This is a genomic window from Pseudolysinimonas sp. (assembly GCF_051954455.1).
Classification (GTDB): domain Bacteria; phylum Actinomycetota; class Actinomycetes; order Actinomycetales; family Microbacteriaceae; genus Pseudolysinimonas.
Window position 1 is genome coordinate 56,195 of the sequence record NZ_JBQCHS010000011.1, and the last position, 52,960, is coordinate 109,154.

General features: G+C 70.2%; 53 protein-coding genes, 1 tRNA gene and 1 pseudogene (1 of these 55 only partly in view). 40 read left to right on the top strand and 15 right to left on the bottom strand.

Features of this window, described 5'->3' with window-relative positions:
* Nucleotides 1–404: the 3' portion of an MDR family MFS transporter gene (locus tag ACTHM3_RS03665; RefSeq protein ID WP_440404733.1), read on the top strand. 1,033 nt of this gene lie to the left of the window's left edge; the window shows 404 of its 1,437 coding nt (coding positions 1,034–1,437); its start codon lies beyond the left edge, outside the window; the stop codon is at nt 402–404.
* 3 nt (nt 405–407) lie between these two features.
* Here ACTHM3_RS03665 and ACTHM3_RS03670 read toward each other — a convergent pair.
* Nucleotides 408–1,166 (bottom strand): annotated as a pseudogene (locus tag ACTHM3_RS03670) (SDR family NAD(P)-dependent oxidoreductase).
* Between the two features lie 17 nt (nt 1,167–1,183).
* Here ACTHM3_RS03670 and ACTHM3_RS03675 point away from each other — a divergent pair.
* The 11 genes from ACTHM3_RS03675 (at nt 1,184) to ACTHM3_RS03725 (ending at nt 11,652) form a co-directional block, all read left to right on the top strand.
* The gene (locus ACTHM3_RS03675) at nt 1,184–1,765 is read left to right on the top strand and encodes a TetR/AcrR family transcriptional regulator (protein WP_440404734.1); all 582 of its coding nucleotides are present in this window, start codon (nt 1,184–1,186) and stop codon (nt 1,763–1,765) included.
* Between the two features lie 9 nt (nt 1,766–1,774).
* Nucleotides 1,775–2,419 carry a MazG family protein gene (locus ACTHM3_RS03680; protein WP_440404735.1) on the top strand — a complete coding sequence of 215 codons (645 nt, stop codon included), beginning with the start codon at nt 1,775–1,777 and terminating at the stop codon, nt 2,417–2,419.
* 189 nt (nt 2,420–2,608) lie between these two features.
* Complete coding sequence (locus tag ACTHM3_RS03685) at nt 2,609–3,865, top strand: histidine--tRNA ligase (protein WP_440404785.1); 1,257 nt, start codon at nt 2,609–2,611, stop codon at nt 3,863–3,865.
* A 332-nt stretch (nt 3,866–4,197) separates the two neighbouring features.
* Nucleotides 4,198–5,478 (top strand): phosphopyruvate hydratase, encoded by a 1,281-nt coding sequence (eno, locus tag ACTHM3_RS03690; protein ID WP_440404736.1) that lies wholly within the window; start codon nt 4,198–4,200, stop codon nt 5,476–5,478.
* Between the two features lie 181 nt (nt 5,479–5,659).
* The gene (locus tag ACTHM3_RS03695; protein ID WP_440404786.1) at nt 5,660–6,124 is read left to right on the top strand and encodes an FtsB family cell division protein; all 465 of its coding nucleotides are present in this window, start codon (nt 5,660–5,662) and stop codon (nt 6,122–6,124) included.
* Nucleotides 6,125–6,131: 7 nt separating this feature from the next.
* Nucleotides 6,132–6,665: a DUF501 domain-containing protein gene (locus ACTHM3_RS03700; protein ID WP_440404737.1), complete on the top strand. Its 534-nt coding sequence runs from the start codon at nt 6,132–6,134 to the stop codon at nt 6,663–6,665.
* Complete coding sequence (locus tag ACTHM3_RS03705; RefSeq protein ID WP_440404738.1) at nt 6,662–7,924, top strand: S8 family serine peptidase; 1,263 nt, start codon at nt 6,662–6,664, stop codon at nt 7,922–7,924. The genes ACTHM3_RS03700 and ACTHM3_RS03705 overlap by 4 nt, the downstream gene beginning before the upstream one ends.
* 41 nt (nt 7,925–7,965) lie before the next feature.
* Nucleotides 7,966–9,294 (top strand): NAD(P)/FAD-dependent oxidoreductase, encoded by a 1,329-nt coding sequence (locus ACTHM3_RS03710; RefSeq protein ID WP_440404739.1) that lies wholly within the window; start codon nt 7,966–7,968, stop codon nt 9,292–9,294.
* Nucleotides 9,295–9,360: 66 nt separating this feature from the next.
* Nucleotides 9,361–9,822, top strand: coding sequence for a GyrI-like domain-containing protein (locus ACTHM3_RS03715; protein WP_440404740.1), 462 nt, complete (start codon nt 9,361–9,363; stop codon nt 9,820–9,822).
* Nucleotide 9,823: 1 nt separating this feature from the next.
* Nucleotides 9,824–10,777, top strand: coding sequence for an ATP-binding cassette domain-containing protein (locus tag ACTHM3_RS03720; RefSeq protein WP_440404741.1), 954 nt, complete (start codon nt 9,824–9,826; stop codon nt 10,775–10,777).
* Nucleotides 10,774–11,652, top strand: a complete 879-nt coding sequence (locus ACTHM3_RS03725; RefSeq protein ID WP_440404742.1) for an ABC transporter permease — start codon at nt 10,774–10,776, stop codon at nt 11,650–11,652. The genes ACTHM3_RS03720 and ACTHM3_RS03725 overlap by 4 nt, the downstream gene beginning before the upstream one ends.
* Here the strand turns inward: ACTHM3_RS03725 and ACTHM3_RS03730 are convergent.
* Complete coding sequence (locus tag ACTHM3_RS03730; protein ID WP_440404743.1) at nt 11,609–13,750, bottom strand: MMPL family transporter; 2,142 nt, start codon at nt 13,748–13,750, stop codon at nt 11,609–11,611. The two genes, ACTHM3_RS03725 and ACTHM3_RS03730, sit on opposite strands and share 44 nt — an antisense overlap.
* A 37-nt stretch (nt 13,751–13,787) precedes the next feature.
* Here ACTHM3_RS03730 and ACTHM3_RS03735 point away from each other — a divergent pair, with 37 nt between their 5' ends.
* Nucleotides 13,788–14,300, top strand: a complete 513-nt coding sequence (locus ACTHM3_RS03735; RefSeq protein WP_440404744.1) for a MarR family winged helix-turn-helix transcriptional regulator — start codon at nt 13,788–13,790, stop codon at nt 14,298–14,300.
* A 12-nt stretch (nt 14,301–14,312) separates the two neighbouring features.
* Nucleotides 14,313–14,386: transfer RNA gene (locus ACTHM3_RS03740), tRNA-Leu, on the top strand.
* Here ACTHM3_RS03740 and ACTHM3_RS03745 read toward each other — a convergent pair.
* The gene (locus tag ACTHM3_RS03745; RefSeq protein WP_440404787.1) at nt 14,346–15,599 is read right to left on the bottom strand and encodes a tyrosine-type recombinase/integrase; all 1,254 of its coding nucleotides are present in this window, start codon (nt 15,597–15,599) and stop codon (nt 14,346–14,348) included. The two genes, ACTHM3_RS03740 and ACTHM3_RS03745, sit on opposite strands and share 41 nt — an antisense overlap.
* An 80-nt stretch (nt 15,600–15,679) precedes the next feature.
* On the bottom strand, nt 15,680–16,510 hold the full coding sequence (locus tag ACTHM3_RS03750; protein WP_440404745.1) for a hypothetical protein: 831 nt from the start codon (nt 16,508–16,510) through the stop codon (nt 15,680–15,682).
* Between the two features lie 330 nt (nt 16,511–16,840).
* On the opposite strand from ACTHM3_RS03750, the gene ACTHM3_RS03755 reads away from it, so the two are divergent.
* Together ACTHM3_RS03755 and ACTHM3_RS03760 are read left to right on the top strand one after the other, a co-directional pair.
* A complete protein-coding gene (locus ACTHM3_RS03755) occupies nt 16,841–18,376 on the top strand; it encodes a DUF4041 domain-containing protein (RefSeq protein WP_440404746.1) in 1,536 nt (511 codons plus the stop codon).
* Nucleotides 18,373–20,988, top strand: a complete 2,616-nt coding sequence (locus ACTHM3_RS03760) for an AAA family ATPase (protein WP_440404747.1) — start codon at nt 18,373–18,375, stop codon at nt 20,986–20,988. Before ACTHM3_RS03755 ends, ACTHM3_RS03760 begins: the two co-directional genes overlap by 4 nt.
* Nucleotides 20,989–21,040: 52 nt before the next feature.
* Here the strand turns inward: ACTHM3_RS03760 and ACTHM3_RS03765 are convergent, their stop codons facing one another.
* Nucleotides 21,041–21,247: a hypothetical protein gene (locus ACTHM3_RS03765; protein ID WP_440404748.1), complete on the bottom strand. Its 207-nt coding sequence runs from the start codon at nt 21,245–21,247 to the stop codon at nt 21,041–21,043.
* A gap of 74 nt (nt 21,248–21,321) precedes the next feature.
* Here ACTHM3_RS03765 and ACTHM3_RS03770 point away from each other — a divergent pair, with 74 nt between their 5' ends.
* Both ACTHM3_RS03770 and ACTHM3_RS03775 read left to right on the top strand, forming a co-directional pair.
* The gene (locus ACTHM3_RS03770) at nt 21,322–21,693 is read left to right on the top strand and encodes a ribbon-helix-helix domain-containing protein (protein ID WP_440404749.1); all 372 of its coding nucleotides are present in this window, start codon (nt 21,322–21,324) and stop codon (nt 21,691–21,693) included.
* Nucleotides 21,693–21,932 carry a toxin gene (locus ACTHM3_RS03775; RefSeq protein WP_440404750.1) on the top strand — a complete coding sequence of 80 codons (240 nt, stop codon included), beginning with the start codon at nt 21,693–21,695 and terminating at the stop codon, nt 21,930–21,932. Before ACTHM3_RS03770 ends, ACTHM3_RS03775 begins: the two co-directional genes overlap by 1 nt.
* Nucleotides 21,933–21,961: 29 nt before the next feature.
* On the opposite strand, the gene ACTHM3_RS03780 is transcribed toward ACTHM3_RS03775, so the two are convergent.
* Nucleotides 21,962–22,534, bottom strand: a complete 573-nt coding sequence (locus ACTHM3_RS03780) for a helix-turn-helix domain-containing protein (RefSeq protein ID WP_440404751.1) — start codon at nt 22,532–22,534, stop codon at nt 21,962–21,964.
* Between the two features lie 388 nt (nt 22,535–22,922).
* On the opposite strand from ACTHM3_RS03780, the gene ACTHM3_RS03785 reads away from it, so the two are divergent.
* From ACTHM3_RS03785 to ACTHM3_RS03820, 8 genes are all read left to right on the top strand, one after another.
* Nucleotides 22,923–23,582, top strand: a complete 660-nt coding sequence (locus ACTHM3_RS03785) for a hypothetical protein (protein ID WP_440404752.1) — start codon at nt 22,923–22,925, stop codon at nt 23,580–23,582.
* Complete coding sequence (locus ACTHM3_RS03790; protein ID WP_440404753.1) at nt 23,575–26,397, top strand: hypothetical protein; 2,823 nt, start codon at nt 23,575–23,577, stop codon at nt 26,395–26,397. The genes ACTHM3_RS03785 and ACTHM3_RS03790 overlap by 8 nt, the downstream gene beginning before the upstream one ends.
* Nucleotides 26,398–27,434: 1,037 nt before the next feature.
* Complete coding sequence (locus ACTHM3_RS03795) at nt 27,435–27,695, top strand: hypothetical protein (protein WP_440404754.1); 261 nt, start codon at nt 27,435–27,437, stop codon at nt 27,693–27,695.
* Nucleotides 27,692–28,642 carry an FAD:protein FMN transferase gene (locus tag ACTHM3_RS03800; RefSeq protein WP_440404755.1) on the top strand — a complete coding sequence of 317 codons (951 nt, stop codon included), beginning with the start codon at nt 27,692–27,694 and terminating at the stop codon, nt 28,640–28,642. The genes ACTHM3_RS03795 and ACTHM3_RS03800 overlap by 4 nt, the downstream gene beginning before the upstream one ends.
* The gene (locus ACTHM3_RS03805) at nt 28,639–29,196 is read left to right on the top strand and encodes a ferric reductase-like transmembrane domain-containing protein (RefSeq protein WP_440404756.1); all 558 of its coding nucleotides are present in this window, start codon (nt 28,639–28,641) and stop codon (nt 29,194–29,196) included. The genes ACTHM3_RS03800 and ACTHM3_RS03805 overlap by 4 nt, the downstream gene beginning before the upstream one ends.
* Nucleotides 29,193–30,419, top strand: coding sequence for an NADH-ubiquinone oxidoreductase-F iron-sulfur binding region domain-containing protein (locus ACTHM3_RS03810; RefSeq protein ID WP_440404757.1), 1,227 nt, complete (start codon nt 29,193–29,195; stop codon nt 30,417–30,419). The genes ACTHM3_RS03805 and ACTHM3_RS03810 overlap by 4 nt, the downstream gene beginning before the upstream one ends.
* Before the next feature lie 33 nt (nt 30,420–30,452).
* Entirely contained in the window at nt 30,453–30,677 is a 225-nt protein-coding gene (locus ACTHM3_RS03815) for a ferredoxin (protein ID WP_440404758.1), read from the top strand.
* Nucleotides 30,678–30,782: 105 nt separating this feature from the next.
* A complete protein-coding gene (locus ACTHM3_RS03820; RefSeq protein WP_440404759.1) occupies nt 30,783–31,952 on the top strand; it encodes a permease in 1,170 nt (389 codons plus the stop codon).
* Nucleotides 31,953–31,959: 7 nt separating this feature from the next.
* On the opposite strand, the gene ACTHM3_RS03825 is transcribed toward ACTHM3_RS03820, so the two are convergent.
* The 5 genes from ACTHM3_RS03825 to ACTHM3_RS03845 are packed head-to-tail and all read right to left on the bottom strand — an operon-like array spanning nt 31,960 to nt 35,746.
* Nucleotides 31,960–33,591, bottom strand: coding sequence for a GMC family oxidoreductase (locus ACTHM3_RS03825; protein WP_440404760.1), 1,632 nt, complete (start codon nt 33,589–33,591; stop codon nt 31,960–31,962).
* The gene (locus ACTHM3_RS03830; RefSeq protein ID WP_440404761.1) at nt 33,588–34,238 is read right to left on the bottom strand and encodes a gluconate 2-dehydrogenase subunit 3 family protein; all 651 of its coding nucleotides are present in this window, start codon (nt 34,236–34,238) and stop codon (nt 33,588–33,590) included. The genes ACTHM3_RS03825 and ACTHM3_RS03830 overlap by 4 nt, the downstream gene beginning before the upstream one ends.
* Nucleotides 34,235–34,702, bottom strand: a complete 468-nt coding sequence (locus ACTHM3_RS03835) for a hypothetical protein (protein WP_440404762.1) — start codon at nt 34,700–34,702, stop codon at nt 34,235–34,237. Before ACTHM3_RS03835 ends, ACTHM3_RS03830 begins: the two co-directional genes overlap by 4 nt.
* Before the next feature lie 60 nt (nt 34,703–34,762).
* The gene (locus ACTHM3_RS03840; protein ID WP_440404763.1) at nt 34,763–35,254 is read right to left on the bottom strand and encodes a MarR family winged helix-turn-helix transcriptional regulator; all 492 of its coding nucleotides are present in this window, start codon (nt 35,252–35,254) and stop codon (nt 34,763–34,765) included.
* 33 nt (nt 35,255–35,287) lie between these two features.
* Nucleotides 35,288–35,746 carry a nitroreductase family deazaflavin-dependent oxidoreductase gene (locus ACTHM3_RS03845; protein ID WP_440404764.1) on the bottom strand — a complete coding sequence of 153 codons (459 nt, stop codon included), beginning with the start codon at nt 35,744–35,746 and terminating at the stop codon, nt 35,288–35,290.
* 99 nt (nt 35,747–35,845) lie between these two features.
* Here ACTHM3_RS03845 and ACTHM3_RS03850 point away from each other — a divergent pair, with 99 nt between their 5' ends.
* The 4 genes from ACTHM3_RS03850 to ACTHM3_RS03865 are packed head-to-tail and all read left to right on the top strand — an operon-like array spanning nt 35,846 to nt 40,578.
* Nucleotides 35,846–36,802 (top strand): cytochrome c oxidase assembly protein, encoded by a 957-nt coding sequence (locus ACTHM3_RS03850; RefSeq protein WP_440404765.1) that lies wholly within the window; start codon nt 35,846–35,848, stop codon nt 36,800–36,802.
* Entirely contained in the window at nt 36,799–37,620 is an 822-nt protein-coding gene (locus ACTHM3_RS03855) for a cytochrome c biogenesis CcdA family protein (RefSeq protein ID WP_440404766.1), read from the top strand. Before ACTHM3_RS03850 ends, ACTHM3_RS03855 begins: the two co-directional genes overlap by 4 nt.
* Nucleotides 37,613–38,767: a redoxin domain-containing protein gene (locus ACTHM3_RS03860; RefSeq protein ID WP_440404767.1), complete on the top strand. Its 1,155-nt coding sequence runs from the start codon at nt 37,613–37,615 to the stop codon at nt 38,765–38,767. Before ACTHM3_RS03855 ends, ACTHM3_RS03860 begins: the two co-directional genes overlap by 8 nt.
* On the top strand, nt 38,764–40,578 hold the full coding sequence (locus ACTHM3_RS03865; protein WP_440404768.1) for a glycoside hydrolase family 15 protein: 1,815 nt from the start codon (nt 38,764–38,766) through the stop codon (nt 40,576–40,578). The genes ACTHM3_RS03860 and ACTHM3_RS03865 overlap by 4 nt, the downstream gene beginning before the upstream one ends.
* On the opposite strand, the gene ACTHM3_RS03870 is transcribed toward ACTHM3_RS03865, so the two are convergent.
* On the bottom strand, nt 40,526–42,238 hold the full coding sequence (locus ACTHM3_RS03870; protein ID WP_440404769.1) for a chloride channel protein: 1,713 nt from the start codon (nt 42,236–42,238) through the stop codon (nt 40,526–40,528). The genes ACTHM3_RS03865 and ACTHM3_RS03870 overlap by 53 nt on opposite strands.
* Nucleotides 42,239–42,343: 105 nt before the next feature.
* On the opposite strand from ACTHM3_RS03870, the gene ACTHM3_RS03875 reads away from it, so the two are divergent.
* Genes ACTHM3_RS03875 through ACTHM3_RS03885 form a run of 3 tightly spaced genes read left to right on the top strand, consistent with a single transcriptional unit; the run spans nt 42,344 to nt 44,420 of the window.
* Nucleotides 42,344–43,345 (top strand): SDR family oxidoreductase, encoded by a 1,002-nt coding sequence (locus tag ACTHM3_RS03875; RefSeq protein WP_440404770.1) that lies wholly within the window; start codon nt 42,344–42,346, stop codon nt 43,343–43,345.
* Nucleotides 43,342–43,665, top strand: coding sequence for a hypothetical protein (locus ACTHM3_RS03880; protein ID WP_440404771.1), 324 nt, complete (start codon nt 43,342–43,344; stop codon nt 43,663–43,665). Before ACTHM3_RS03875 ends, ACTHM3_RS03880 begins: the two co-directional genes overlap by 4 nt.
* Complete coding sequence (locus tag ACTHM3_RS03885; RefSeq protein WP_440404772.1) at nt 43,662–44,420, top strand: alpha/beta fold hydrolase; 759 nt, start codon at nt 43,662–43,664, stop codon at nt 44,418–44,420. Before ACTHM3_RS03880 ends, ACTHM3_RS03885 begins: the two co-directional genes overlap by 4 nt.
* A 27-nt stretch (nt 44,421–44,447) precedes the next feature.
* On the opposite strand, the gene ACTHM3_RS03890 is transcribed toward ACTHM3_RS03885, so the two are convergent.
* Nucleotides 44,448–45,953, bottom strand: coding sequence for a SulP family inorganic anion transporter (locus tag ACTHM3_RS03890; protein WP_440404788.1), 1,506 nt, complete (start codon nt 45,951–45,953; stop codon nt 44,448–44,450).
* A gap of 169 nt (nt 45,954–46,122) precedes the next feature.
* Between ACTHM3_RS03890 and ACTHM3_RS03895 the strand changes: the two genes are divergently transcribed.
* The 7 genes from ACTHM3_RS03895 (at nt 46,123) to ACTHM3_RS03925 (ending at nt 51,600) form a co-directional block, all read left to right on the top strand.
* Entirely contained in the window at nt 46,123–46,476 is a 354-nt protein-coding gene (locus ACTHM3_RS03895; protein ID WP_440404789.1) for a MerR family transcriptional regulator, read from the top strand.
* 146 nt (nt 46,477–46,622) lie between these two features.
* Nucleotides 46,623–47,162, top strand: a complete 540-nt coding sequence (locus tag ACTHM3_RS03900) for a DUF2202 domain-containing protein (protein ID WP_440404773.1) — start codon at nt 46,623–46,625, stop codon at nt 47,160–47,162.
* Between the two features lie 157 nt (nt 47,163–47,319).
* A complete protein-coding gene (locus ACTHM3_RS03905) occupies nt 47,320–47,778 on the top strand; it encodes a fluoride efflux transporter FluC (protein ID WP_440404774.1) in 459 nt (152 codons plus the stop codon).
* Nucleotides 47,775–48,155 carry a fluoride efflux transporter CrcB gene (gene crcB, locus ACTHM3_RS03910; protein WP_440404775.1) on the top strand — a complete coding sequence of 127 codons (381 nt, stop codon included), beginning with the start codon at nt 47,775–47,777 and terminating at the stop codon, nt 48,153–48,155. Before ACTHM3_RS03905 ends, crcB begins: the two co-directional genes overlap by 4 nt.
* A 116-nt stretch (nt 48,156–48,271) precedes the next feature.
* The gene (locus tag ACTHM3_RS03915; protein WP_440404776.1) at nt 48,272–49,171 is read left to right on the top strand and encodes a hypothetical protein; all 900 of its coding nucleotides are present in this window, start codon (nt 48,272–48,274) and stop codon (nt 49,169–49,171) included.
* 117 nt (nt 49,172–49,288) lie between these two features.
* Nucleotides 49,289–50,791, top strand: coding sequence for a sodium/proton antiporter NhaB (nhaB, locus tag ACTHM3_RS03920; RefSeq protein ID WP_440404777.1), 1,503 nt, complete (start codon nt 49,289–49,291; stop codon nt 50,789–50,791).
* 50 nt (nt 50,792–50,841) lie between these two features.
* On the top strand, nt 50,842–51,600 hold the full coding sequence (locus ACTHM3_RS03925) for an alpha/beta fold hydrolase (protein WP_440404778.1): 759 nt from the start codon (nt 50,842–50,844) through the stop codon (nt 51,598–51,600).
* 13 nt (nt 51,601–51,613) lie between these two features.
* Here the strand turns inward: ACTHM3_RS03925 and ACTHM3_RS03930 are convergent, their stop codons facing one another.
* Nucleotides 51,614–52,348: a 2-oxo acid dehydrogenase subunit E2 gene (locus tag ACTHM3_RS03930; protein ID WP_440404779.1), complete on the bottom strand. Its 735-nt coding sequence runs from the start codon at nt 52,346–52,348 to the stop codon at nt 51,614–51,616.
* A gap of 71 nt (nt 52,349–52,419) precedes the next feature.
* Nucleotides 52,420–52,905 (bottom strand): hypothetical protein, encoded by a 486-nt coding sequence (locus tag ACTHM3_RS03935; RefSeq protein ID WP_440404780.1) that lies wholly within the window; start codon nt 52,903–52,905, stop codon nt 52,420–52,422.
* Nucleotides 52,906–52,960 lie beyond the last annotated feature (55 nt).

The following is a 52,960-nucleotide window of genomic DNA, read 5'->3' on the forward strand; positions in this document are numbered from 1 at the left end:
GCGCGGTCGCGCTCGCCGCGTTCGGCATGACGCCGTCGATCGCGGCGGTGGCCGTCACGGCCTTCATCGTCGGATGGGGGTTCGGCTGGTCGGTCGCGCCGTCGCTCGTCGCGGCGCAGTCGAGCGTCGAGTGGAACGAGCGCGGCGTCGTGACCGGCGTCCAGTCGTTCGGGCGGACCATCGGCAGCGCCGTCGGTGCGGCCGTGCTCGGCGCGATCGCGAACGGGGTCATCCAGTCGACCGGGCTGGGGGAGAAGAACCCGGTCGCGGTCACGCTGTCGTCGACGTGGGTGTTCGCCGTCGTCGCCGCCGTGATCCTCGTGACGATCGGCGCGGCGCTCGCCATGCCCCGGGTCGCGCCGCCGCAGCGCGACCCGGTGACCGGCGAGGTGCAGACCGTCTGACGGCTACCGCGCCGCGTAGCCGCCGCCGTCGACGAGGTGATAGCTGCCGGTGACGAAGGTCGCCGCGTCGGACGCGAGGAACGCGACGAGGCCCGCCACCTCCTCCGGGGTGCCGAGCCGGCCGAGCGCGTGCTGCGCGGCGAGCGCGTCCTTCTGGCTCTGGTCGAGGTTCGCGTCGAGGAGCGGCGTCGCGATGTAGCCGGGGCCGACCGCGGTCACGCGCACCTTGCGGTCGGCGTACTCGAGGGCGGCGTTCTGCGTCAGCCCGAGCAGGCCGTGCTTCGCCGTCACATAGGCGGACGAGAGCGGTGTGCCGACTCAGCCGAGCACCGACGCCATGTTGACGATCGATCCGCCGCCGTTCGCGGCGATCGCCGGCAGCTGCGCGCGCAGGCCGTAGAAGACCGCGGTGAGGTTCACGTCGATGACGCGGTTCCAGCCGTCGATCGGATACTCGCCGATCTCGGCCGCGGGGCCGCCGATGCCGGCGTTGTTGACCGCGATACGGAGCGGCGCGAGTGCGTTCGCGGCCTCGACGGCGGCCTGCGCGACGTCCGGGTCGGACGCGTCGCCCGTGAACGGCTCGGCGGCGCCCCCGGCCGCCCGGATCTCCTCGACGACCGCCGCGGCGCTGTCCTCGCGGAGGTCGTGGACGAGCACCGTGGCGCCGCTGGCGGCGAGGGTGAGGGCGACGGCCCGGCCGATGCCGGGGCCTCCTCCGGTGACGATGGCGGATCGGTCGGCGACGTCGTAGCTGGCCACGGTGATGCCTCTCTGTCGTGACGGTTCAACAGCGGGCCGAGCGCACCCGCCGTCGGATGTTCAACGCCGTGCTCGCGCTCGCGGGAGAGCGCGAGATCGCCGCGGTCTCCGTGACCGACGTCGCCGCGCTCGCCGGCGTGCACCGCACGACCTTCTACGAGCACGCCGCGTCGCCCGTCGATCTGCTGCGGGCCGCGCTCGCCGCGGAGCTCGATCCGCTCCGCGCCCGCCTCGACGGTGCCACCGCGGCCGACGCGGCGGAGAGGATGCGGTCGGTCACCCTCGGCGTCCTCGATCACCTGGACCGCCGCGAGGCCGTGTACCGGCGGCTCGACGACGCCGCGGGATCGGCGGTGCAGGCGTTCCTCGGTGCGCACTTCCAGGCGTCGGCACGCCTGCTCGTCGACCTCGGCGCGGTGACCGTGCCGACGGCGCCCGGCGTCCCGGTGGAGCTCGGACGGACGATGGCGCTCCGCTACGTCGCCGACGGCCACGTGGGGGCGCTCGCCGTGTGGCTCGGCACCCCGGCGCCGCGCGACCGCGACGCCGTGCTGCGCACCCTCGCGCTCGTCCTGCCCGCCTGGTGGCCGACCGCCTAGCCTGGCGGCATGACCGAGCCGGCGCCGCATCCCCAGCTGGACGAGCTGATCGCGACCCTGGAGCGGCTGCGGGCTCCCGGCGGCTGCGCCTGGGATCGCGCCCAGACCCACGAGTCGCTCGTCCGGTACCTCGTCGAGGAGAGCGCGGAGCTCGTCGAGGCCATCGAGTCCGGCACGCGCGAGGAGCGCATCGAGGAGCTCGGCGACGTGCTGTACCAGGTGCTCTTCCACGCCGACATCGCGGCGGAGGCGGGGGAGTACACGATCGAGGACGTCGCGGCGCACATGACCGCGAAGATGGTCGGCCGGCATCCGCACGTGTTCGGCGACGCGGTTGCGGACACCCCGGACGAGGTCGCCGTGAACTGGGAGGCGATCAAGGCGGTCGAGAAGGCCGACCGCACCTCGGTGCTCGACGGGATCCCGCCCGGGATGCCCGCCCTCGCGCTCGCCGAGAAGGTGGTCGGGCGCGCCGCGAAGGTCGGCGTCGTGCCGGGGGCGGCTGCGGTCCCGGCATCCGAGGAGGAGCTGGGCGCGCAGCTGCTCGCGATCGTGACCGGCGCGCGCGACGCGGGCCTCGATCCCGAGCGCGCGCTCCGCTCCGCCATCCGCGCCCTCCGCGCCGACGTGCACGCGGCCGAGCGCCGCCCCTGACCCACCCCACCCACCCGGCGCCACCCCCCACCTCGCACCTCTTCCATGGTCGAGCGGTCATCCCCGCACGGTCTCGGGGCCTCCGCACCCTGCCGGTGTGACCGCTCGATCGGCGCACCGGAGGGAGGACACGGCGTGGCGGCCTGAGAGACTGGGACCGTGGCGAACGCAGTGAACCCTCCCCGCGGCATGCGCGACTTCCTCCCCGCGGAGAAGGCGCACCGCGAGCGGCTTCTGGCGCTCATCCGCGCGAGCTATCGGGCCCACGGCTTCGACGAGATCGAGACCCCGGTCGCGGAGGACAGCGACCGCCTGCACGCCGGGCTCGGGGGCGACAACGAGAAGCTCGCATTCGGCATCCAGAAGCGCGGACTCACGCACGACGATCTGCAGGCCGCCCGCGAGCCCCTCGACCTCGTCGACCTCGGTCTCCGCTTCGACCTCACCGTGCCGCTCGCGCGCTTCTACGCGAGTCACCGCGCCGAGCTGCCGACGGTCTTCCGCAGCATCCAGCTCGCTCCGGTCTGGCGCGCCGAGCGCCCGCAGAAGGGCCGCTACCGCCAGTTCGTGCAGTGCGACATCGACATCATCGGCGAGCCGACGAATCGCGCGGAGGCCGAGCTGCTGATCGCGAGCCTCGACACGGTCGACCGGCTGGGGCTCGAGGGCGCGTTCGTGCGCATCAACGACCGGCGCCTCCTGATCGGGATGCTGGAGACCCTCGGCTTCCCGGCGACGGAGCACGAGCGCGCGCTCATCACGATCGACAAGCTCGACAAGGTCGGCGAGGACGGTGTGATCGAGGAGCTCCGCGAGGCCGGCTTCACAGCCTCGGCCATCGATGCGCTCGACGCGTTCTTCCGGCGCCCGCAGACGATGGAGTTCCTGACCTTCGGCGAGCGCGCGATCCGCAAGGCCCTCCCCGAGGGAGCCGACGACGCGGTCGTGCGCGAGCTCGCCGAGATCGGCGAGGCCGTCATGCAGGCGCGAGGCGCCGACCCGCTGAATGCGCTGCTGCGTTTCGACCCGTTCCTCGTGCGCGGCATGGGGTACTACACGGGGCCGATCTTCGAGCTCGCGCACCCCTCGGTGCCGTACTCGCTCGGCGGCGGCGGGCGCTACGACGGCATGATCGGCCGCTTCCTCGGCACCGACGTGCCGGCGACCGGGTTCTCGCTCGGCTTCGAGCGGCTCGTGGACCTGCTGGAGCGCTCCGCCGGCTCCGAGGACCGCGCGGTCGCCCTCCTCCACGACCGCGACGTCGCCACGGCCGACCTGCTCTCGCTCAAGGCGCGGCTCGTCGCCGAGGGCGCGCGCGTGCGCCTCGTCGCGCGACCCAAGAACGTCAAGCCCGCCCTCGACGTGCTCGCGGCCGACGGCTTCACCCACTTCGCGTTCGTGACGGCCGCGGCCCCCGACTCCGTCGACCTCCGCCCCCTCGGCTGAATCCCGCCCGGCCGGGCGTGCACTCCCGCCGGCCGTCACCCCGGGAATCGTGTCGAAAGTTCAGGGGACGTCGGTCGAGCCACTGTCGCGCCGTTCGGGGCGCGCCGCCGCCACCTGAACTTTCGACAGGCGGGGCAGGCGGGCGGGGGGCGGGGCAGGCGCGGGCGGGCGGGCACCGGCGGGGACAGGCGGGCACGGGCAGAGGGCGGGCGGGGGCAGGTCAGGGACAGGCGGGGACGCGAGCGGACCGGAGGTGCGCACGCATCCCGGAGGCGGCGAGCGTCGGTAGGCTCGACAGCGCCACCACCACAACTCTTCGAAGGAGTACCTTCATGTCCGGAATCGAAGCCGTCGGCGCCCGCGAGATCCTCGACTCCCGCGGCAACCCGACCGTCGAGGTCGAGGTCCTCCTCGAGGACGGCACGGTCTCCCGCGCCGCCGTCCCGTCGGGCGCGTCCACCGGCGCCTTCGAGGCGTACGAGCTGCGCGACGGCGACAAGAGCCGCTACCTCGGCAAGGGCGTCGAGAAGGCCGTCGACGCCGTCCTCGACGTGCTCGGCCCCGCCATCGAGGGCTTCGAGGCGAGCGACCAGCGCCTGGTCGACGCCGAGCTGATCGCCGCCGACGGCACCGATAACAAGTCGAAGCTCGGCGCGAACGCGATCCTCGGCGTGAGCCTCGCGGTCGCGAAGGCCGCGGCCGACTCCGCCGACCTGCCGCTGTTCCGCTACCTCGGCGGGCCCAACGCGCACACTCTGCCGGTGCCGATGATGAACATCATCAACGGCGGCGCGCACGCCGACAACGGACTCGACGCGCAGGAGATCATGATCCTGCCGATCGGCGCTCCGACCTTCCGCGAGGGCCTGCGCTGGGGCGCGGAGGTCTACCACGCGCTCAAGGCGGAGCTCCACGCCAAGGGCCTCAGCACCGGCCTCGGCGACGAGGGCGGCTTCGCGCCCGAGATCGACAACGCCCGCGCCGCGCTCGACTTCATCGTCGCCTCGATCGAGATGGCCGGCTACACCGTCGGAGAGCAGATCGCGCTCGGCATGGACGTCGCCTCCACCGAGTTCTTCCACGACGGCGTCTACCGCTACGAGGGCAAGGACCTCTCGGCGGCCGACATGGCGGCGTACTACGACCAGCTGGTGGCCGACTACCCGATCATCACGATCGAGGACGCGCTCGCCGAGGACGACTGGGACGCCTGGGCGGCCCTCACCGCCGACCTCGGCCAGAAGGTGCAGCTCGTGGGCGACGACCTGTTCGTCACCAACCCGAGCCGCCTGCAGACCGGCCTCGACAAGCACGTCGCCAACTCCATCCTCGTGAAGGTCAACCAGATCGGCACGCTGACCGAGACCCTGGATGCCGTGAGCCTCGCCCAGCGCCACGGCTACACCGCGGTCCTGTCGCACCGCTCCGGCGAGACCGAGGACACGACGATCGCCGACCTCGCCGTCGCGACCGACGCGGGTCAGATCAAGACCGGCGCCCCGGCCCGCTCGGAGCGCGTCGCGAAGTACAACCAGCTGCTGCGCATCGAGGAGGAGCTCGGCGACGCCGCGGTCTACGCCGGCCGCTCCGCCTTCCCGCGCTTCCGCGGCTGACGCGGGTCGAGTAGCCGCGAAGCGGCGTATCGAGACCTCCCCGAGTGGCGGGGGATCTCGATACGTCGCCTTCGGCGACTACTCGATCCGCCTTCCCGCGCTTCCAGGGTCAGCCGCTTACCCTGGACCCATGGCCCGGGCACCCCGCGCGCGAACGCGCACGCAGAAAGTCCCCGTGGCGATGCCCGAGGAGTCGCGCCCGGCCGCGTGGCTGCGCGGATTCCGCCTCTCCGGGTTCGCGCTCTCCAGCCTCCTGCTGATCGTCGCGGCGCTCGTCGTGCTCGCCCCGAACCTCAAGACACTCGTCGAGCAGCGCCAGCAGATCGCGCAGCTGCAGGCGCAGGTCGCCCACGAGCGGCAGAGCGTGAAGGACCTGACCGGCCAGGTCGACCGCTGGAAGGACCCGGCCTACGTCGAGGCCCAGGCGCGCACGCAGCTCTACTACGTGATGCCGGGCGACGTGAGCTACTTCGTCGTCGGCGCCCCGACCACCCCCACGACCTCCGACAAGCTGCCGGTGAGCGACAAGATCCAGTCGGCCGACGTCGACTGGCTGCACTCGCTCCTGCAATCGACGTTCACGGCCGGCCTCACCACCGCGACCCCGCAGCAGCTCGACACCGTCGCCGGCCCGACCCAGAAGTGACCCGCGCATGACGACGCCCCCGTTCGCGCCGCCGACCGCCGCCGAGGTCGCGGTCGTCTCCGCCCAGCTCGGCCGGCCCGCGCGCGGCGTCGTCGGGATCGCGGCGCGCTGCGCGTGCGGCAACCCGGTGGTGGTCGCGACCGCGCCGCGGCTCGACGACGGCACCCCGTTCCCGACGCTGTACTACCTGACCCATCCCGCCGCGACGGCCGCGATCTCGACCCTCGAGGCGACCGGCGTCATGGCGGAGCTCACCGCCGAGCTCGCGGATCCCGAGGTCGCCGCCGCCTACCGCGCCGCGCACGAGCGCTACCTCGCCGACCGCGAGAGCATCGCAGTCGTCGACGAGATCGCCGGTTTCTCGGCCGGCGGGATGCCGGATCGGGTCAAGTGCCTGCACGCGCTCGCCGGGCACGCGCTCGCGGCCGGCCCGGGCGTCAACCCGATCGGCGACCGCGCGCTCGAGCTCGCGACCTGGTCGGTCTCCCGCTGCCAGTGCGCGGACCCGGCGGCCGCGGTCCGCGAGGATCCCGCGTCGTGAGACGCCTCGTCGTCGCGGGCGCGGTGGTCCTGCTGCTCCTCGCGCCCGGGGTCGCCGCCGCGGCGCCCGTGCACGCGGTACCCGCAGCGCCGACGGCCCGCACCGATCTCGTGCGCTCGAAGGAGTACTGGCTCGACTCCTACGGCATCCGCTCCGCCTGGGCGACGACCCAGGGCCAGGGCGTCACGGTCGCGGTGATCGACACCGGGATCGACGGCACCGTGCCGGAGCTGCGCGGCGCCGTGACGGACGGCACCGACTTCTCGGGGCTCGGCTCGCGCAACGGCCAGACCCCCGTCGGGTCGGGCGAGGGAGCCGATCACGGCACCATGGTCGCGTCGCTCCTCGCCGGGCGCGGCACCGGCTCCGGCAACGGCGTCATCGGCGTCGCGCCGCAGGCCTCCCTGCTCTCGATCTCGATCGGCTTCGGCGACCAGGCGCCGAACTCCGACGACCAGATCGCGAGCGCGGTCACCTGGGCCGTCGACCACGGCGCCAAGGTCATCAACATGTCGCTCACGCGCAACACGCTCACCTGGCCGCCGAGCTGGGATCGCGCGTTCCAGTACGCGATGGACCACGACGTCGTCGTCGTCGCGGCCGCGGGCAACCGCGGCAGCGGGACGGAGGAGGTCGGCGCCCCGGCCACCATGCCGGGCGTGCTGACGGTCGCCGGCGTCGACGCGAGCGGCAACGCCAGCCAGGACGCGTCGAGTCAGGGCGTCACGATCGGCGTCTCGGCGCCGAGCGTCGACCTGGTCGGCGTCGTGCCGGGCGGCGGGTACGTGCTGTGGGACGGCACCTCGGGCGCGGCGCCGATCGTGGCCGGGGTGGTGGCCCTGGTGCGCGCGGCGCACCCCGACCTCGACGCCGACAACGTGATCCAGCGGATCATCGCGACCGCGCGCGACCGCGGCGCCCCCGGCGACGACCCGATCTACGGCTACGGACTGCTCGACGCGAAGGCGGCGGTGACCGCCGACGTGCCGCCGGTCACGACCAACCCGCTCGGAAGTCTCGCCGACTGGGTGAAGCTCCACCGGCAGGCCACGGCGTCGCCGGCGCCGCAGGCCGGCCCGCAGCGGACGGCGGCCGCGCCCGCTCCCGGGATGCGCGATCCGGTGGGCGTGCTGCTGCCGAGCCTGACGACCCTGCGCCTCGTCGGGATTCCCGCGCTCATCGTGCTTCTCGTGCTGTTCACCGCGGGCGGCCTCGTCGTCGGGATCGTGCGGTATTTCGCGGGTCGGAGCAGCCGCTAGGCTCGAAAGCGACTTTTTCCCCAGCGAGGAGCCTCTTCACCGTGCGCAAGATCCTGATCGTCGGCGGCGGGTACGCCGGGTTCTACACCGCCTGGAAGCTCGAGAAGCGGCTCCGCCGCGGCGAGGCCCAGGTCACCATGGTCGACCCCCTGCCGTACCTGACCTACCAGCCGTTCCTCCCGGAGGTCGCGGCCGGCTCCGTCGAGCCGCGCCACGCGGTGGTGGCTCACCGCCGCCACCTCAAGACCACCCGCGTCGTCACCGCGCGCGTCACCAAGATCGACCACGCGTCGAAGACGGCCGAGCTCACCCCGGCCGACGGCGCGCCGTGGACCGAGGAGTACGACACCATCGTCGTGACGGCCGGCTCGGTCTCGCGCACCTTCCCGATCCCGGGCGTCGCCGACGAGGCGATCGGCCTCAAGTCGATCGAGGAGGCCATGGCCATCCGCGACCGGCTGACCGGCAACTTCGCGAAGGCGTCGAGCATGGAGCCCGGCCCGGAGCGCGACCGCCTGCTGACCGTCGTGGTCGTCGGCGGAGGCTTCGCCGGCATCGAGCTCTTCGGCGAGCTGCGCAGCTTCGCGAGCGCCCTCGTCGGGCAGTACCCCGAGATCTCGATGGACGACACCCACTTCCACCTCATCGAGGCGATGGGCCGGATCATGCCGGAGGTCTCGCTGAAGACCGCGGAGAACGTGGTCAAGCAGTTCGCCCAGCGCGGCGCCGAGATCCACCTCAACACGCAGCTGCAGAGCGCGGTCGGCGGCAAGATCGAGCTCTCGACCGGCGAGGCGTTCGAGTCGGACCTCATCATCTGGACCGCGGGCGTCATGGCCACCCCGAACATGCGCAACAGCGACCTCCCGCTCGACGAGCGCGGCCGGGTCACCGTGCGCGCGGATCTGCGGGTCAAGAACGCGGACGACGAGATCGTCGAGGACGCGTGGGGCGCGGGCGACGTGTGCGCGGTCCCGGACCTCACGGGCGGCGGCGTCGGCGGCTTCTGCGTGCCGAACGCGCAGCACGCGGTCCGTCAGGCGAAGCGCCTCGCGAAGAACCTGGTGGGCGTCATCCGCGGCGAGGAGCCGGCGGACTACTACCACAAGAACCTCGGCGCGGTCGCGGGCCTCGGGCTCTACGAGGGCGCGTTCCAGAGCGGCAAGATCGGGTTCACCGGCTTCATCGCCTGGTTCATGCACCGCGGGTACCACGGCCTCGCGATCCCGACCTTCGAGCGCAAGAACCGCGTCATCGGCAACTGGTTCCTGAACTTCTTCAACAGCCGCGACCTGGTCGGCATCCCGGCCCGCGACACCCCGGCCGCGTACTTCCAGGAGTTCGCGTCCCGCCCGAAGCCGCAGGCGTAGCGCGCCCTCCGGCGCGCGGGTCCAAGGTCCCTCGCGGGGCCGGGCCCGCGCCGTTAGCGTGCCGCCATGGGCGACGACAGCGCGGCGGAGGAGTTCGAGCACTCGCGGGAGCTCGTGGCCGGCGTGCGCGAGCCGGTCCCGGCGGCGGAGCTGGCCTCCTTCTTCGGCCGGGCGATCGCGGAGGTCGGAGTCCGGATCCCGCACGAGCTGATCGTCGGCCCCGTCGTCGCGGTCTACCACCGCGACACGGGCGACTCGTTCGACGTGACCGTCGGGTTCCCGGTGGCGCGCGACCCCGGGGTGTCGGGCTTCGAGCTGGTCGAGCTGCCGGCGGGCCGCGCGGTGCGGATCATCCATCACGGCGACTACGGGGCCCTGCACGACGTGTACCTGGCGCTCGAGGCCGCCCTCCACGATCGCGGGGCCGTCCGGTCGATCAGCTGGGAGCGCTATCCGATCGGCCCGGAGGACAATCCCGACCCGGCGGCGTGGGTCACGGAGGTCGTGGCGCCCGTCGTCACCGCGTGACATGGGGGAGGAGCCGGCCCCGCCTCCCGCGATCGTCGTGCGCGCGCTGACCAAGCGCTTCGGGCACCTGGTCGCCGTCGACGGGATCTCCTTCTCGGTGCCGCGCGGGACGGTCTTCGCCTTCGTGGGCACCAACGGCGCCGGCAAGTCGACGACGATCTCCTGCCTCACCACGCTGCTGGGGCCGGACGACGGCGACATCGCCGTGCTCGGTCACGATGCGCGGGCCGAGCCCGAGCCCGTGCGCGCCGGGGTGGGCGTCGTGTTCCAGGAGTCGATCCTCGACCCGCTCCTGACGGTGCGCGAGAACCTCCGCGTCCGCGGCGCCCTGTACGGCGCCGACGCCGACGTGGTCCGGCGCCGGATCGACGAGGTGGCCGCCCTGATCGGCGTGGCCGACGTGCTCGGTCGACGCTACGGCCGGATGTCGGGCGGTCAGCGGCGGCGGGTCGACATCGCCCGCGCGCTGCTCGCCTCCCCGTCGATCGTCTTCCTCGACGAGCCGACGGCCGGTCTGGATCCCGCGGGCCGGGCGCTCGTGTGGGCGACGATCCGCTCGCTCCGCGAGCACCGCGGGCTCACCGTCTTCCTCACGACGCACTACATGGAGGAGACGGAGGAGGCGGACCGCGTCTGCGTGATCGATCACGGCCGGATCGTGGCCGAGGGCAGCCCCGAGGAGCTGCGCGCCGCGCACAGCCGCAGCGTGCTCCGGATCTCGGTGCGCGACCCGGCCGCGCTCGCGGCGGCGGCGGCGTCCGAGGGGTGCCGCGTCGACGGCGACGCCCCCGCCGACGTGGTGGTGCCCGACGCCGGGTGCGCCCGCCGCATCCTGGCGCGCCTCGGTGACGGCGTCCTCGACTTCGAGTTCCGGCACGGGACGATGAACGACGTCTTCCTGGCGGTCACCGACTCGGCGCCGGAACCCGCCGAGCCGGCCGAGGTGGCGGGATGAGCGTCGTCCTCGTCATCCTCGGCCGCAATCTGCGGATCTACTTCCGTGACCGGCTGAACGTGTTCTTCTCGCTGCTGGGCGCGCTCGTGCTGTTCCTGCTCTACATGCTGTTCCTGCGTCAGCTGCAGATCGACAGCCTGACCTCCCAGTTCCCCGGCTCGTCGCGCGGTCGGATCGCCGCCTTCGTGGACTGCTGGATGTTCGCGGGCGTCGTCGGCGTCACGACCGTCACGACGGGGCTCGGCGGGTTCAGCACCTTCGTCGACGACGCGTCGACCTCGCGCTTCCGCGATTTCATGGTGTCGCCCGTCCGTCGCGGGCAGCTCGTGCTCGGCTACCTCTCGTCGAGCGCGGCGGTGGCGATCGCGCTGAGCTCGATCGTGCTGGCGCTGAGCTTCGGCTATCTGCTCGTCGTCGACCAGCTGGTGCTGCCGGTCGGCGACCTGGCGGCCGTGGTCGGCGTGATGGCGCTCAGCTGCCTGGGCTTCGCCGCCCTGTCGGCGCTGGCGGTCTCGTTCGTGCACACACCGGGGGCGTTCGCGGCGCTCTCGACGATCGCCGGCACGACCCTGGGGTTCCTCGCGGGGTCGTACGTGCCGATCGGGCTGTTCCCGAGCGGGGTGCAGAGCGTCATCAACGCGCTGCCGTTCGGGCAGGCCGCGTCGTTGCTGCGGCGTGCGTTCGCGCAGAGCGCCCTCGACGGGCTGACCGGCGGCCGCGCGGAGGCCGAGACCCACTTGGCGTCGATCTTCGGGCTTTCCGCCGCCGTGGGCGACTGGCAGGTGCCGACCGGCTACATTGTGGGGGTGCTCGCCGTGATGGCGGTGGGGTTCACCGTGCTGGCCGGTCTGCGGATGCGTCGTCGGGTGCGGTGACCGCCGCCGGCGTCGGCGGCAGCGGCAGCGTCTCGGCGGCCGCGTGCCGCCCGTGCTCCTCCGGCAGGCGCCCCGGCCACCAGAACCGGTCGCCGAGTTTCACCACGAGCGCCGGGACGAGGATTGTTCGGACGACGAGTGTGTCGAGCAGCACCCCGAGGCAGACGATCGTGCCGACCTGCGCGAGCGCGACGACCGGCAGCACGCCGAGCACCACGAAGACCGCGGCGAGCAGGATCCCGGCGCTCGTGATCACCGCGCCTGTGCTGCCGAGCGCGGCCACGATCGCGTCGCGCGTCGAGCGGGTGCGCCGCTCCTCCCGGGCGCGGGAAGTCAGGAAGATGTTGTAGTCGACGCCGAGGGCGACGAGGAACAGGAACCCGAACAGCAGCACGCTCGTGTCGAACGCGGGGAATCCGAGCACGTTCTGGAACAGCCAGTTCGACGCGCCGACGCTGGCGGCGAAGGTCGCGAGCACGGTCGCGATGAGCACGATCGGCGCGACGAGCGACCGCAGCAGCACCGCCAGGAACGCGAAGACGACGGCGATGATGAGCGGCAGGATCAGCATCTGGTCGCCGTGCGAGACGTCGGCGACGTCGAGCGCGGTGGCGTCCGTGCCGCCCACGAGGGTGCGGGCGACCGCGCCGCCCTCGTCCGCGAGCTGCGATCGGAGCTCGCGGATCGTCGCGTAGGCCCCGTCGCTCTGCGGCGCGGAGGTGAGGGTCACGTCGAGCTCCTGGCGCCCGTCCCAGCTCGGGCCGCGCGTCACCGACTGCACGCCCGAGGCGTCGCCGACGAGTGTCTCGACCCGGTCGGCGGCCGAGGTCGGGGCGAGGACGGTCGTCGAGGCCGTGAGCCCGGCCGGGAACGCGTCGTCGACGACCCGCTGCGCCTGCACCGACTCCGGGTTGCCGACGAACTGGTCGATCTGCGCGAGGCCGACCCGCGCGCCGACCAGACCGACGCTCAACACACCGAGCAGGACGACCGCGCCGGCCGCGATCCGGAGGGGCCGGCGCGCGACGCCCTCGCCGATCCGTCCCCAGACCGAGCGGTGGGTGGCGTCGGCATCCGCCCGCGGCACGAACGGCCAGAAGACGCCGCGACCGCAGAGCACGAGGGCCGCGGGCAGCACGAGCAGCCCGAAGATCAGGGCGACGACGATGCCGATCGCGCACGCGAAGCCGAGCGCCTGCGTGCCCTGCAGCCGGCCGAGCAGCAGGAGCAGGAGCGCGACGGTGACCGTGCCGCCGCTCGCGAGCACGGCGGGCCCGGCGTGGGTCATGGCGCGGCGCATCGCCACGAAGCGGTTCTGCTCGCGCAGGAGCTCCTCGCGATACCGCGACACGATGAGGAGGGCGTAGTTCGTCCCGGCGCCGAACACGAGCACCGACTGGATGCCCGACACGGACGCGTCGACGGTGACGTTCGCGAGGTCCGCGAGCACGCTCACCAGCTGGCGGGCGACGCCGTCGGCCGCGCCCACGACGACGAGCGGCACGATCCAGAGGATCGGGCTGCGGTAGGTGACGATGAGCAGCACCGCGACGACGAGGGCCGTGACCAGCAGGAGGCGGACATCCGCTCCGGCGAACGCGCCCGTGATGTCGGCCTGGAACCCGACCGGCCCCGTGAGCCGGGCCTGGACGCCGGAGGGCAGCCCGTCGCGCGCGGCGGAACGGAGCCGGTCGGCGACGGCGCCCGCGTCGTTCTTGACCTTGTCGGCCGAGACCGGCACGGTGACGAGCGCCGCGCGCCCGTCGTCGGCGAATCGCGGGCGCACCGCCTGTGGCACGGTCGACTCCTTCGCGAGGCGGCTCGCGGAGGCGGCGACCGCCGAGCGGTCGGAGTCGCTGAGCTTCTGATCGCCGTGGGTGTAGACGAGGATGCCGACCGTGGTCCCGGCCTGCGGCGACGACTCGAGGAGCTTCGACACCTTCGCCGACTCGGCGGAGGCCGGCAGCCCGGACGTCGGCGCGGGGGAGGAGGACGGCGTCGGCAGCAGCGCGAACACCGCTCCGATCGCGAGGAACGCCACCACGAGAGAGAGGATCGCGGTGAGGCGGCGCGAGGCGGTCCAGCCGAAGAAGCCCATGTCATCCCATCCGTTCAGTTGCTAAAGTATTTATATCGTGAAACGTAAGCCTGCTGACAAGTCTGGGGATCAGCCGAGCGAATCGCGGCTGCCCCGGCACGTCGACCAGCTGCGCGAGATCGCCGCGCTGTCGCAGCGCGTGCAGCACGGTCTGGCGCGCGAGCTCGCCGTCAACGGCACGGCGCTCGACGCGATGGAGGTGCTGAGCCGGGAGGGTCCCATGACGCACGGCGCGCTCGCGGAGCGACTCCGAGTCACGCCGGGTGCCGTCACGGGCCTCATCAACAGGCTGGAGGCAACCGGTCACGCGCACCGCGAGAACCGCACCGACCGCCGCACGCTCTGGGTCGTCCCGTCGCCCGCATCGCTGGATCGCGCGCGCGACCTGATGACACCGCTGTCGGCCGAGCTGCGCCGCCGCACCGCCGACTACACCCCCGAGGAGCTCGCCCTCGTCGAGCGCTTCCTCGACGACGTGGCGGCCGCCTATCGCCTCGGCGCCGAGTCGTTGGAGCCCGAAGGCGCCGACCGCGACGCCTCCGCGGGATAGGTTGCCGTCAGCGCCCCCGTAGCCCAACCGGCAGAGGCAGCCGACTTAAAATCGGCACAGTCTGGGTTCGAATCCCAGCGGGGGCACGCTCGTGCCCGGATCATTTTCCCCGGTCAGAGTCACATTAGGGCTGGGCTCCGGGGCCCCAGAATGCCCCAGCCCCCACAAAAACCCCACAGATTCTGAGCGCGCCTTGTCCAGCGCGACCGTCACGGCGTCCAGATCCTCGTCGAACAGATCGGCGTAGACGTCGAGCGTCATCGCCGCCGACGCGTGCCCGAGCATGCGCTGCACGGCCTTCACGTTGGCGCCGGCGGAGATCGCCAGGCTCGCCGCGGTGTGGCGCAGGTCGTGGATCGTGGGGGAGGGGAAGGTCGAGTCGACGGCCCGCGCCTTCGCGATCGCGGAGCGGTACCAGCCGCCGTGCGCGGTCGGCTGATTCAGGTAGGCCTTGCCGTTGCCGAACAGCAGGTCCTCACGCGTTCGTCCCTCGCACTGCTTCGCGATCTCCATCACCAGGAACTTCGGGAACAGCACGACGCGGCTGCGGTGCGACTTCGGGGTGCCCACGATGATCTTCGCGTTCACCCGCACCGCGTTCTCGACCACCTCGACACGGCGCCGGAACATGTCCAGGTCCTGCACCCGCAACGCGATCGCCTCACCCCAGCGCAGGCCGGTGTAGCAGAGGAACCGCACGAGGGTTGCGTGCTGCCCGCAGTTCGAGGCGAGCAGCTCTACCTGTGCATGGCTGAGATAGATGTGGCGCTTGCCGGTCTTACGCGGCAGGTTCACGCCGCGCGCCGGGTTCGAGCTGATGCGCCGATCCTTGACCGCGACGTCGAGGATCCCGGCGAGCACGCCGGCGCAGCGGATGACGCTCGAGGCGCCGAGCGGACGCGGGATCGATCGGGTGGTCGGGGCGGTACCGGCGCGCAGCTCGCCGATCCAAGTCTGCACATCGCTGTGCCGGATGCGGCTGATCGGCGTCTGCCCCCATCGGGGCTCGACATAGACGCGCCACGCGCCCTCGAGCGCCGCCGCCGAGGAGGGCTTCAGATGCGCTTGGGCATCGAGCCAGGTCGGGCCCAGCCGACCGACGGTGACCCGAGACGCGGCCGGCTCGATGTAGTCGCCGCGGGTCATGTCGACCGTGACGGAGGCCAGGAACTCGGTCGCGCTGCCGGGACCGTTCTTCGTGCGGAAGCCGGCCTTCTCCCGCGAGCGGTGCTCCGGGTCGCGGTATCGCACCCGATACCGACGCCCACCCGATGTCTCGTACGGCTCAATGCTTCCCATGACGCGTACCCCCTTGGCCACAAGCTAGCCGCGACGTCCGATAGGCCGATCTCAGACCCAGAGGGTGTGTCAGCGACCCCCTACGCGCTACGGAATGGACGCGTGAAGGCCTTCGCGATCCAGTTCCGTCGCCGGATGGTGAACGCGTCGATTGAGGCCGCGAGGAAAACCCACCCCGCGAAAATCGAACCAGGCGCGGGAACAGAGTTTTCAGCGAGATCGGTTAGGAGATCGATTTCGAAGCCGAGACACGAGATCCTGCTAACGGCGAAGGGCCGGCCGGTCAGGCTGTTGTGACGCACCTCCGAGACGCGGACAAATCCGTTGAGTCGCGCATCAGCGGTCGCGGCCTCGGGTTCACCAAAAACGGCCAGCGACATGAACGATTCCGTTGCCATCCGGTAGGGCCACCGAATGCCGCGTTCGATGACGTGCGGTGGAGGTGGCTGATCAGGATCCGCACTCGGATCGACCAGGCTCGCCGGCGACTCGTCGAAGTCCTTCTCGGAGGCAAAGAACTGCGCCGACGGGGCGAATCCGGAGACCGAGGCGAGGCCAGACCATCGGTTCCGTCGGCGTAGGGCTCGGCGCTGCTCCAGCTCGAACGCGATCGATGTGGTCTGTTCTCCATCAGAGTCCACTACCGTCGCGGCGACGACATCCGCGTTCAGGGGGCGGCAATTCGAAAGTCGAATGCCGGGATCGCCTGCGAATGACGGAAGAAGATCCTCCAACTCGTCGCCGCGAAATCCCATGATCACTCGTGCTCCGCTGGAGTCTTCCCAACGGAAGACGTCGACTCCTTCGACATGTCCCATGGGATGAGCTAGCGACTTCATCTGCCGAACCGTGCTGAGCAGTTCCTGCTCATCCCCGATGGGAAGACCGATGCAGGAGAAGTTCGACGCCACGGTTGATTCAACCCCATGGAGGCGGCTCGACGGGCTGGACTGCCTTGGCCGAGGCTCCGAAGGCTGTCGTTGGGGTTGTCGTTCGGAACGACAAGGCAAACGACACTTTCAGCGTCGTTTCGCCCGTCATTCCGCGGTTCCCTCGCTGCGCTCGCGTCCCAACCCCTCACACTCATCTCACGATGACTGAGAGGGGTTGGGACGTAAAGGAACCGCGGAATGACGGGCGAAGGTATCAAGGCAACAAGCCTGGAGCCGAGACTCAAAGTGGGGCTTTCTCAATGAGGGAGAAGCTGGCTAACCTCGCTGGGACCCGAGGAGATTCCGACGATGGCCGAAAGCGCAACCGTTCCCGCAGGCTGGTACCCCGACTACACCGGTCGGCATGAGCAGCGGTATTGGGATGGTTCTCGGTGGACTGAGCACGTGTTCTCCCGAGGCCAGCAAAGCGTCGACGTGATCGCTTCGACGACCCCTCAGGCGTCGGCGTCTGCAGAGGCGATGCAGGCGCAAGCAGCGCCCGCTCAAGCAGCGCCTTCTGGACACGCGGCCCCGGTGCAAGAGCCGGTCGCTGTCACCGCTGGACCACAGCGTCAGCCGGACGAAAAGGTTCCGTTCTTCGGGGCGCGTCGTGCAGCCCAGGAGGCGATGCACGAGAATCAACGCCTTCAAGAACTCATTGATCGCTACGGCCTCAAGGATGTAGCTGAGCTTGAGAGCATCTTGTCCGGTCTGAACTCGCAAATCGGTTCCGCGCGGCAAGCTCTCGCCAACGAACAGCAGGCGGCGCATGCCGTCGCACAGGAGCGTGCCGCGGTTCAGGGGCAGATCATCGACCTGCGAAACGCGGTCGAGATGCAGGAGTTCGGGCTCTACGACTTCGAGAATCCGGCCGAATCGTCGGTTTCTCTCGGGACCGAGCTTGAAGGTCTTCGTGCCGAGATCAAGCAGGCCGTACAGCGCGGTCAGGCAACGAGCGCGACAGCCAACTTCACCTTCAACAACAGCGTCGCGAAGGGACAGAAATTCGTCCGCGACATGTCCAAGTTGATGCTGCGCGCTTACAACGCCGAAGCGGAGAACTGCATCAAGACGGTTCGAGCCGGGAACCTGGCTGCCGCTCAGAAGCGCCTCGGTACGGCAGTCGACCAGATCGCTCGTCTCGGCACGATGATCGATCTGCGCGTGACTCCCTACTTCCATGGGCTCAGGCTGCGCGAGCTGGAGCTGGCAAGCCGACACCTGCAGGCGCTGCAGGTCGAGAAGGAAATGGAGCGAGCACGCCGCGAGGAGCTTCGCCAGCAGCGGCTTGCGGAGCAGGAACTCGCGAAGGAGAAAGATCGGCTCGAGAAGGAGCGCTCCCACTACCAAACGGTGCTGTCGACACTTGAGTCGAATGGCGACGCCCAAGGCGCCGAGCGGATGCGGCAGAAGCTGGCCGACGTCGAGCGGGCAATCGCTGACGTCGACTATCGGGCTGCGAACATCCGGGCCGGCTACGTGTACGTGATCAGCAATATCGGATCGTTCGGACCGGATGTCGTGAAGATCGGGATGACCCGCAGACTCGAGCCGATGGACCGCGTGAACGAGCTCGGTGACGCGTCCGTGCCGTTCCGTTTCGACGTGCACGCCCTCTTCTTCGCCGACGATGCGGTGGCCGTAGAGACCGCCTTGCATCAGCGTTTCTCCGGTCAGCGGATCAACCGAGTCAACCTGCGCCGCGAGTACTTCCGCACAACGCCAGCCGCCGTCTTGGAGGCGCTGAAAGAGGACAAAGTCGAAGTGCTTGAATTCACCATCGAGCCGTCGGCGCCGGAGTATCGATCCAGCGTTGCTCAGGCTGTGGCCGGAGGTGCATCATGACCACGGCCCCCAACTGGGCAAAGTTCTGGGCAGTGGACTTGCACGTTCACACACCGGGCTCGAACGACGCCGCGGAGGCCGACTTCGGTTCAGCCGACGACATCGTTGCGACCTCGATCGGCCAAGGCCTTTCCGCGATCGCGGTGACTGATCACAACACCGCGGCTTGGGTCGATCAGATGAACGCTGCCGCAAAGGCAAGCGACCTCGTGGTGCTCCCCGGCTTCGAACTGAGCACGCCCGATGGCCATCTCCTTGGCATCTGGGAAGAAGGCACTCCTGGCCACGTCCTTGAGGACGCATTGATCTCCATCGGCATCAAGCGCGAGCAGTTCGGCAGCCTCGATGTCGTCGCCCGAGGAATGTCCGATTGTGCCGCCGAGATTGCCAGGGCCGGCGGCCTCGCGATTGCCGCGCATATTGACAAGGAGAAGGGTCTCCTCGCGCTGCCCGTCCAGGTGCACGTCAATCAGCTGCTGGCCGATTCTGGCATCATCGCGTTTGAGTACGTGAAAGGCGAGACGCCGGCGAAGGTGGCCGCAAAACTCGACGGAGCTCGAGAGCCCGCGCTCGTGCAGAGCTCCGACGCATACGACGCATCACTCAGCCGTCACTCCTCGTCCGGTATCGGCATTCGCCGCACATGGATCAAGGCAGCCCGCCCGGACCTAATCGGTCTTCGGTACGCACTCGATGACCCCAAATTGCGCGTGAGGCTCGAAGACCCGTCTTTGCTTTCCCCGCACCCGACGATCGACTCGGTACATCTCAGCGGGGGTTTTCTGCCGGGGGAGACCGTCGCGCTCAGCCCTGATCTGAACTGTTTCTTAGGCGGCACGGGCGCCGGCAAGTCTCTCGTGCTCGAGGCGACGCGATTTGCATTGGACCAGCAGGTCGATGGCGACGTGTTCGAGGCGATTCGGGACGAAGTAGATCGTCGGCTAGCGTATGCGCTCGGGGACGGCACTGAGGTTCAAGTCGACGTCACCGCTGGTGGCGAGCGCTATCGAATCAGCCGGGTCTTCGACACGCGTGGCTCGGAGTCATCTGTCCAGCAAGACGTCAACGGCTACTGGGTCGCGATCAACGCCGATCCCCAGGACATCATGTCCCTTGCCCCGTTCTCCCAAGGCGAGATCCTCGAGTATGCTCGCCAACCTGTTGGTCGGGTCGGCCTCGTTGATGCGCACCTCGACTTGCGAGAAGTTGAAGCTCGCATATCTGATGCCGAGGACGCGCTCGACTCCAATGCGGATCTGCTGATTGCAGCACGAGATCGGGTTTCCAAGCTCACCGAGCAGGCGGCAAAGGAATCCGCCCTCGCAGACCGCGAACGCGAGCTGTCGGCTTTGTTCGACCCCAAGCTCGTTGAGGAACAGGGCCTCTGGACTGGTGAGCGTGGGGCGCTCCAGACGCTTGAGGACCAGATCGAGGGCCTCGCCCTTCCTTCTGCGACCATTCCGACCTCGGTGACCGAGAAGCTTGATGCGCACAAGAAGCATTTCGACCGAATCGCGAAAGCGCAGGCCGCGCTCGTAGTCTCCGTTGCGGATGCGAAGAAGCTCGTCGAGGACAGCGTCGAGGAATTGCGCAAGGAGGTCGCTGCAGTTCGCCTTGAGCTTGACGCCGAGTTCAAGACCTTTCAGGCGAAGCTCGATGAGACGCTCGAGAAGTCGGGGAACGCCTCGCTCACAAGTCTGCGGAGGTCCCTACAGAAGCTTCAGACGGACCTTGCTGCCGCGAAGGTCGCCGCCAAGGACCTGAGAGACGTTGCTCAGCCCGAACTGGATCGGCTTCTCGGCGAGCGGGAAGACTTCCTCGCTCTGCTGAAGAAGGGGCGCGACGATCGCCGGGATGCGCGTCGCGCGCGCGTCAGGGAGCTGAACTCGAAGACCGCGGGGTTTGTGAAGATCGACATCCCGAAAGACGGAGATCGCTCGGCTTATCGGACGGCGCTCGACACGCTCAAAGTCGGCTCTCGCCTTCAGGACCAGGTACTGGCGCTCATCGCAGAGCACGTGCACCCGTTCGCCCTCGCTCGGGCGCTGTGGTCCGGCGACTTCTCGACTATCGGGAAGCTTCCGACGGGTCTCACTGTCGCCGACCTCTCGAAGCTCCACGCGAACGTGGCTGATCGTGAGCTCTGGAAGTTCCTTCTCGAGACGCAGCGCATCGACATCCCCGACGTTCTCGACGTCAAGTTTAAGAAGCCCGAGGGCAACGCCTACGTGCCGATTGAAAACCTCTCGCACGGGCAGAAGTGCACCGCGGTGCTGATCATCCTGCTGGCCGACGGCGAGACTCCGGTGCTTATCGATCAGCCGGAAGATGCGTTGCACGCACCCTGGATTGAGGACTATCTCGTCGACCGACTTCGCGATCTGCGCGGCACGAGGCAATACATCTTCGCCACTCGAAGCGCAGGGCTTGTCGTCAGTGCCGACGCCGAACAGCTGATCACGATGCGCGCAACCGCCGACAAGGGCGAGGTCGAAGCGAGCGGCTCGCTCGAACGTCACGACTTGAATGCCCTGGCTCTCCACCACCTTGAGGGCGGCAGAATTCCGTTCGGGCGTCGCGCGCGGAAGCTGCGAAGCTCAATCTCGGACTGAGCGAGCGCCGAAGTTCGCATGCCTTTGGCTACGACGTGGTGATTCGCGCGGGCTAGGACGGGCCGTGTGTATGGATGAAGACCTTGAGTACATAGGCGCCGAGACGAACGATTCCCTTTCGGCCGGCCGCGATGATCAGTACGACCAGCAGTGGACCGAACCACCAGATGGTCTGTACGTCGGTGACGATCGCGTTCGAGAGCAGCACAAGGCCCTCCCATCGGCCTTGCCAGAGCAGGTGCGACCAGTCGATGTTCATTCAGGTCTCCTTCGACCATCAGAGTAGAACGGGCCGCCGACAATGCCTCGCCTTTTCGCCGCTAGCGTCGGATCATGTGGTTCGACAGCGACTCGCGGCCCGATCAGCCGTCGGATGACGAGACTGTTTGGCGTTACCGGACCGTGCGTCTCGCTCCGTTCGCAATTTCGTATTACGATATTGGCGTGGCTAAGGAGAAGATTGACGGCGTCCCGGTGACCGACGCCCTGATCGATTCGTGGTCGAAGGAAGCGGAAGCCGGCTATTCGGTCGAGCGTCTGCGCAAGCGCGGACGTAAGCCCGTAGGTGATGGCCCCGCCGAGGTCGTGCCGGTGCGGATGGACAAGTCGCTACTCGACGCGCTCACCGCCCGTGCCGAGCGGGATCATGTGAGTCGATCGGAGGCCATCCGAGCCGCGGTTCGCGACTGGGTCGACGTCGCGTAGTGGATGTTCATCCTTCAGCGCTCAAGCATGGGATCGCCGAATCTGACATTCGCACGGCGGCGCTGAATCCCGCCTACATCGCGGACCTAGATGACGACAGTCCTGCCCGGCAGTTCCGTCTTGGGTTCGATCAAGCGGGTCGAGTCCTGGAGCTGGTCGTCCTGACCTTCGACAGCGGCAACCAGTTGGTGATTCACGCGATGAAGGCTCGTTCCGACTACCTGGACCTGCTCGACTGAGCCTCCGTGCGCTCCGCGGGTCGTCCTCGCTAGACGCTTGCGAGAGTGTCGCCGGCGATCAAGACCCGGCGTCGACGGAACTCATCGGGGATATCGGCAGGGTCCACCGACCGCACGTAAGGGGAGTCGGCGAGCACCGTCTCGTCATCGAGTGCGGGCGCATCCGACGCCCACTCGGGCACCGGTCCGTTTACCTCGTGGAGTCGAAGCTCGGCGAGAGAGGCCAGCGCGGCATCGAAGACTTCGCTTCCCGTGGGCTCGGGCGGGAACGCAGCGAGCACTACCCGGTTGACCGCGTTCTCGGCCGCGAGCGCATCACCAAATGCCAGCCAAGCGCGGAAGGCCTGTCGGGAGTCGCCCGACCGCAGGGCCTTGCGGATCTCAGTGCTGGTCTCGAGGGCACTCACGCGAGTCGTCGGCGCGACGACCAGGCGAGCATCGGACGCGCGGAGGATCCGGTCGAGCTTGTCGGCGCGCGGAGTGCGCCGTCCGTTTTCGATGCTCGACAGGTTCGGGACCGCCTCGCCCGATCGCTTGGCGACCACGGACTGCGGGAGGCGTCGGGCACGTCGGACGGCGCCAGCAGCATCCAAGATGGTCATGTCGCCTCCTTATCGCTTTCGATAAGTTAACACTACGTCGCCGTAGTGCGGCTATTCGCTCACCCCTTCGCCGGGCGCGAATAGGTAAGCGAAGCGAATCTGGCGATTCGCGCCTGTGCTGCCGGCCGCCTCTCCCTGCGGTCGCGTCCCAACCTCACACACCCACCGCGGGTGTCTGTATGAGGTTGGGACGTGCAGGTGGCCGGCAGCACAGGCGGGAACATTGGACGCCCCCGGCGAGACTTTTCACTATTGACCTACCCTCTAGAGTTGACATGCCCTCGGCAGGTCCGGCAGGTCCGGCAGGTCCGGCTGGTTCGGACACGCATTGCCCATGCGAGCACCCCTCCGACGTCAACTTCCGTAGCTAGCGAAAGGCACCTCAGCAATGAACGCTGAGGAGAAGTACTTCACACCGCGCAGGCGGCGCCTTCATGCTGCGCTTCTCGAGCGCAGTACGGAGGTCGCCGGCCTCTACCGGGGTGCTGTACGCGAACTGTCTCGGACCGTCGCACCGGGAGAGGTGCCGTCGCACATCAATCTCGTCTGCCACTCGATGCGCGAGTTCATGGGCGGGTTGCCAGGCGTCTTCTCGGCCGAGATCCGCAAGCGAGATGGCGATTCCGACAGACTGCTTCGCCGGTTGCCCACCCTGGCCGCGAAGTATCCGGACATGAATCTCGAGCTGGATCAGACCGACGTTCCGGTCCCGCGTGACCTCGCCCGGCACCTGAACAAGCTCCTTCTCGCTCAGCGTGAAATTGAAGGAAGGACCAGAGCGAACGCCCGCCTGCTCCTCACCGGGAACGCCGATCTTCACTCGAAGGGCGTGTCTTTGTGGCTAGACGTTTGGGGCTACTTTCAGTCTCATACGCACTGGGATCGCGGATCGAGAACGAGGCCGTTGCCGTCCGACGACAAGCTCGACGACAAGATCGCACTTGTCGACGAATTAATGGAGCCTCGCGTGCGACCCTTCATCGAGGGTCGCCCCGCGCTCGATGAGTTTCTGCGCAGAATCAATGGGGAGGGGTCTCAACGTGACTGACTATCCCGTTCCATCACAAGCTGATGTCGATCAGGCGATCCGTCTGATCCCATCGCCCCAGCTCCGTCGGGTCTTCTTCGATGGGCTCGCGAATCCGAACTGGATCAAACCACTCTTCGACGCTGGCCAGTTTGGTAGTCCACCGGAGCCAGTCCAGGACGAGAAGGGCTACATCCGGGAGGAACCGTGGCCGGAGGTCGACTACCTCGTCCGGATGGCGCCGTTCGTACCCGACGCGGTGATCGATGTCTTCCTGAGCCTTGAAGGCAGTCGGAACTCTTGGGTCCGGCGGTCCGCGATATTCGTGGGGGCGAGTCTCGACCCGGACAAGGCTGTCCGGCTGAAGCCGATCCTCGAAGCATGGGAGAGCGGTTTCGGTTTCCGAACCGATCCGCGAGACCTAGCGAACCTCACCCGGAATCTTCTGGGTGGTCCGAAGCCCAGGATCGGGCTACGACTTGCGCGGGTCCTCTTCGGGCCGACTGAAGGCAATGACAAGCCGCGCACCGCGTTGGACGAGTACTGGTACGAGGAAGAACTTCCGGGAATCGTAGAGGCGCTCGGGGACCGGGCGCTAAAGCAGGTTCTGCACTGGCTCGAGGACTGGGAGCGACTCTCTGGCCATCTGGAGCACGACCGCGGCTACACCGCCGTGTTCCGACCCTCCATCGAAACAAGTACACGAGCTCACGCCGGCATCGAGGACGCACTTATAGATGCCGTCCGCGACGCTGCCGTGAGAGCGATGCAAGCCTCGCCTGCCTCCGCGGTGCAGGTTCTTCAAGCGAGCCCGCTCTCGCTCGCAAAGCGAATCATGCTCTACGCCATCGCTCGCGCACTTGCCTCGAGAGCGGTCGATCCGGTCGAACTGATCGATATGTCCATCGGTGCGCTTGATGACCCGCTCTTCGCCGACTCTCATTTCCGCCTGGAGATCGCTGACTACTTCCGCGCCGTCGCTGACGTCGCGCCCGATCGCCTCACTGCCCTTGCTGGATATCTCGATCGCGGGCCTCTCGGAGGTCGGGAGGTGCTGATCGAACGACTCCGACGGGAGGGCGATTCGGATCAGGAAGCTGTGACGCGGGCCGACGAGTACACCGCCCGATGGAGACACCGCCTCCTAGCAACCATCGGCGGAGATCATTTGTCCGAACCGTTCAAAGCAGAGCTCGAGGAGCTCGACGCGCGCGATGGCGCTATCGAGGATGCCGCGAAACCGGATTTCCAGATGACGTCATGGGTAGGGCCCGAGAGCCCTGTCACTGTCGACGACCTCGCGGCGATGCCGCCGTCAGATCTGGCGACCTACCTAGAGACCTGGCATCCCGAGCCCGGGTCTTGGCACGGCCCGAGTCACGGCGGACAAGGGCGCTTGCTGACCACACTTCTTACGACGTCACCTCGTGCGCTCCAAGGTCAGGATGACCTCCTGGATCGGCTGCGCCCGACCTATATCAACGCCATCTTGCGTGGGTGGGAGGCTGCGATCAGAGGCGATGTCGATCCCGACTGGGCTCAACTCATCGCCGTAGTTCGGAGCGTGCTCACTCACATCGATGCATCGAACTTCGAGCCTGAAGGAGACGACTTCGACGATGACCGTGACTATTCGCGAGCGCGCCACGCAGCGGTCGCTCTCGTTGAAGAAGCCCTCACGACTCGCGAGACAAGACGAGTGCCAAAGGAAGTCGTCGACGACCTCGGTCGAGTCCTTCTCGCCAACGTGGTGGACGACCGATTTTGGGACGAGTACGTTTCATCGAAGCCGGGCGACGGCTGGGATCCCCTGAACCTCTCGATCAACGCTGCATGGCCGATACAGGCCAAGGCCCTAATCATGCTCGCGGGATCGACCAAACGTTCGGAGATGCGGACCGAAGCTCTTGCCGCTCTCGACCACGAGCTCGCGCGCGACGATCCATGGGACGCGTTGGCCGCAGTGATCGGCGAGAGTTTGCCGCGGCTCTACCTGGCCGACGAGGGTTGGCTTCGCGAGCGCGTCGACCGGTTGTTCGGCACCGCGGAGGCGATTTCCCGACCGCAGCAGATCGCGCTATCGACCGCGCTTGCGACCCAGTACATTCACTCGGTCACGCTTGGACTGATCCGAGGTGCCGTGCTCGCGGCGATGAAGCTCGACGAGCCAATGGCAGTCGGATGGAATGGTCTTCGGCCGCCCGATCAGCTAATCGGCGAGTGGATCATCACAACCCACATCCGCGGTCAGCTCGAGTTGGATGATCCCCTGATGAACTCCTTCTTCGTGGACGAACCCGCCAATGTTCGAGGGGAAGCGATTGGACACATCGCGTGGGAGTTTATGCAGGCGGATGTGGTCGACGACCAGATGAGGGCAAGACTCGAGAGTCTCTGGGATAGCCGAGTGGTCCATGTACGAGAGCACCCAGAAGACGGGGCAGAGCTCAAGGACTTCTACTGGTTTGTCCGCAGTCGAAAGTTCGATCCAGCGTGGTGGCTGCCTCGACTCATTGAGGCAGCCACGCTGGACCCCGAGTTGATGACTCACGGGATGATCGGCGAGGATCTCGCCACGGCCGCACGGGAGTACCCATCCGAAGTCCTCGACGCCGTAGTGGCGTTGACAGCTCGCTCCGGCGACGTAGCGGAGCCAACCATGTACGACCTCATGAGAACTGCCGTTCCGACGGCCATCGCGTGGTCCATCGAACGTGGCGACGACGCGCTGAAGGCCGACGCTCGCCGATTCATGAACACACTTGCCGAGCGCGGCTACATCAACATCGTGCAGAGCGTCGAGGGTGTGGACACGAGCCAGCCGGTCGAGGAGTAGTTGGCTAGTCTCGCCAGCGTGGCGACGGCCGCGGGTTAAGAAGCGGGTAGAGAGGTCTGGAAGCCCGACTGTTCGCAGTGTCCGCCGCGCATGGGGCGCGAAGTGCGCGCGGTAGGCCGCTGACCTGTCTCCGAACAGGTGAGGGCAGGCACCGACTGTCTCGCCGACACGGGGATCGGGCGGGAAGGATCGTGCCAAAGCCCCCACAAAAACCCCACAACTCAACGTCATCCGACGTGATCGAGGAGGGTCCTACGTGATCCAAAATCGCCGAGATTCCGGGTATTTTGGCCAGCTTGCCCGTGCCCTCAGGGGTCGATCTCGGGTTCGAATCCCAGCGGGGGCACGAGCCGGCTCCGTGCGCAACATGTGAGAATCCTCGTCGACACTCCGGGTGATGCCGGTGATGACGCCGAACACGGCTCGGCAGAATCACCCAATGACGTCCGATTCCGTTCCCTCGCCCGTCGCGGCTCCGAGGTCGGAGAAGCGTTCGTGACCGTCGCGCGACGGGGGCGGAGGGTCTCCACCACGGTCAGCTTGCTGGCGGCGACCGCGGCGGCGACCGCGGTTGCCGTAGGGTCGCCGATCCTGATGCAGTCCACAGAGGCGGCACAGGCCGCCGCTCGCGGACGAAGCGCATGGCCGACCGCCACCCCGGCGGCGACGCCCGACGTCGTCCCGGCGCCCGCAGCAACGTCCGCGCCCACGTCCCTGCCCACGCCTACGCCCACGCCCACCACGGCGCCCACAAGGCGGGCGGCTCCCGTCGCCCCCGCTCCCGTCGCCCCCGCTCCCGTCGCGCCCGCCCCGGTGGCGCCCGCTCCTGTCGCGCCCGCCCCGGTGGCGCCGGCGCCCGTCGCCCCCGCGCCGCCGTCGGTCCGATCGTCAGGATCGTGACGTCGAGCCCCCGGATGTGAAGCCTCTCGTCTCGACAATCCCTCCGCACAGGCCGCGTTATGCCCGATCAGAGGCTTCGACGAGGAGGCTCGGACACTCTCGGGAGCACGCATTCCCTCGATCGACCGGAGGAGACCATGAGCATCCGAGAGAACGGACACCGGATCGCCAGGACCGTGACCGCCGCGGTCGGCGGTGCGAGCCTCCTCACCGCGGCCATCGGGGGCGCCGCCATCGCCGGCGGCTCCTCGACGACCGGGTCGGCCTCGTCGAGCTCCTCCACCACCGATCCGAGCAGTCAGCAGCCCGCGCAGCAGGATCCCCTGCAGCAGGCGGGCCCGTCGGCGGTCCAGCCCGGGATCGGTGGCTTCGGCTCGGTCCGCTCCTCGGGATCGTGAGCCAGGTCGACCGCTTCCGACGCGACTGGACGGTCTGGACGTGCGACGCGTCCCTGGTCGTGACGGATGCCGAGTGTCTCGAGCCCGCATGGGCGATCGTCCGCGCGACGCTCGACGAGGTCGGCCGGGCCTGCGACCGGTTCGACCCGACATCAGAGCTCTCGCTGCTCGGGACGGAGCCCGCCCCGCGCACCCTCGTCAGCGGAGTCCTCGCCGATCTGGTCGATCGAGCGCTGCAGGCGGCGGAGCTGACGGACGGGGCCGTGGACCCGACTCTCGGCCGCGAGATCGTCGATCTGGGGTACACCCACGAGCTCGTCCTGGCCACGAGGGCGGCTGACGGGCTGCCCCGTCAGATCGGACGCGTATCGCGCGAATCCGCCTGGCGGCGCATCAAGGTCGCGGATGGGTGTCTCACCGTTCCCCCGGGAGCCCAGCTCGACCTGGGCGCGACCGCCAAGGCTGTGGCCGTCGACCGGAGCGTCTCCCGCATCGCGACGGAGCTGTCCTGCGGCGTCCTCGTCGCCGTCGGCGGCGATCTGGCCACGGCCGGGCCGGCCCCGGCGGCGGGATGGCGGATCGTCGTCCGCGATCTCGATGACGACCCGGGTCAGGATGTCGCGCTCGCCGAAGGATGGGCGATGGCGACCTCGAGCACGCAGAAGCGTCGGTGGGCCTCGGGCGGGTACGCCCGCCATCACATCCTCGATCCGCGTTCGGGGCTGCCGGCTGATCCGGTCTGGAGGACCGTCAGCGTCGCCGCGCCCTCCTGCCTGGTCGCCAACGCCCTGTCGACCGGAGCCGTCGTCACGGGCGCGGGAGCGGTCGGGTGGCTGCGCGATCGCGGCGCCGTCGCGCGACTGGTCGACGCGCACGGGGAGGTCGTCGTCCTCGGCGGATGGCCGGAGCCTCAGGCACCTCGTCCGGCGGTCGAGGTGCCGAGGTGAGCGAGGCGCTCTGGGCGTTCGGTCGAGTGAGCGGCGTCGTCGCCCTCGCCCTGCTGACGGCGAGTCTCGTGCTGGGGATCCTGACGCGATCGGGGCGGCCCCTGCCCGGGCTGCCGCGATTCGCCATCTCGCTGATCCACCGCAACGTCGCCCTGCTCGGGACGGTCTTCCTCGTCCTGCACGTGGGGTCGCTGCTCCTCGACTCCTACGCCAAGCTCCATCTGACCGACGTGCTGGTCCCGTTCCTCGGATCGTTCAAGCCCTTCTGGCAGGGTCTGGGCACGACCGCACTCGATCTCCTGATCGCCGTGGTGGTGACCGCACTGTTCCGCCGCCGGATCGGGGTGCGCGCCTTCAAGGCGTTCCACTGGCTCACCTATGCGATGTGGCCGATCGCGTTGGCGCACGCCATCGGCAACGGCACCAACGGGACCAGTGCCTGGTTCCTGGTGTTCGCCGCGGTGAACGTCGTCGTCATCGCGGTCGCGGTGATGTGGCGCCTCTCCGCGCGGTACACCGAGTCGTCGCGAGCGCGAGAAGGGGCTGCGCGGTGAGCGGCATCGATTCGCGCCTCATGCCGGCGGGGACTGCGGTGTGGCCGAACCGGCTGCTCGCTGCCGGCCGGAACGCCGACCTCTCCGCGCACCTGGCGGCGTACGGTGCCCTCGATGTCCCCGCCGCCCGACGAGTGCTCATCGACGAGCTGCAGCGCTCGGGGCTGACCGGTCGCGGAGGAGCTGCGTTCCCCACCGCCGCGAAGCTGAGCGCGGTGGCGGCGCAGAGCAGGACCCGCGGTCGTGTCGTCATCGCGAACGGAGCCGAGGGCGAGCCGCGCAGCGTGAAGGACGCCCGGCTGCTCGCGGACGCGCCGCATCTCGTGCTCGACGGCCTTCTCGCCGTCGCGGCCGCCGTCGGAGCGGAGCGCACGGTCGTCCACGCGAGCGGGCGCTCCCTCGCCGCCGTGCGTGCGGCGGTCCGCGAGCGCCGGGAAGCGCGTCGGGTGGAGCTCGTGGAATCGGCGGACGCCTTCGTCTCCGGCGAGGCCGGGGCCGTGGTCAGCGCGGTGGGAGGCGGCCGACCGATCCCGGTCGACCGGATCGCCCGGCTCACCGAATCCGGTCTCCGGGGCCGACCGACCCTCGTGCAGAACGTCGAGACGCTGGCCCACGTTGGCCTGATCGCGCGCTACGGCTCGCGCTGGTTCCGCGAAGTCGGGACGACGGACGACCCGGGGAGCCGGCTCGTGACAATCTCCGGTGACGTGCTCCGCGAGGGTGTGCTCGAGGTGCGCGGAGGCGCGCCGCTTGCCGAGATCCTCGACGCCGCCGGCTGGCGGGGCAGGCCCGGGGCCGTGCTGGTCGGCGGGTATCACGGGGCCTGGGTGACCTCGGCGCATCTCGGGCATCCTCTGTCGAGATCGGGGCTGGAGCGGTTCGGCGCCCAGCCGGGCGCCGGGGTGCTGTACGCGATCTCCGATCGGGTCTGCGGACTGCACGCGACCGCCGAGATCGTGGGCTACCTGGCCGCGGAATCCGCCGGACAGTGCGGGCCATGCCGATTCGGGCTGCCCGATGTCGCGCGCCTGTTCGGGGACCTGGCCCGAGGTGTGCGCGACCCCTCGCTCCCACACCGGATCGCCTCCGCGGCGGATGCGGTCGTCGGGCGCGGCGCCTGCCACCACCCCGACGGGACGGCGCGTCTGATCCGCAGCGCCCTCGCAGCGTTCGCCGACGACGTGAACGCCCACCCGACCGGTTACTGCACGCGAGCGGTGTGACAGATGGCGCATGGGACCCGGCATCGAATCGAGATGCACATCGACTGGACGCGATGCGACGGACGCGGCCTGTGCACCGAGCTCCTCCCGGAAGTGCTGGGCAGGGATGCCTGGGGCTATCCGATGGCGCGTCGGTCGGACCCGGCGGGGCGGAGCGATCCGGTCATCCCCGGCGAGCTCGTGGAGACCGCTGCCGACGCCGTCGCGCTGTGTCCGCTCCAGGCGCTCCAGCTGCACCGCCGGGAGGTGCCTCGCTGAGACCCGGCCCCCTGAGAGGCGGGTTCGAGATCGTCCCGCCCTGAGCTCCGGTGGCCGAGGCGCCCGTACGATCGCGCTGCGGGCCGGACGAGGAGGGGAGCACCAGTGGACGTCCTGGGAGCGATCGGACGGGCGCTGGCGGCATCCGGCAACATGGCGTGGCAGATCCTCTGGCCGCTGATCTTCGGGTTCACCCTGTCCTCGGTGATCCAGGCGGTCGTGCGCAGATCACGTGTGACGAAATGGATGGCGGGCGCATCGGCGAAGAGCATTGCGATCGCGAGCGGCCTGGGCGCCGCCTCCTCCTCGTGCAGCTACGCCGCGGTCGCTCTGGCCCGATCGCTGTTCCGCAAGGGAGCCAGCATGGTCTCGGCCATGGCGTTCGAGATCGCTTCGACCAACCTCGTCGTCGAGCTCGGCATCATCCTGGCGCTCAGCCTCGGGTGGCAGTTCACGCTCGCCGAGTTCATCGCCGGGCCGATCATGATCGTGATCGTCGCCGTGCTGTTCCGGCTGTGGATGCGGGGTCGCATCCTCGACGCGGCGCGCGAGCAGGCGGAGCGCGGGCGCGCCGGGTCCATGGAGGGGCACGCCGCAATGGACATGTCGGTCCAGCGCGACGGGTCGTTCCTCTCCCGGCTGCTCTCGCGCGACGGGCTCACCGCCACCTCGCAGTACTTCGTCATGGACTGGGCGGCGGTGCTGCGCGACATCGTCATCGGGTTGCTGATCGCGGGCGCCTTCTCGGCGTGGGTGCCCAAGGAGTGGCTGCAGACCGTGTTCCTCGCGAAGGATCCCACGCTCTCGTTCCTGCTGGGTCCGCTCGTCGGTCCGCTGATCGCGATGATCAGCTTCGTCTGCTCGGTCGGCAACGTCCCGCTCGCCGCCGTGCTGTGGAACGGCGGCATCAGCTTCGGCGGCGTGATGAGCTTCATCTTCGCCGACCTGATCATCATCCCGATTCTGCTGATCTACCGCCGCTACTACGGCACCCGGGCCGCGCTGGTGATCGCGGGCACGTTCTACCTCGCCATGGCCGCCGCCGGGTATCTGATCGAGCTCATCTTCACGCCGCTCGGACTCGTGCCGCACGAGCGCCGGGCGGCGATCGTCGAGGCCACCATCAGCTGGAACTACACGACGTTCCTCGACATCGGCATGCTCCTCGTCGCCGCCTTCCTCGTGATCTGGTTCTTCCGTACCGGGGGAGGGCCCATGCTGCGCATGATGGGCGGCGAACCGGAACGCGCCTCGCACGACGTCGAGACCCCGTGAGCCGTCGTCACACCTCGGGCGGAGACTGAGCCAACCGGTCGGCGATGCGGGCCGCGAGGGACATGATCGTGAGCGCCGGGTTGGCGCTGCCCTGGGTCGGCAGGATGCTGCCGTCCGCGACGACGAGGTTGGGGACGGCGAAGCTGCGGCCATCGCGATCGACCACGCCGTCCGACTCGTTCGACGCCATCCGCGCTCCGCCGACGAGGTGCGCGTAGCGCTGGACGGTGATCACCTCGTCGGCACCGGCGGCTCGCAGGATCGTCTCCATGACGTCCTGAGCCGCCTCGGCGAGCGAGCGGTCGTTGCCGCACTGGCTGTAGGAGAAGTGCGCCACGGGCATGCCGTGCCGGTCGCGCTGCTCCGCGAGGGTGACGCGATTGTCGGCCTGCGGCAGGAACTCGCACAACGCCCCAAGGCACGCCCAGTGCACGTAGTCCGCCATGTACTCGCGTAGGTCGGCTCCCCAATGTCCCTGGGCCATGACGTGCTCCGCCCACGTGATCGGGAGCGGTGAGACGGTCTGGATCGAGAAGCCCCGCTTGTAGGGCTTCGACGGGTCGGTCTCGTAGAACTGCTCCGTGCTGACCTCGGGCGGAGGTCCTTTGAACATCCGCACCTCGCTGTCGAACCGTCCCGCGGTCTGCGGCGCGCCCTGCACCATCAGATACCGGCCGACCTGGTCGTGGTCGTTGGCGAGTCCGTTCGGGAACCGCCCGGAGGTGGAGTTCAACAGCAGTCGCGGCGTCTCGATGGAGTAGCCGGCGACGACCACGATCCGCGCACGCTGGAAGTGCTCCCGGCCGCCTCGAACGTAGTGGACCCCGGTCACACGATTGCGGGCCTCGTCGTAGCCGATTCGGGTGACCATGGAGTCCGCGCGGATCTCGGCACCGTGCGCGAGAGCGTCTGGCAGATGGGTGATCAGCGGCGACGCCTTCGCGTTCACCTTGCAGCCCTGCAGGCAGAAGCCGCGGTAGATGCAGTGGGGGCGATGGCCGAAGCGCCCGTTGCTGATCGCGACGGGGCCCACCCGCGCCTCGATCCCCGCCGCGTCCGCACCGCGCAGGAACAGCTCTCCGTTGGCCGACACGGGGTGCGGGCGGTGCGGATACCCGTGGGGATCGCCCCACGGCCACGCATCCCCGGCGACGGGCAGCTCCGCCTCGATCTGCTCGTAATACGAGCGGAGGTCGGCGTACTCGATCGGCCAATCGGCTCCGACTCCGTCGTCCGACCGGGTGCGGAAGTCGCTCGGGTGGAACCGCGGGGTGTAGCCCGCGTAGTGCACCATCGACCCGCCGACGCCGCGCCCGGAATTGTTGGACCCGAGCGGCACCGGGTCGCTGCCGCCGATCTCGCGCGGCTCCGTCCAGTACAGCTGGTGAGAGCCCGCTTCGTCGCTGACCCAGTCGCGCTCCGGATCCCAGAACGGTCCTGCGTCCAGGGCGGCGACGCGCCACCCGCGGCGGGCCAGACGCTGGAGGACGGTGGAGCCGCCGGCGCCGGCGCCCACGATGACGGCGTCGATCTCGTCGTCGTCGTCGAACGTGCGCATGTCGACGCGCTGACGGTCGTCGAGGGCGCCGCGCGGAGTGAGCAGCCAGGCGGACTCGTTGCGTTCGCGGACCGAGCTCACCGCGTCCGCCCGGCGGGGTCGTCGTGGGGGCGTGAGTCGCGGACCTCGAACGGCTCACGGCGGTCGACCCCGAGATTCTTGTAGCCGCGCGGGTATGCCGGACCCGAGAATCCGATCTCGTTCCAGGCTTCGGGGTGGGAGTAGAAGGCCGTGGCGGCGTAGCGGGTCCAGAGACTCCAGACATACCGCGCGGGCATCCCGTGCCAGCGATCGTCGGCGGACTGAACCCGCGCGATCAGATCGTGACGCTGCTTCTCGGACGCCGACGAGAAGTCGTCGGAGCCAGCCTCGCGAGCGTCCGCGTCCAGGGCGGCGAGCGTGTCGCGCCACGCCTGGTCGTCTACCGGCATCGAGTCGTAGTGCCACCCGTCCGTCTGCGTCTCGGCCAGGCGTCCGTCGATGATTCGGATTACGTCGGGCAGAGGTTCGCCCGGGCGATCGCGCAGATCCAGGAGGTCGGCGAGGAGCGCACGCGCCGCGGCCTCCTCCGCGGGGGTGAAGAACCGCATCGGAGGCGGTTCGACCGTCCGCGCCACCACGACCGCGCGCGTCACGTCATCCCAGTGACGGCTCTGGTCCATCACGTCGAACCCGGGGAAGCGGGAGACGCGCTCGGCGGCGCCGTCCGGAAGCCCTGAGGCGCTCATCGCTCGCGCCTCAGCACGGCTGCCAGCAACCCCATCCCGCCGACGAGCGTCACCAGCAGCGGCGCCATCAGGGGTGGCCCCATCTCCATGTTGTAGCGGAAGTTCTTCCAGCCCCCGGGCTTCTGCCCGATTCCGCGGGCGTGAAGGACCGTGCCCTGCAGCCCGTTGGCGACGATGACCGCCGACGCGGCGGGCAGCACCGTCTTCGCGGCGCTTCTACTGCGGTACCCGGCGACCGCGGCGACGGCGCCGACCGGTCCGACGACGATCGGCGCCCACATCCAACGGTTCCCGAAGCTGGCCTTGTCATGCTCGAAGAAGATCTCCGCCGTGGTCACGACGGCTCCCACGGCGGTCAGGCCGGCGAGCAGGCGTTCGAAGCGGCCGCGGCGGACGTTGCGGACTTCGCGCAGAGGGTGCCGGACCGTCCGGATCAGGAAGGGCTGGCGGGAGCGGCGCGTCATCCCTCCATCGTGTGCGCAGACGCAACCTGTGCAATGCTGCACGAACTGCGTTCAGGCGACTCAGAGCCCGAGGACGAGGAGATCGCGCGCGGACGGCTCTCCCGCCGCGACGGCGAACCGCTCGAGCGCCTCGGTGAGCGCGTGGCGATCGGCGGCCGGCATCCCCGCCAGGATGCGGCGGATCTCGCGACGGCGTCGTTGCGAGACCTGGTCGACGATGTGCTCCCCTTGCGGCGTGAGATCGATGAGCACCTCGCGGCGGCTGTCGGGGCTGGCGCGGCGCACGATCCAGCCGCCGTCGACCATACGGTCGATGAAGCGGCTGAAGGTCGACGGGTTGACGTCCATCGCCTGCGCCAGCGCTCCCATCCGTTGGGCGCCGCCGGTGCGCAGGACCACGAGCACGCGGAACTGGGGGAGGGTGACGTCCTCGAGAGCGTCGGCCAGCGAGCTCGCGACCACGCCCAGCAGGGCGCGCGAGGCGACCAGCGCGGCGTCCGCGGCGCGATCCGCATCCGTCGTCGCGTGATGCGTCGTCTCGGGTCCCGTCACCGCATTCCCCTCACCTCGTGCCGCCACTCCACCCTAGGCCGGGACGTCGTCCGCCCATTCGAGGGCGACGAGCGGGATCTCGGGACGGGCCTCGCCTCGCGCGTGTGCCATCGCGCCCTGGAGATGCCGCCACGCCGAGGGATGGATGGTGCTGTACCTCCGGAGCACCCGCTCGGCGGCCGCCGCATCGAGGAATCGCGGATGCGCCGCCCGCCGGCGAGTCCGCCCGACCGTGACGAAGGCGACCCCGTTCGCTTCGAGATTGCGGTACCACTGGGCTCCGCGGCCGAAGCCGGACGCGACGATGATGCCGTCCTCGTCGGCCTGGACGCTCTCGAGCGCCACGAACCGGGGGGCGCCCGAGACCCGTCCCCGATGCTCGAGGAGCAGGACCCTGCCGCCGAACAGCCATCCGAGTCCCACGCGGAGAAGCGGGATCGCCGCCCGGACGAGCCACCGGGTGCGCAGCAGCCGCGCGATCAGGCGATCCATCACGTCGCCTTGCCGATTCGATGCATGAATGCAAACATTGCAGAGATGCATATGACGGCGCCACCCCCGCCGATGCCCGGGCCGACCATGTCCGGAGCCATGTGGATGCCCTCGGCGCCACCCACGACGGCCCGGCTGCTCGCGGTGCACCTCCAGCCGATCCCGGTTCTGCCGGCGCTCGCGGTGCTGCTTCTGGCGGCCTACGTCCTGGGCGTCGTGGTCCTCCGTCGTCGTGGCGATCGCTGGCCCGTCACCCGGATCGTGTGGTGGGGGGCCGGCGTCGTCTCGATCCTCGCGGTCACCGCCACGGGTGTCGACGGCTACGGCATGGAGCTCTTCAGCGTGCACATGGTCCAGCACATGGTGCTCGGGATGCTGACGCCCCTGCTGCTCGTCATGGGCGCGCCCGTGACCCTGCTGCTGCGCTCGCTCTCCGCCGGCGGGACCGGGCGGCGCGCGGTCCGGCGCGCGGTGCTGCGAGTGCTGCACTCCCGGACGGTGCGGGTGGTGACCCACCCCGTGGTCGTCGTGGCGCTGTTCCTGTTCAGCCTCTACGGCCTCTACTTCACGCCGATCTTCGACGCCCTGATGGCGACGATGTGGGGCCACAACCTCATGCTGATCCACTTCCTCCTCGTGGGCGGGCTCTACTTCTGGCGGGTGCTCGGGGTGGACCCGGTGCCGCAGCCCCGTCGCGCGATCGTCGGTCCCACCATGCGCCGGGTCCTGGAGCTCGCCGCGACCATCCCGTTCCACGCCTTCTTCGGCGTCGCGATCATGATGTCGACCGGTCTCATCGTGCGCTTCTACGCCCACGCGCCCGCCGGATGGGGGGTGGATGCGCTCGCCGATCAGCGCACCGGCGGTGGCATCGCCTGGGGCCTGACCGAACCGCCCACCCTGCTGGTCCTCGCGATCATGTTCTGGCAGTGGCAGCGTTCCGACGCGCGGGCCGCCGCGCGCGTCGGACGGGCCCGCGCCCGGGAGGAGGCCGAGCTCGCCGCGTACAACGCGCAGCTCGCCCGGCTGGCGGAGCGGGATCGGACCGCCGCATGATCCAGTACGCCCTGCTGGTCGGGATGCTCGCCGCCTTCAATCCGTGCGGGGCGCCCCTGCTGCCCGCGTATCTCGGGTTGTTCTCGCTGTCCGACGGCGGCGGATCGACGATCGGTCGCACCGCCGATGGCCTGCGCGCCGGCTCGATGATGAGCCTCGGCTTCCTGGCCGTGTTCGCCGCCGTCGGGCTCCCGCTTTCGGCGCTCGCCGCCGGACTGCGCCACATCTCACCCGAGGTCACCGCCCTCCTCGGCGTCGGCATCGTCGTCGCCGCGATCATCACCCTGCGCGGGGGTGCCGTGCGCCTCCCGGGCCGGTTGCTGCGCCTCCGCGGCGGGCGCGGGGCCGGAGCCATGGTGTCGTTCGGGATGCTCTACGCGATCGGGTCGCTCAGCTGCGAGCTCCCCCTCTTCATCGCGGCCACGAGCATCGCGTCCACCCGAAGCTGGGTCACCTCGGTGCTCGCCGTCGCGGCGTACGCGGTCGGGATGGGCCTCGTCGTGATGACCCTCAGCGTCGTCGTCGCGGTGTCGGGGCATCGCGCCCGCCGCATGCGTCTCGCGCGGCGGTGGGTGCGCCCTGTCGCGGCGACGGTCTCCATCGCCGCGGGCCTCTTCGTCACCGCCGTCGCGATCGCCGAGATCGCGGACCCGTCGCTCGCCGAGCGGCTGACCCAGCCGTTCCTGAGCGGTCAGACCGCGCTCGACGGGGCCGTGTCGACCGGGCCGGTGTGGTGGGCGACCGGCCTCGCGGTCGGGCTCGCGCTGCTCGTGGTCATACGGCTCGCGACCATGCGGAAGGCCGACGGTCGTGCCTGAGGTGCGCGCGCGCCGCGGGGCCGCCGCCCTGCCGTGGATCGCGGCCGCCGGCGGATGCCTCGTCGTCGCCGTGATCTTGGTCGCGGCGTTCCTCTCGGCCCCCGCCCCGGCCGCCTTCGCCGCCGGGATCACCCCGGCGAGCGCATCGCTCATCGAGCTGCAGCAGACGCCGCACCCCACGGCGGCCCCCGACTTCTCGCTCACGGATCAGCACGGATCGACCCTCGACCTGCGTCGGTTCCGCGGCCGGTCCGTCGTGTTGACCTTCAACGACGACGAGTGCACCGACCTGTGCACGCTGCTCGCCGAGGACGTGCTCGCGGCGGATCGCGACCTCGGCAGCCACGCCTCCGACGTCGCCTACGTCTCGGTCAACGCCAACCCGTTCCACACGGGGGTCGAGGACGTCCGGCGATGGACGGACCAGCACGGCCTGCGGAGCACGGGCAACTGGTACTACGGCACCGGGTCGGCAGCGACCCTGGCGCGCGTCGCGCAGCGGTACGGATGCGACATCGAAGCGGACCGCGCGACGGGCGACGTCGTGCACTGCACCACGATCTGGTTCATCGACCCGAACGGCCACGAGCAGGCCGTCGGCAGCTTCGGCTCCGACTCCGCCGACACGGCGCCGTTCGCACACGCGATGGCGCAGATGGCGGCGGACCTGACCGGGGAGCAGCCGGCCGTGGCCGGGCCCTCGCTCGGCGCCCCCGCGCGCGGCGACGCCGAGGTCGGCGACACCGCGCCCGCTCTCGACCTCGCTCTCGCGGCGGGTCCACCGCCTCCCTCGACCGGGTATCGCGTCGTCGACTTCTTCTCCAGCACCTGCACCGCCTGCCGCCCGCAGCTCGGCGCCCTCGAGACCGAGCAGGCACGGCTCGGGGCGAAGGTCGCGATCGTGGGCGTCGACGTCGACGATCAACCGGCGGCGGCTCGATCGCTGGCGGCGGCCACCCATGCGAGCTTCTCGGTCCTCGACGACCCGCAGGGGGCCGCCGCCGGTGCGTGGACGGTGTCGGCGCTGCCGACGCTCGTCGTTCTCGACCCGTCCGGCAAGGTCGTCATCCGGCACACCGGCGCGATGACGGTCGACCAGCTCGACTACGTCCTGAAGGACATCGACCCGGCACTGCAGCAGCAGTGAGCGCGTCGGCTCAGCGGCGGGACGACGGCTACGTCGTCGACCTCGCGGACTACGCCGCCCTCGGCGACGGCCGGACCATCGCGCTCGTCGCGCGGGACGGCCGCGTCGACTGGCTGCCCGCTCCGCGAGCGGACAGCGCGCCCGTCTTCGCCGCGCTTCTCGACAGCCGGACCGGCGGCTTCGTCGAGCTCGCGCCGAGAGACGCGTTCACCTCCGAGCGACGCTACGAGGAGGGCACCAACGTCCTCCGGACCCGCTTCCGCACCGCGACCGGCGAGGTGGAGATGACCGACGCGCTCTCGGTCGGGACCGGTCAACCACTGCCGTGGACCCAGCTGACCCGCCGCGTGGAGGGCGTGCGCGGTCAGGTGCCTATGGCGTGGCGCATCCGGCCGGGCGACATCCGCTCCTCATCTCCCGTCCGACTGGTCACGTCGGGCCCGACCGCGGTGCTGAGGGTCGGCGACTCCCAGATCGGCGTCACCGGCATCGCGCACGGTCCCGCGGCGCCGGACTCCGACGCGGGGGAGCTCGTCGGCGCGTTCGAGACCGCGGCGGGCTCCCATCACCTCGTCTGCGCGGTGATCGGCGACGGTCAGCCGCTGCACCTGCCCGATCCCGAGTGGGCGGACGGCTCCATCGAGCGCACCGTGGCGGCGGACCGCGTCTGGTCGGACTCCTTCACCACGACGGGCCCGTGGGCGGACGCCGTGCGCCGGAGCGCCCTGGCCCTCCGCCTCCTCGTCCAGCGCGACGACGGGGGGATCCTCGCCGCCGGCACCACCTCGCTTCCGGAGTCCCGGCGCGGCGGCAAGAACTGGGACTACCGCTTCGCCTGGGTGCGCGACCTCGCCTTCTCGGTGGACGCCATGCTCGACTTCGGCGCGCGTGAGGAGACCCACGCGGCCATCGCGTGGCTGGTGGGGGCGCTCGAGTCGGACGGTCACCGTGCACCCGTGTACTTCCGGGTCGACGGCAGCCGCGACGACGGCCGCCCGCGGCGGCTGTCCGCCCCCGGGTGGCAGGGGATCGGCCCGGTCGTGAGCGGCAACCGGGCTTCCGGGCAGGTCCAGCTGGGCGTCTACGGCGAGGTCCTCGCGCTGCTCGCGCGCGACGTGCGCGGCGGCAGCGTGCTCGACGAGGGCACCGCCCGCCTGATCCGCATGTTCGCCGACGAGATCTGCCGGCGCTGGCGGCGACCCGACTCGGGCATGTGGGAGCTCCCGCGTCGACGCCAGCACGTCGCCAGCAAGATGACCGCCTGGCAGGGGCTGGGGGCGGCGATCTCGATGGCGGAGGCGGGCGCCCTGGACGTGGTGGAGCCGACCGTCGACCGATGGCGCGAGCAGCAGGGCCTCATCCGCTCATGGGTGTCCGTCCACGGCTGGTCGGACGCGCGCGGCAGCTACCTGATGGACCCCCGGACCGGTCGGCTGGACGCCGCGGTGCTCCTGCACGCGCGAAGCGGCTTCGATCGGGGGGCGCGGATGTCGCGCACCGTCGACGCGATCCGCGACGAGCTGGGCTCCGGTCCTCTCGTCTACCGCTACAGCGGCATGCGCGAGGAGGAGGGCGGCTTCGTGGCGTGCAGCTTCTGGCTGGCCGAGGCGATGGCGTCGCTCGGCCGTCTCGACGAGGCGCGTCGGCAGATGGACGAGACGGTCCGGCTCGCCAACGATGTCGGCATCTACGCCGAGATGGTGGACGAGGAGGGCGCCTTCCTCGGCAACATCCCCCAGGCCCTCAGCCACCTCTCGCTCATCCAGGCCGCCTCGACGATCGCCGCCGCGGAGGCCGGGATTCTGCGTTGACGCGGGATTCCCCGCCGGCCTGGGGCCGCGGCCGCGTCTCGGGTCCCGGCGCGGGGCGGTGCGTGTGGAGCTCGGCCCGGATCGCGCGGACGACGCTCTCGGCCGTGACCCGCCCACGGACCTCCTCGCCATCCTCCGAGAGCACCGCCAGGCCGTCGGAGCCCGATCCGTCCAGCCGGTGCACGATGTCGGCGACCGTCTCGCTCTCGAACACCGCCCCCGCATCGTGGGCCGGGGGTCTCTGCGGCCGCGGCAGGGCCTCCATCGTGTCGGCGGCGGTGAGCCAGGAGAGCGCGCGCCACGGTGTCGCGCGGTCGATGTCCTGCCCCCGGCGGAACAGCTTGCCGGTGTAGATCGTCGCGTAGGACAGCCCCCGGGACAGGGCGGTGGCGATGCCGACGGTGAGCATGACCGGGAGGGTGAGGGTGAAGTCCCCCGTCATCTCGACGACGCTCGAGAGCGAGGTCAGTGGGGCGCGGGTCGCGGAGCTGAACACGCCCGCCATCCCCACCGCCGCGTAGAGCGCGGGATCGCCCGCGGCGGTGCCGAAGACCTGCTGCGCCGCCACGCCGAACGCGGTGCCGCTCATGAGCCCGACGAAGAGCGACGGTGCGAACACGCCGCCCGATCCGCCGACGCCGAGCGTCACGCTGGTCGCGACGACCTTGCCGATCGCGAGGACGAGGAGGAACCACAGCGCGTAGTCCCCGTCGAGCGCGCGGAACATGACGGGATAGCCGACGCCGTACATCTGCGGCAGCGCGAGGAGGACGAGACCCACCAGCACGCCGCCGACCACCGGGCGCGCCCACTCGGGCCGGCCGTGCCAGACCCGGTCGAACAAGTCCTCCACGAGGTAGAGGAACTTGGAGAAGCCGAGCCCGATCAGAGCGGCCAGCACGGCGAGGGCCGCGACGAGGAGGTAGTCGCGCGGGTCGGTGAGGGTCGTGCCGATCGGGAACCCGGAGAGGAAGGAGCCGTCGCCGAGGATCGGGACCGCCACGGCGTCGGCGACCATCGCCGAGATCATCACGGGGAACAGCGCCTCGACGGAGAGCTCGCGGAGGATGACCTCGACCGCGAAGAAGACGCCGGTCACGGGGGCGTTGAAAGTGGCCGCGATGCCGCCGCCGGCCCCGCAGGCGACCAGGATGCGCAGCCGGTTCTCCGGCATCCGGATCCACTGGCCGAGGCCGGAGGCCAGGGCCGCCCCGATCTGCACGATCGGACCCTCGCGGCCGACCGAACCGCCCGAGCCGATCGTCAGCGCGGAGGCGAGCGACTTCACCAGCGCCACGCGCGGCGAGATGCGTCCGCCGTTCTCCGCGACCGCGACCATCACCTCGGGCACGCCGTGGCCGCGCGCTTCGCGGGCGAACCGGCTCACGAGCGGTCCGTGGAGCACTCCGCCCACGACGGGCGCGAGCACGAGGAAGCCGAGCCCCAGCCACGGGGCGTGCGCGCTGGCGACCCAGCCGTCCTGTCCGAACTCGGCGCGGCCGGTGAACAGCCACGTGATCCCGAGCACCATCCCGCGGAAGGCCACGGCCCCGAGCCCGGCGAGGGCGCCGATGGCCACCGCGATGACGAGCAGGCCGAACCGGGATCCGCGGAGTCCGGCGGCGGCTCGGGCGGTCCAGCGGCGGGTTCGCGATCGCACGTCGGTCCTCTCGAGGGATGGAAGCGGGAGTCGAGCGCTGAGCGTTCTCTGGAAGTCGAACGCATGCGCTTCAGCAATTGTTGCGTTAACGCAACGATAGCGGACGTGACCCATCGCATCGCCGTCGTGACCGGAGGAAGCGCGGGCCTCGGCCGCGCCATCGTGCGCGAGCTCGCCGCCCGCTCGTGGGACGTGGCCGTCCTGGCCCGAGGGGAGGACGGCATCGAGGCCGCGGCCGCCGACGCACGCGCCGCGGGCGTGCGGGCGCTCGCCGTGCCCGTCGACGTCTCCGACGCGACGGCCCTGGAGGCCGCCGCCGATCGGGTGGAGCAGGAGCTCGGGCCGATCGAACTGTGGGTCAACAACGCCATGGTCTCGGTGTTCGGCGAGTTCATCGACATCGAGCCCGACGACTTCGACCAGGTGCTCCGCGTCGTCCTCGGCGGATACGCCAACGGCACCCGGACCGCGATGCGCCGCATGATGTCGCGCGACCGCGGCCATATCGTGCAGGTCGGCTCCGCGCTCGCGCACCGGGGGATCCCGCTGCAGTCCGCGTACTGCGCCGCCAAGCACGGCATCAAGAGCCTCACCGAGTCGGTGCTCGTCGAGCTGCGTCACCGGCGGTCCGCGGTCTCGATCTCGCAGGTCGACATGCCGGCCATGAACACCGTGCAGTTCAACTGGGTAAAGAACCTGCTGCCGCATCACCCGCAGCCGGTGCCGCCGATCTACCAGCCCGAGATCTGCGCGGCGATCCTGGCCGACGTCGCCGAGCGTCCTCGTCGGCGCACGTGGGTGGGGGAGTCGACGGTCGCGACGATCCTCGGAACCCGCCTCTCGGCCCGACTGGCCGATGCGATGGCCGAGCGAGCCGGGTTCGCGCAGCAGGACCCCGGGATCCGCGACCCCATGCTGCCGCCGAATCTCCGCGAGCCCGTGCCCGGCGACCACGGCGCGCACGGCGTGTTCGACGGGAAGGCGCACGCCGTCACCCCGCAGACCTGGGCGCAGCATCACCGCGGCCTCGCCACCGGGGTCGGAGCGGCCGTGGCGACCGTCGCCGTCGTGGCCGGCGTGCTGGCCGGTCGGGCGCAGGCGCGATGAGCAGCACGGGAGGCGTTCTGGTCTCCGTCGCGCGCGTGGGGCTCGCGCTTCACGACGCGGCGGACGTCGAGAGCCGGGTCCGGCTCCGTCGCGCCGACGGCAGCGCGTCGGCGGCCGCCTGGCTGGCGCTCGCCCGGGAGGTCGCGCAGGGCGTTCTGCTGCTCGGAGCCGGTCGGCGCGCCCATCGCCTCGGCGGCGTGGTGGACATGATGCACGGGGCGTCGATGCTGGCCTATGCCGTCGTTCGACCCGGCCGCGGCGGCGCCGCGGAGGCGGCTCGCGCCGCCGGCTTCGCGCTCGCCGAATGGGAGCTCGCATGACCCACCACGTGATGGAGGCGCGGTCGGGGCGCGCCATCGGGGTGAGCGGTCTCGGCGATCCCGACTCGGAGCGCCTCGTCGTCTTCTGCCACCCGTCACCGGGTGCCTCGGGGTTCGATCCCGATCCGGATCTGACCACGGCCTCCGGACTTCGCCTGATGTCGCTCGACCGGCCCGGGTACGGCGCGACCGACCCCGCCCCGGCGGCTCACGGCGGCGTCTGGCTCGATGACGTCTCAGAACTCCTCGACATCGTCGAGCAGTCCGCCCGGAGCGCGACCGGAACCGACTACGGCGCGATCGCGGTGATCGGATGGGGCGTCGGCTCGGTCTACGCTGCCGCGCTGGCCGCCCTCCGGCCGCACCTCGTCGACCGCCTCGCGCTCGTCGCCCCGCCGGCACCCGGCGCCGACGCCTCGGACGAGGCGCTCCTCAGCGCGGACGTCGACGAGGACGCCCACCCCGGCTTCCTCGATCGACGCGATCGCATGCTCGCGAGCGCCGCGAACGGAGTGGGCGGACGGGACTTCGACCGCGCGGTGCTCGAATCCGCCTGGTCCTCCCGCCTGTCCGCGATCCGGGCGGACGTCCTCATCGTGACCACGGACGACGACTCGGGTCGGGAGGCGGCGCGTCAGTGGCGCGAGCTGCTCCCCGGCGCCGCGCTGCGGGCGTCCGACGGGTCCGCCGCCGGACTCATCGCCGACACCTGGGGAGACGTTCTCGCGTACTGCCGCGTGCGGGAGCCTCGCTAGACGGCACGGCCGGGCGAGCGCGCACGGTCAGTGTCCGTCGCCGAGCTCGCCGGTGAGACGTCGGTGGAAGCGGGTGGAGGTCTCGTTCATCCCCTCGATGGTGACCGACTTGCCGCGGCGGGCATACCGAGTGGAGATGGCGTCGAGGGCGGCGACGGTCGAGGCGTCCCACACGTGGGACTCGCGCATGTCGATGACGACGTCCGCCGGGTCGGCGGAGTACTCGAAGTGATGCGTCAGGTCGTTGCTGGTGGCGAAGAACAGTTCGCCCCGAATCCGGTATCGCACGACTCCGCCCGCGGGCTGTGACCGCGTGACGGTGGCGAATCGGGCCACCCGGCGAGCGAAGACCACCATGGCGACGAGCACGCCGACGACCACCCCGATCGAGAGGTTTTCGGTGGCGACGACCACCGCGACCGTGATGACCATGACCGTCGTCTCGCCGACCGGCATCCGTCTGAGCGTTGTGAGGCGGATGCTGTGCCAGTCGAAGGTGCCGACGCAGACCATGATCATGACGGCGACGAGGGCCGCCATGGGGATCATCCCGACGAGGTCGTGGAAGACGAGCATGAGCACGAGGAGGAACACGCCGGCGCTGAAGGTGGAGAGCCGGGTGCGGGCGCCCGACTCCCGGACGTTGATCATCGTCTGGCCGATCATGCCGCAGCCGCCCATGCCGCCGAACAGACCGGACGCGATCTGGGCGATGCCCTGGCCGATCGACTCGCGGGACTTGTTCGATCCGGTCTCGGTGATCTCGTCGACGAGCTTCGCGGTCATGAGCGACTCGACCAGGCCCACCGCCGCGGCGGCGAGGGCATAGGGGCCGATGATGCCGAGAGTCTCGAGGGTGAACGGCAGCTGCGGGACGCCGAACGGCGGCAGTCCGCTGGGCAAGGCGCCTTCGTCGCCGACGGTCGGGATCTGCAGGCCGGCGAGCAATGCGATCGCGGTGACGACGACGACCGCGACCAGGGGCGCGGGGACGGCCTTCGTGAGTCGGGGGAAGAACACGATGATGAGCACGCCGAGAGCGACCAACGGGTAGACCAGCGTCGGCACGTTGATCAGATGCGGGAGCTGGGCGATGAAGATCAGGATCGCGAGCGCGTTGACGAACCCGACCATCACGCTGCGGGGGATGAAGCGCATGAGCTTGGCGAATCCGACCGCGCCGAGCACGATCTGGATGATGCCGGCGAGGACCACGGTGGCGATCAGGTACTGCAGGCCGTGCTCTTTCGCGACCGGGGCGACGACGAGGGCGATGGCGCCCGTCGCGGCGCTGATCATGGCGCGACGGCCGCCGACGATCGAGATGACGATCGCCATCACGACCGAGGAGAACAGCCCGACGCCGGGGTCGACTCCGGCGACGATCGAGAAGGAGATCGCCTCCGGGATCAGCGCGAGCCCGACCACGAGACCCGCGAGAACCTCCCGGATGAGGACGCGCGGGCGGCGCACCGCGTCGACGACTCGGACGGAGCCGTCGTCGGAGGGGACTCCGACGGTGGCGGCGAGCAGCAGTTCTGTGACGCGTGCGGGCACGGGTCTCCTTCGTCACATCGGAGTGACCGGCGAGGGGCGGGTTCCGGGGGCGGGTGGGCGCGGGATCGGACATGATGGGCGCTGGCCCGGATCGGGACTTACCCTAACGTAACGAGAGATTTGAGCGCGCGTGTCCGAGACGACGATGCACATCGGCGAGGTCGCCGAGCGGACGAGCCTGTCGCACCGCACGCTGCGCCACTACGACGAGATCGGCCTGGTTCGTCCCTCGGGGCGCACGGACGGCGGGTTCCGCCTCTACACGGAGACCGACGTCTCCCGACTCCTGCTCATCCGACGGATGAAGCCTCTCGGCTTCTCCCTCGAGGAGATGGCCGATTTCCTCACCGTCGTGGGCCGGCTGCAGACGGACCCCGCAGACCGGACCGCACGCGTACGACTCGACGCCCTCATCGCAGAGACCCGCGTGCGCCGTCAACGGCTCCGCGCTCAGCTCGACATGGCCGACGAATTCCAGCAGCTGCTGACCTCGCTCTGAGGCGCGGGCTACGCGTTCGAGGCGTCGGCGCCCCACGCGCGTGGGTCGTTCGGCCCGACCGCGAACGGGTCGGGTCGTCCTACGTTCGAGGACCACCGGCTCTCGAGGAGGTCCTCATGCGACTACCCGCCGCGACACTCGCCCCTGTGCTCGCTCTCGCGCTGCTCGCCACGGCCACAGGGTGCAGCGCCCGTGAGCCCGGCAGCAGCCCCACCACGTCCGCGGCGGCGACGTCGACGCGGTCGCCTGCCGCCGCCACGCCTGCGGACGAGACAGCGCGCCTGCAATATCTCATCGAGGAGGAGAAGCTCGCGCACGACGTGTACCAGCAGTTCGGGCAGCTCTGGGGCGAGCAGGTCTTCGGCAACATCCTGGCCAGCGAGGTGACGCATCAGCAGCTCCTGGTGCCGCTGCTCACGTCTCTCGGCCTCCCCGACCCCCGGTCGTCGACGGCCGGCGAATTCTCTGATCCGGAACTGCAGCGCATGTACGACCGATACGTGCACCAGGGCAGCGTGAGCGTGACCGAGGCGTACAAGGTCGGTGTGGCTATCGAGCAGAGGGACATCGCCGACCTGAGCGCCGACCTGAAGACCGCCACCGATCCGGCCACCACCACGGTCCTGCAACGGCTGCTCGTCGGATCGCGGAACCACCTCCAGGCGCTGGAGGCGCACCTGAGCTGACGCTCTCCCTGCTCCGCGGAGCGACCGCAACCTCCGCGACGATGAGCGACAATGGAGCCGGAGCCTCCGGGCTCCTGGTGGTGGGGCTCGCCAACGGAACCTCGGCGCAACGCCGACAACAGTCCCTATCTCGCATCCACGCGCAGATAGGACACCCATGCCCGCACGCGAACCGCTCGACCCCGACGTCGACACCGTCGGCCGGCGCCGACCGGCACTCCCTCCCGGGCGACATCTCGGCCTCGTGTTCATCGGGGGCGCCACCGGTACCGCTGCCCGCGCGTCGATCGCCGCGGCGGTCCCCGTCGTGGCCGGCATTCCGGTCGCGATCCTCGGGATCAACGTCGTCGGCGCGTTCGTCCTGGGCGTCGTGGTGGAGTACCTCGTCTCCCGTGGTCCGGACTCGGGGCGGCGCCGCTCCGTGCGGCTGCTGATCGGGACCGGCGTCATGGGCGGATTCACGACCTACAGCACCCTCACCGCCGACGGCGCTCGACTCGTCGAGACGGCCCCGTGGATCGCGGTCGCCTCTCTGCTCGCCGCGCTCGTGGTCGGCGCGGCCGCGAGCTTCGCCGGCATCACCCTCGGGCGCCGGCTGGGACGGAGCATCCGATGAGCCCGCTCGTCCTCCTGGTGGTGGCCGTAGCCGGCGGCGTCGGCTCCGTGCTGCGATTCGTGGTCGACACGGCGATCACGTCCCGTTCTCGCGTGCGGTTCCCGGTGGGGACCAACGTCATCAACGTGTCGGGATCGTTCCTGCTGGGGCTCCTCACGGGGCTGGCCTCGGGCGGCCTGCTCAGCCCCGACCTCACCCTCGCGCTCGGCACGGGGCTCCTCGGCGGGTACACGACGTTCAGCACCGCCAGCCTCGAGACCGTTCGCCTTCTCGCCTCACACCGAAACCGCGCGGCGGCGCTCAACGGCCTCGGATTCCTCGCGCTCAGCGTCACGATCGCGGCAGGCGGCCTCGCCCTCGGCCGCGCGCTCGTCTGACGCGACTGCGGCGCGGACCGTGCGTGGGGACGAGAGGATCGGTCCGGCGGGCGGAGCGCATAGTTTCGCATGGTGAGCAGTCGAGAGCCGCGCCGAGCGGCGTCCACCTGTCCGGCATGTCGGAGGAACTGACCGGCGAGGCGCTCGCGGCCCGCCGCGCCGTCGTCGCCGAGGCCAACCGACGGTTCGGTCGTGTGCTCTCGGTGATCGGCGCGGTGCTCGCCGCCCTCGCGCTGCTGTTGCTGGTCGCCGGCGGTCTTCTGATGACCTGGGTCGCGTCGGAGCCTGCGAGTCTGGACGCCTCGGCAGCTGACGGTCTGAGAGGCCTGGCCGCGGTGGGTTTGAGCGTGGTGCCGGGACTCCTGGCGCTCTTCGGCATGTGCGGCCTGGTCGGCGGCGAGCAGATCCGGCGCGGGGCCATCACCCGCAATCCGGATCCGCCCGCCACCGCGCTGCCGAGCGCATCGCACGTCTCCCGGTTCCGGGTCCTCCCGACCGGCTGGCATCTTCTGTGGATCGCGGTCGGCGTGGTCGTGTCGGTCGTCCTGGCGGGTCTGCCCGTCATCTCCTGGTTCACCGGCGGGTGGCCGAGCTCCGTGACCGGCTCGGAGTCGTTCGACGTGTACTGGGTGATCTACGGCTCGATCGCCTTCGGAGTCACGGTCGCGGCCGCGACATCGCTTCTGAAGAAGACCGCATACGCGCGAGCGGTGCGCTCCGGGCGGGTCGCCGAGGGTCGAACCGGGGCCGGGCAACGGTTCTGGCGGTGGTTCGACTACCGCTGGCGTTTCGACCTGTGGCTCGCCGGCGCCGGCGCCATGGTCGCGGTCCTCGCACTGACCCCGCTCTCCACCGTCGTCGGCCCCGACGCGACTCGGGACCAGCTCGCCGGCGCGCTGCCTGCCAGCCTGTCGTTCGTGGCGCTCGGGGTCGTCGCGGTCGTCGCCGGCGTGGTCTGCTCGCTCAACTTCTGGCGCGCGGGCGAAGAGATCGGCACCGGGGAATCCGCGGCCTGAGAGCGGCGGCGCTCGCGCCCGAGGAATGACGCCTGCGGGAGCCTCGCTAGGCTGAACACGGAGCGCCGGGAAGTCTGGTCGGCCGGCACGTGGTGCCGCGATCAGATCGGAGCGCCCGTGCTGGCAGCCCTGCCGTCCTCCCTCGCCCGCAACTTCCTCGGCGGATCGCCGCGGTGGTACAAGGTCACCATCCTCGCCTTCCTCGCGATCAACCCGATCGTGTTCCTCGCGATCAGCCCGTTCGTCGGCGGGTGGCTGGTCGTCGCGGAGTTCATCTTCACCCTCGCGATGGCGCTGACCTGCTACCCCCTTCAGCCGGGCGGCCTGCTCGCGATCGAGGCGGTCGCGCTCGGGATGGCGTCGCCGGGGGCCGTCTTCGACGAGGCGCGGTCGAACTTCACCGTCATCCTTCTGCTGATGTTCATGGTGGCGGGCATCTACTTCATGCGCGAGCTGCTCCTGCTGCTCTTCACCAAACTCCTCGTCGCGGTCCGCTCGAAGATCCTGCTCTCGCTCGCGTTCGCGGCCGCCGCCGCGGTGCTCTCGGCCTTCCTCGACGCGCTCACCGTCGCCGCGGTCGTCATCGCGGTCGCCGGAGGGCTCTACGCGGTGTACCACCGCTTCGCGTCCGGCCGACGTCGCGGCGACGACCACGACCACGCCGACGACGACCTGGTGCGCGACCAGCACGCCGACGACCTCGAGACCTTCCGCGCGTTCCTGCGCAGCCTCATGATGCACGCCATGGTCGGCACCGCCCTCGGCGGCATCGCGACCCTCGTCGGCGAACCGCAGAACCTGCTCATCGGCGACACCGCGGGGTGGGACTTCGGGCAGTTCCTCGTGCACGTCGCGCCCGTCTCGATCCCGGTGATCATCGTGGGGCTGGGGCTCTGCGCGCTCCTGGAGCGCACGCGCTGGTTCGGCTACGGCGCCCGGCTCCCCGACTCGGTGCGCGAGGTCATGGAGGGGTGGGATGCGCAGCAGACCCGGGACCGCGACGGTCGCGCCCGCGCCCGGCTCCTCATCCAGTCGCTCACCGCGGTCGGCCTGGTCGTGGGGCTCGGCCTGCACGTCGCCGAGGTCGGTCTGGTGGGGCTCGCGGTCATCGTCGTCGCGACCGCGTTCGCCGGCGTCACCGAGGAGCACGCGATCGGCAAGGCGTTCCAGGAGGCGCTGCCCTTCACGGCCCTGCTCGTGGTGTTCTTCGCGATCGTGGCCGTCATCCACGAGCAGCACCTGTTCACGCCGATCATCGACGCCGTCCTCGCGCAGGAGGGCCGCGGTCAGCTCTCGCTGATCTTCCTCGCCGCCGGCGCGCTCTCGGCGATCAGCGACAACGTCTTCGTCGCGACCGTGTACATCAGCGAGATCGCAAAGGCGTTCCACGCGGGCGACCTCACCCGCCACCAGTTCGAGATGCTCGCCGTCGCCGTCAACAGCGGCACCAACATCCCGAGCGTCGCGACGCCGAACGGGCAGGCCGCCTTCCTCTTCCTCCTCACCTCGGCGCTCGCGCCGCTCATCCGCCTCGGTTACGTGCGGATGCTGTGGATGGCGCTGCCGTACGCGGTCGTGCTGTCGGTCGTCGCATTCCTCGCGACCGCCTTCCTGCTGTGAGGAGCGCGCGACCGCTCCCGTGAGAACCCTCCAGCCGAGATGCTGGAGCCGTGACCCATCACGTCATGGATTCCCGCTCCGGCCGGGCGATCGGTGTCAGCGGTCTCGGAGACCCGGACTCGGATCGGCTGGTGCTTTTCTGCCACCCCTCGCCGGGCGCCTCCGGATTCGATCCCGACCCCACGGTGACCGGGGCGGCCGGCCTGCGAATCGTGTCGCTCGATCGGCCCGGATTCGGTGCCACCGAGGCGGCCTCGTCGAGCCGTTTCGAGACCTGGGTCGACGATGTCGCCGAGTTCCTCGGCGACATCGAGCAGTCGGCGCTCGACGCGACCGGTACCGACTACGGGACGATCGCGGTCGTCGGGTGGGGAGTCGGCGCGGTGTACGCCGCACGCCTCGCCGGGCTGCGACCGCAGCTGGTCGACCGACTGGCCCTCGTCGCCCCGCCCGAACCCGGCGACGACCGCGGCGACGCGGCGATGCTCCGCGAGGACGTCGACGAGTCGCTCCATCCGGGCTTCGCGGACCGGCGCGCGCGCATGCTGGCGAGCGCGGGCAACGGCGACGACGGACGTCGGGTCGACCGTGCCATGCTCGCCTCCCACCGGGCCGAGCACCTGTCGGCCGTCGAGGCCGACGCCCTCATCGTCGCGACGGACGACGAGCGCGGGCGGGAGGCGGCGGGCTGGTACCGCGACCGCATCCGCACGGCCGAGGTGCGCCTGCGCGCGAGCCGCCCAGGCGCTCTCATCGTCGACACCTGGCGCGAGGTGCTCGAGCACTGCCGGGAGCGCTCGCGCCGGTAGGGGATGGGCCGCCTCAGCTCGACGTGTCCAGCAGCGACGCGGACTCCACCAATCGACGGAAGTCGGCGACGAAGCGCGTCGCCGGTGCGCCGTCCACGACGACGTGGTCGATGACGACCACCAGGTCGGCGATCTTCCGGATCTCGATCCGGTCTCCCACGACCCTCGGCCGGCGGGCGATGCCCCCGACCACCAGCTCGAGCGACATCACGGTGGGGGGAGAGATGGCGAAGCCCCCGCCTCCGCCGAACATGCCGATGCTGGTCACGGCGACCGTGCCGATCTCCTGCCGGAGGCGCACCGACCTCGCCATGAGCACGTCCAGGAGCCGGTCGGCGCCGGGGATCGAGGTCAGGAGACGGCCCCAGCGGCGTTCCATCCGTCCGGCCGGCCCGGCGTAGGGCTCGGATTTCGCCTCCCGCAGCTCGCGCGAGAGGTCGTCGACGCTCCGCGCGTCGGCGTCGCGCAGGACCCGGGGGAAGGCGATCGGCCGCTCGGCGGTGTCAACCTCGACGAGCACGGCCACGTCGACGAAGTCGTGGGTGACGATCCGACCCCGCCAGTCCCGGTAGCCGTGCACCTCGGGGTTCTGGCGCACGGCGCGCGCGAGACAGGCGACCAGGAACGCGGTCATCGAGAGCGGCTCGGGCCGATGCGCCGCGATCCGCGCGCGCGCCGTCGTGACGTCGAGGTCGATGAGCCCCACCATCGGCACGATCCGCCGGCCGTAGCGCAGGCCGGCGTTCATGACGCGACGCGCCGTGCCGGGCGGATGGGTGGATCGGCTTCGCGGCGTCCCCCGCGAGCGCCCCTCGGTCGTCACCCCCGGGACGGCGCCCACGTCGCCTCGCCGGCCCGGCGGAAGGCGGCGCGCGCGAGGCCGATGCCGAACGCGAAGAGCGCGGCCACGGCGGCGACGTACCCGGCGTAGGCCGTCACCACCAGCGTCAGCCGCCATCCGGTCGCCGAGCGGTCGCCGTCGCCGAGTCCGGTGGCCGTGGCGACCCAGGTGACCACCGCGAACATCACGCCGGCGAGCACGGCCGACACGGTGATCGCAAGGCGGGAGCGGCGGGCGAGGTAGGCGGCGACGACGAGCGCGACACCGCCGACGGCGACGATCGCGACGAGCTCGCCGGGCAGGAGGTAGTCCAGGTGCAGGCCGCCCCGCATGGCGGCACCGACCATCAGCAGCACGATCGGGGCGGCGAGCACACCGCCGACGAGGACGACCCCGATGACGGCGAGCACCCGCGCCACGATGACGACGGGCCCCGGTCGCTCGCCGCGGGTGCGCATCGCCATGACCCGACCTCTCGCGGTCGCAGGGGCGCGGGGGGGCGGGCGGGGGGGCGAGCAC

Excerpts from the sequence above, each read along its gene's own strand:
- ACTHM3_RS03755 (WP_440404746.1), top strand. The coding sequence starts at position 16,841 with ATGGCCGAAAGCGCAACCGTTCCCGCAGGCTGGTACCCCGACTACACC.
- ACTHM3_RS03885 (WP_440404772.1), top strand. The coding sequence starts at position 43,662 with ATGACCCACCACGTGATGGAGGCGCGGTCGGGGCGCGCCATCGGGGTG.
- ACTHM3_RS03700 (WP_440404737.1), top strand. The coding sequence starts at position 6,132 with ATGACGACGCCCCCGTTCGCGCCGCCGACCGCCGCCGAGGTCGCGGTC.
- ACTHM3_RS03730 (WP_440404743.1), bottom strand. The coding sequence starts at position 13,750 with ATGGGCTTCTTCGGCTGGACCGCCTCGCGCCGCCTCACCGCGATCCTC.
- ACTHM3_RS03895 (WP_440404789.1), top strand. The coding sequence starts at position 46,123 with ATGCACATCGGCGAGGTCGCCGAGCGGACGAGCCTGTCGCACCGCACG.
- ACTHM3_RS03915 (WP_440404776.1), top strand. The coding sequence starts at position 48,272 with ATGTCGGAGGAACTGACCGGCGAGGCGCTCGCGGCCCGCCGCGCCGTC.
- ACTHM3_RS03880 (WP_440404771.1), top strand. The coding sequence starts at position 43,342 with ATGAGCAGCACGGGAGGCGTTCTGGTCTCCGTCGCGCGCGTGGGGCTC.
- ACTHM3_RS03685 (WP_440404785.1), top strand. The coding sequence starts at position 2,609 with ATGCGCGACTTCCTCCCCGCGGAGAAGGCGCACCGCGAGCGGCTTCTG.
- ACTHM3_RS03725 (WP_440404742.1), top strand. The coding sequence starts at position 10,774 with ATGAGCGTCGTCCTCGTCATCCTCGGCCGCAATCTGCGGATCTACTTC.
- ACTHM3_RS03760 (WP_440404747.1), top strand. The coding sequence starts at position 18,373 with ATGACCACGGCCCCCAACTGGGCAAAGTTCTGGGCAGTGGACTTGCAC.
- ACTHM3_RS03835 (WP_440404762.1), bottom strand. The coding sequence starts at position 34,702 with ATGACGCGCCGCTCCCGCCAGCCCTTCCTGATCCGGACGGTCCGGCAC.
- ACTHM3_RS03785 (WP_440404752.1), top strand. The coding sequence starts at position 22,923 with ATGAACGCTGAGGAGAAGTACTTCACACCGCGCAGGCGGCGCCTTCAT.
- ACTHM3_RS03780 (WP_440404751.1), bottom strand. The coding sequence starts at position 22,534 with ATGACCATCTTGGATGCTGCTGGCGCCGTCCGACGTGCCCGACGCCTC.
- ACTHM3_RS03765 (WP_440404748.1), bottom strand. The coding sequence starts at position 21,247 with ATGAACATCGACTGGTCGCACCTGCTCTGGCAAGGCCGATGGGAGGGC.
- ACTHM3_RS03830 (WP_440404761.1), bottom strand. The coding sequence starts at position 34,238 with ATGAGCGCCTCAGGGCTTCCGGACGGCGCCGCCGAGCGCGTCTCCCGC.
- ACTHM3_RS03745 (WP_440404787.1), bottom strand. The coding sequence starts at position 15,599 with ATGGGAAGCATTGAGCCGTACGAGACATCGGGTGGGCGTCGGTATCGG.
- ACTHM3_RS03935 (WP_440404780.1), bottom strand. The coding sequence starts at position 52,905 with ATGGCGATGCGCACCCGCGGCGAGCGACCGGGGCCCGTCGTCATCGTG.
- ACTHM3_RS03930 (WP_440404779.1), bottom strand. The coding sequence starts at position 52,348 with ATGAACGCCGGCCTGCGCTACGGCCGGCGGATCGTGCCGATGGTGGGG.
- ACTHM3_RS03720 (WP_440404741.1), top strand. The coding sequence starts at position 9,824 with ATGGGGGAGGAGCCGGCCCCGCCTCCCGCGATCGTCGTGCGCGCGCTG.
- ACTHM3_RS03695 (WP_440404786.1), top strand. The coding sequence starts at position 5,660 with ATGCCCGAGGAGTCGCGCCCGGCCGCGTGGCTGCGCGGATTCCGCCTC.
- crcB (WP_440404775.1), top strand. The coding sequence starts at position 47,775 with ATGAGCCCGCTCGTCCTCCTGGTGGTGGCCGTAGCCGGCGGCGTCGGC.
- ACTHM3_RS03770 (WP_440404749.1), top strand. The coding sequence starts at position 21,322 with ATGTGGTTCGACAGCGACTCGCGGCCCGATCAGCCGTCGGATGACGAG.
- ACTHM3_RS03715 (WP_440404740.1), top strand. The coding sequence starts at position 9,361 with ATGGGCGACGACAGCGCGGCGGAGGAGTTCGAGCACTCGCGGGAGCTC.
- eno (WP_440404736.1), top strand. The coding sequence starts at position 4,198 with ATGTCCGGAATCGAAGCCGTCGGCGCCCGCGAGATCCTCGACTCCCGC.
- ACTHM3_RS03680 (WP_440404735.1), top strand. The coding sequence starts at position 1,775 with ATGACCGAGCCGGCGCCGCATCCCCAGCTGGACGAGCTGATCGCGACC.
- ACTHM3_RS03905 (WP_440404774.1), top strand. The coding sequence starts at position 47,320 with ATGCCCGCACGCGAACCGCTCGACCCCGACGTCGACACCGTCGGCCGG.
- ACTHM3_RS03795 (WP_440404754.1), top strand. The coding sequence starts at position 27,435 with ATGAGCATCCGAGAGAACGGACACCGGATCGCCAGGACCGTGACCGCC.
- ACTHM3_RS03855 (WP_440404766.1), top strand. The coding sequence starts at position 36,799 with ATGATCCAGTACGCCCTGCTGGTCGGGATGCTCGCCGCCTTCAATCCG.
- ACTHM3_RS03845 (WP_440404764.1), bottom strand. The coding sequence starts at position 35,746 with ATGGATCGCCTGATCGCGCGGCTGCTGCGCACCCGGTGGCTCGTCCGG.
- ACTHM3_RS03815 (WP_440404758.1), top strand. The coding sequence starts at position 30,453 with ATGCACATCGACTGGACGCGATGCGACGGACGCGGCCTGTGCACCGAG.
- ACTHM3_RS03850 (WP_440404765.1), top strand. The coding sequence starts at position 35,846 with ATGTGGATGCCCTCGGCGCCACCCACGACGGCCCGGCTGCTCGCGGTG.